This window comes from Brevibacillus thermoruber 423, assembly GCF_000454065.1.
Classification (GTDB): Bacteria; Bacillota; Bacilli; order Brevibacillales; family Brevibacillaceae; genus Brevibacillus; species Brevibacillus thermoruber.
In genome coordinates this window covers 536,409-594,079 of the sequence record NZ_KE695651.1, presented here as the reverse complement: position 1 = coordinate 594,079, position 57,671 = coordinate 536,409, and the positions used below count along the sequence as shown (strand labels likewise).

The following is a 57,671-nucleotide window of genomic DNA, read 5'->3' as shown; positions in this document are numbered from 1 at the left end:
GAAAAACTTAGAGTCCCGGCCACCAACCCGATCGGTACCCCCATCTGGGGAATCGAGCCGTAAAGCCCGCGGACTCCTTTCGGCGCGGATTCTGTCGCCAGCAGGATGGCTCCGCCCCATTCGCCCCCCAATGAAATCCCCTGGATCAGCCGCAGGATCACCAGGAAAATGGGAGCAAGCAGCCCGACTTGTTCATACGTGGGGAGCAGCCCAATCAGCGTCGAACTGCCTCCCATCCCGACCAGCGTATACATGAGTGCCGCCTTTCGCCCCAGACGGTCACCGAGGTGGCCGAACAGCACGCTGCCAATCGGCCGAGCGGCATAGCCGGCCCCAAAGGTGGAAAAGGCGAGAATCAGCGAAATAGCCGGGTCGTGGGTCGGAAAGAACAGCGTGGAAAAAACCAGGCCGGTTGCCGACCCGTACAAATAAAAGTCATACCACTCAATGATCGAGCCAGCGATGCTGGCAAAGAGGACGCGGAATTTGTTCAAAGGACTTCCTCCCCCTTCCGTTCGGTTGTCACAGCCCGCCGCTTGCTCCCTGCCAGGCACCGGTAATCCGCCGCCCCTTTCTCGCGGATCGCCAGCACCACACACGGGAGCCTGCTCGACACAGTCCGCCGGGGGCACGCGTGCCCCGATTAGACCCTGCGTTTATGCCCCTCCCAGTACCTGGCGCGGAGGTCACGCTTGAGCACCTTGCCATAGGCGTTCTTGGGCAGCTCCTCGACGAAGTCCACCGAGCGAGGCTTCTTGTAGCTGGCGAGGTGATTCCGGCAAAACGAAATCAGCTCCGCTTCCGTGGCCGCGTGCCCCGGCCGCAGCGCCACAACGGCCTTCACCGCCTCCCCCCATTCCGGGTCCGGGACGCCGAAAACGCACACTTCCTGGATGGCCGGATGACACAGCAGCACCTCTTCCACCTCGCGCGGGTAGATGTTGTTTCCGCCGCTGATGATCATGTCCTTCGTCCGGTCCAGAATATAGAGGTACCCATGCTCGTCCATGTACCCGACATCGCCTGTGCGCAGCCACCCGTTCACAATCGTCGCGGAGGTAGCTTCCGGGTCGCGCCAGTATCCCTTCATCACGAGATCGCCCCGCACGGCAATTTCGCCGATGCTCCCAGGCGCCAACGCGCTGCCTTCGGCGTCCTGAATGCGCACCTGCACGCCCATACGGGCTGTACCCGCAGAGGCCAGGCGATCGGGGCGATTCAGGTCGTGCTCGTGGCGGCTGAGGCCGGTCACCGTCATGGGGCATTCGCCCTGCCCGTACACCTGCGCAAATACCGGTCCGAAGGCCTTGATCCCGGCTGCCAGATCCTCCACGTACATGGGAGCGCCGCCGTACACGATGCACCGAAGGCTTCGCAGGTCGTACCGGGTACGCGCCTCCGATTCAATCAAGCGCTTCACCATAGTGGGAGCCATGAACGGAAGCACAGTGACCCGGTGTCTTTCCATCTCGGCAAACACCGTTTCCGGATCAAACCGGGAGGACGGCAGGATCACATTCGTCCCCCCTTTGGCGATCAGGGGAAGGGCGTACAGACCGGAGCCGTGGCTAAGCGGCGCCGCGTGCAGTCCGATGTCGTCGTGACCGAACGGATAGATGTCGGCACAGGTGTTCAGCGCCATCAGCAATAGAATCCGGTGCGTCAGCATCGCCCCTTTGGGCCGCCCCGTGGTGCCCGAGGTGTAGAAGATCCACGCCAGGTCGTCTCCATCAACCGGCTCCACCCACTCCGCCGCATCCCCGCTGTCCAGCAGTGCGCGGTAATCAAGAGCCGTCAACGAATGCCCCCGCTCCTTCCCCGCCAAGCCATCCAAACAAATCGTGACACGGGTTGCAGCGAAGTCCCCCGCAATGCGGTCGAGATCATCCTGGTACACGCCCGCATGCACAAGCACCTTGGCTTCACTATGGTTCAAGATGTAGCGCACCTCGTCCCGGTGGAGGCGGAAGTTCATCGGGACGGCTGCCAGGCCTGCCTTCCACGTCGCAAAAAGCACTTCCAAGAGTTCCGGGCGGTTCGGCGAGAAAATGGCCACCCGTTCCCCTTTCGCCAGGCCAAGTCGGCGCAGTGCACTCGCAGCCCGGTTGACGCGTTCGTTCAACACCCGGTACGTCACCACCGAGTCGCCGCAAATGACGGCCGGATGATCCGGATATGCCGCCGCCGACCGAACTGCCAGATAGCCAAGATTCATACCTGCCATGCAATTGCCCCCCTTGCATCGTCCACGTATGATAAACGGGTCCTGAAACCATTATATTGTCAGAATATCATCAAAATTATGAATAGTACAGGTCGATTGCTTACCTATCGCAAATGGCTGGCGAAAAAACCGTTGAAGTGGATGAGTACAGAGAGGCTTGTTTGATTTACCATAAAGAAAAGGAACATCACGAATTTTCTGGATCCAAAGGAAAGGGGAACGAAAATGGGAAACCAGCAGCATGCCGTTCGCGTGGCTGTCGTCCAGGCTGCCTCCGTCATCATGGACCGGGAGGCCACGACCCAAAAGGCCGTCTCGCTAACCTTGCAGGCGGCGGAAAAAGGAGCGAAACTCGTCGTATTTCCCGAAGCATTTATTCCCGCCTACCCGCGCGGGCTTACATTCGGAACGACCGTGGGAAGCCGATCGCCCGAAGGACGCCAGGATTGGCTTCGCTATTGGGAAAACTCGGTTCCCGTGCCCAGTGAAACAACGGAAGTGCTGGGAGAGGCCGCGCGGAAAGCCGGCGTCTATCTCGTCATGGGTGTCATCGAAAGAGACAGCGAGAGCAGCGGTGGTACCCTGTACTGCTCCGTCCTGTTTTTCGGACCGGATGGAACGCTGCTTGGAAAACACCGCAAGTTGAAGCCGACCGCTTCCGAGAGAATTATCTGGGGCGAGGGTGATGGCAGCACGCTGCCGGTTTTGGATACCCCGTACGGAAAGATCGGGGCCTTGATTTGCTGGGAAAATTACATGCCGTTGGCACGAGCAGCCATGTATGCGAAAGGCGTCCAGATTTATATCGCCCCGACAGCCGATGCGCGTGATGTGTGGCAGTCCACCCTTCGTCATATCGCCCTGGAAGGAAGGTGCTTCGTGCTATCGTGCAATCAATATGTGACAAAGGACATGTATCCGACCGATTTGGCCTGCTATCACGAACTGGAATCATCTCCGCACGAGATGTGCAGGGGAGGCAGCGCAATCGTTGGCCCATTGGGCGAGTATCTCGTGGAACCTGTGTACGGCCGGGAAGACATCCTGATCGCCGATCTCGATTTGCGGCTCATTGCCAGCAGCCAATTCGATTTTGACGTCGTCGGTCATTATGCCAGACCCGATGTTTTCCAACTGCTGGTAAACGAAGAGAAACAAGAGAGCGTCACATGGGTGCGTCATCCCCGCTGACCATCGCATGAACCAACGCATTCGAGCAGCGAGAAAGGAACGACTGATTTCCAGAAAAAAAGCCCAGCGTGTAGACCTTGTCCCTCCGTGCCTAGTCTACACGCTGAACCCTTGATGAAACAGGGGTTTTCTTTTTTGTCGCGGAATGTGCCGGTGATCTGCATGAACGCCCTTTGTGGTTATTCTTTGACGGTAATGGTGCCCTCAAACAATCCCATTCCACAGGTATATCGATAGGTTCCGGGTTTTACTTCCTGCAGCACAATGGAGTTGTCCTTTCCTGGCTCCAGGATGCTGTTTATTCCCAATTCTTCCGAGAACACTTGCCGCAAGCAATCGGCAGCTTCCTCCGTCCGAAAATGAATCCTGGCAGGAATGCCGGCTTTTACTTCAAGATGTTGGGGGCTGTATCCGGAAGCGCTCACGGTAATCGTGGCTTCTTGAACATCGCCAGAGATCTCGGCCTGTGCCGAAGAATGACTGCCAGCCTCATGCGAACTCGCTTGGCTCACGCCGAAGAGATCCGATTTTACGACAAACAGCCCACCTGTGAGGGCGATCAGTCCCACCATCATGCCGACACTGCCGAAAAACGGCCGTTTCCCTTCGTTCTCTTCCTTTTTGGCTGTTCCTGTCTCTTCCTTGATCAACTGCAGCAGAACAACCATCACGGCCGCGAAGAGGATATTGATAAACCAAACCATTGCGGTGGGAAAGACGAGCATTACACCCAGCATGGCTCCCATCATTCCGCCCATGATCCCCGCCAGCATCCCGTCCATGGCCGCCATCAAGCTGACGGGTTTGCCGGCTGAATAACCGGCGATCATCCCGGCCACAACAGCTAAAATGGTGGATTTCGTCACGTCATGATGCATATACACACCGATGAGAATCCCCAGCGTAAGGCTCACCATCATTCCCAGGGTCATCGCGATCATCATTCCGGCGATGCACGTCAATTTCTCCCGCCGTTGATAAATCACAAAGACGATAGAAGCAGTGATCACCAAGATCCACAGCACATTCACGACTGTCACCATCATCCCCCCAAACTCGTGAGCAGCGTCAAATGGAGATTCATGCTTTCTTGACAGCAAACACCTTTCACGTTTGGTAACCGGAAAGCTGTCCATCCCAAACAGAAAGGTGTGTATCCTTTTGGTACGCCACAACTCCCTGTCTCAAGCTGGAAAGCGGAGCGGCTGGCAAGGAAGTCCCCTAGTTTGCAAAAAGAGTCAGCTTCACCGCCTGGATCCACGACTCCAGATCATGGACATCGACAAAACGATCGACATAAGGAAGCGCTGTGCTCATTCCGGTAGCGACAGGTTCGTATCCTTCTTCACCCAGCAGCGGATTGACCCATACGATTTTACCGACCAGCCCGGATAGCGTGTCCATCGCGCGTTTTAACATGTGGGGATGTCCCGTGTCATATCCATCCGAAACAATGATGAGGCATGTCTGTTTCCGCAGCAGACTGCCATACCGATGCGCCAGTCGTGACAGACAAAACCCGATGCGTGTGCCGCCTTTCAACTCGATCAATTGTTCAAAGGGGATGCCATGAACAATGTGACGTGATAACAGCGGTGTAATCCGCTTGATCTCCGTACTAAACACAAACGTTTCCACACGTGCCCTGGTGTGCAAAAAGGCCCAGGCAACCGTGGTGAAAAAATCGGCATGCGGTTTCATCGAGCCGGAGATATCTGTCACAATCACAATTCTCGGGCGAGCCCTTCGATATTTGCGTTTATAGATGACAAGAGGATCTCCCCCATTTTTCATGGCATGTCGGATGGTTCGCCGAAAATCGATGGGAAACCGCCGTCCCTTTTCCAAGCGCCGACTGCGCGGGCTTTCAAATTGAAGGACCGCTTTTCGGGTCCAATACAGGATTTGTTGTAACTGCCCCTCTTTCAGTACGCGAAGCGCGTAGCGTTGACCATGATTGGGGTTGTATGCGCGGAGCATGGCGCCTTCAATCTGCAGGGACGACGAGGTTTCAGCGGAGCCGCTCCCCGACTGCTGCAGCTCGGTATCGCCTTCCAGCACGGTTGTCTGTTTCCATTCGTGCTGGACAACGCCGAAATGACGCTTGAACAGACTCGGAAATATCGCCCATTCTGCCGGATTTTTCACGTAGATGGAGCGCATGGCATCCATCACTTGTTCCATCGACTCGATCTCAATGGCCGATAAGGCCTCGATTGCCGTCAGGCTTTCGGGAGTCCCTACTCGAAATCCGTATTGTCTGAGAAACGGAGCAAAACTCTGCACCTGCTCGATAATCCTGCCGGACAGCAGACCGATCTGTCTGGACAGCACCTCTAGGACTTCCATAACAGGGCCAACCCTTTCTGATACACAAACTCCATATCTTCTTGTGTCTTCAGAACACATCCCAGGGTAAGGGAGATGCTTTCCTCATCCAGCTCACGTACATCCAATTTCTCGATGGCCTGTGCCCAGTCAATCGATTCGGCCATTCCCGGCGGTTTCAACAAAGACCACTGCCTCATTTGACGCACGGCGCGCGTGATTTGACGGATCAGCTCTTCAGCCAATCCCGGCACACGCATCCTGATAATTTCCACTTCGCGCTCCAGGCTCGGATAGTCCAGCCAAACGTATAAGCAGCGCCTGCGGAGAGCATCCGACAGATCCCGGGTACGATTGGATGTCAGGATCACCATCGGGGGCTGTTGAGCGCGGAAGGAACCGATTTCCGGAATCGTAATCTGAAATTCCGCCAAAAATTCCAGCAGCAGCGCTTCAAACTCCTCATCAGCGCGATCCACCTCATCTATCAACAAAACAGGCGCGGGCTGCGACCGCAGCGCTTTTAAAAGCGGACGCTCGATGAGATACTCTTCGGTATAGATATCTGTTGAGATTTTTCGCTGTTCGTGTCCTTCGATGACCGTGCGCGCGGTGAGCAGTTGTTTGGGATAATCCCAATCATACAAGGCATGGGCAGCATCCAATCCTTCGTAGCACTGCAACCGGATAAAGTCAACACCGCGAATCTGCGCCATCACTTTCGCCAATTCCGTTTTTCCAACGCCGGCTGGCCCTTCCATAAGAACAGGGCGCCCGAGACGCCCCGCCAGGTACAGTACGGTTGTGAGTGCCTGATCCGCCACATAACGGGCTCGGCGCAATTCTTCCTGCAGCTTATGAATATGTTCGTTCATTCTGCCTCCTCATTTGTCACCGCCACTTCGCTCTTCAAGGAAACCAGCGCATTTCGTATGTTCTCAAACACTTGTTCGGTAATCTTCCGAGCCTGCCCGTCAATCAAGCGTCCTCCGATCGTGGCAATCGGCCCGCTGACCACGACGTCGCAGGTCCATTTCAAAAGGGTACCCTGCTCCTCTTCCAAATCTTCCAAAAGCATGTTTGCGTTCATATCAACCCCGCTTCCCATGCCTCCCCCCTTGACCGACATGGAAGCCGACTTGCCCTCTTCCTCTACCGTAATACTGTTGGCCAAATCAAAAGCGCCGCGAATAGGGCCTACACCGACACGCACTTTGGCCCGAAAATGGTGGTTGTCGGATACGTCCATGCTTAACAAATCAGGCAGGCACGGTCCCACCTTGTGCGGGTCCATCAGAAAATTCCAAACCATGTCGCGGGATACCGGGATGGTAAAATCTCCACTGTAAGTCTTCATTCTAAATTCCTCCTTCGATATCAACGTTAGACTTCTACCGTACATGCATAGGTTTCAGGATGTTTCAAGAATTCCTGGCGGCAATGCGGGCAACAAAAGCCATACTCCTTGCCCTGGTATTCCGCTTTATGGAGAGTCGTGTTCAAATCCACCACCATGCGGCAGATCGGATCAATCACCTCCCGCCGGGACTTGTTTTCTGTCACAGGCGGCGTCAAATGCGAAAGGGTCTGTTTCTTCCTTCGGGATTCGATGATTTCCGCCAAAATCGTAACCGCGATTTCAGCCGGATCGACCGCTCCCAAATCCAATCCGGCCGGAGCCGAAAGGAAGGAACAAAACGCTTCCGAAACTCCTTGATTCTGCAAATCTGCGAGTACCGCTTCTCGTCGTCTGGGACTTGTGACCAACCCCACATACGAAAGGGAAAATCCCTGCAGCGCCCGGAGGCTTTCCGTGTCATAGAGCCCCATCGAAGCGACAACCACATACGCTCCCGGTGACAAATGTGCGCGGATGGTTTCCGTGAAACGGGACAGGTTGTCGGCGCCATCAGACGACGCATGGTCCAGTGCCACGGATTTTACCTGAAAATCCAGGTGGGCCGCTATTTTTTGCAAGGAATCAGCGATGGGGGAATGACCGATCACCAGTAAAACGGGCGCCGGGAGCTTTGGCTCGATAAACAATTCAACGGTCCCCTCCGAGTGGCAGGTCATCGGCAAAACGGTAATCCCGTCCGTTGAACAAAGCTGCGACGAATCGGACGTGATCAGCACAAGCTGGCTGGTCCCATTTTCGATGCATGTCAATGCTTGTGAAATGACAAGGGATTGTATGCATTGACCGCCAACAAAACCGATCATCTCTCCCGCTTGGGTAACCAATGCTTTTGCGCCAACAATCGCGGAAGAGGGTTTTACGGTTCGAACCACGGTAACCACAGCGAACGGTTCCCGGGCTTCTTCCAATCGAAGCGCCTCTTGCCAGATCTTATCCATATCGGGTGTCTGACGGGGAGCAGTCCCCCGTCAGACCATCCTCCTCTCATGCGCAGGACTTCCTTTTTATTCGGTGACCCCGTTCTTACGCAAAATCTCCCACACTTTCCAAGGGAAAATCGGCATGTCGATATGCTCAACACCAAACGGAGAAAGCGCATCCACAACAGCGTTGACGAAGGCGGCCGGAGAACCGACATTCGGTGATTCGCCCACTCCTTTTGCCCCGATCGGGTGATGCGGCGATGGGGTAACCGTCCGGTCTGTTTCCCAATGCGGGGAATCAAGCGAAGTCGGAACGAGGTAATCCATCCAGTTCGGTGCCAGGCAGTTTCCATCCTCGTCAAACGGAATGTCCTGCATGAACGCAATGGCAAACCCTTCCGTCAGTCCACCGTGTACCTGCCCTTCCACGATCATCGGATTAATCACGTTTCCGCAGTCATCCACAGCCAGGAAACGGCGTACTTTCACCGCGCCCGTACCTGTATCAATATCCACAACCGCAATATAAGCCCCATGCGGGAAGGTCAGGTTGGGCGGATCGTAATAATACGTGGCTTCGAGACCAGGCTCCATGCCCTCCGGCAAATTCGTATAGGCGGCCAAAGCGACTTCCCCCATCGTAACCTTGCGGGACGGGAGCCCCTTTACTTCGAACGCCTCTCCATTCCACGAAACATCCTCTTCCCCCACTTCAAGCAGATGCGCTGCGATCTTCTTCGCCTTTTCCCGAATTCGCCGCGCACAGAGAGCCGCCGCTCCTCCTGCTGTCGGGGTACTGCGGCTCGCATATGTCCCCAAGCCATAGGGAGCCGTATCGGTATCCCCCTCTTCCACCAACACGTCATCCGCGCTCAATCCCAGTTCTTCTCCGATGATTTGCGCAAACGTCGTTTCATGCCCTTGTCCCTGGTGCCGTACGCCCAGTCGGGCAATCACCTTGCCGGTCGGATGCACGCGGATTTCAGCACTGTCAAACATTTTGATCCCCATGATGTCAAACGAATGGGAAGGACCGGCACCCACCACTTCCGTAAACGTGGAAATCCCGATGCCCATCAGCTCGCCGCGCGCGCGCTTCTCCGCCTGTTCCTTGCGCAGTTCATGATAACCGATTTTCTCAAGCGCCAGCTTGAATGTTTGCTCATAGTCACCGCTGTCATAGGTCCATCCTGTCGGAGACTGGTAGGGAAACTGTTCTTTCTTGATAAAATTGCGCAATCGCAGTTCGGCCGGATCCATGTTCAACCTTCGTGCCAAGACATCCATCGTTCGTTCGATCAAATACGCAGCTTCCGTGACGCGGAACGAACAACGATAGGCCACTCCACCCGGCGCCTTGTTGGTATAAACGCCGTCCACTTCCACAAACGCCTGCTGAAAATCATAGGAACCGGTCACGATGCTGAACAATCCGGCAGGAAACTTTGTAGGGTCCGCCGCAGCGTCAAACGCGCCGTGATCCGCAATCGTTTTCACCCGCAGCCCCAACACCTTGCCGTTTTCGTCCGCGGCGATCTCCGCCTTCATATGATAATCACGGGCGAATCCCGTGCTTGCAATGTTTTCCGTACGGGTTTCGATCCATTTGACCGGCTGCCCCAGCTTCAGGGAGGCAACGATGGCACACACATAGCCCGGATAGACAGGAACCTTGTTCCCGAACCCTCCGCCAACGTCCGGAGAAATGACATGAATCTTGTGTTCCGGCAGACCGGTTACCATCGCCAACACCGTTCGATGCGCATGCGGCGCCTGGGAGGTGACATACCAGGTCAATCTGCCTGTCCCCTTGTTGTAATCAGCGATACATCCGCATGGTTCCAGCGGGGACGGGTGTACCCGTTGAAAACGCACGTCCTGACTGACCACCACCGGAGCGTTTTGAAAAATCTCTTCTGTCTTTTCCCGATCTCCCGCTTCCCAGTGCCAAATATGGTTGCTCTTCTTCTCGCGGTCGTCCCGCAGTACAGGAGCATCCGGCTGCAAGGCGCGGAACGGGTCGACTACGACCGGCAGCGCCTCGTATTCGACCTCGACCAATTGGGCCGCATCCACTGCCGCAGCGCGGGTTTCCGCAACGACTGCCGCCACCTCTTGATATTGGTACAGCACCTTGTTGGTTGCCAGTACCATCTGCACGTCGCCGGCCATGGTGGGGATCCACGCCAGCTTCATCTTTTCCAGATCCTCACCGGTGATGATCAATTTCACACCGGGAACCTGATAGGCAGCGTCAGTATTGATGCCGGTAATCTTCGCATGCGCATAGGGGCTGCGGACGATGCTCATGTACAGCATATCGGGCAGCACGATATCGTCCACATATCGCCCCTGTCCTCGAATAAACCGGGGATCTTCCTTGCGATGAATCGATTTCCCCATCGGCCGAAGTTCACATTGATTAATTGCCACTGGGAACCACCTCCGATTGGTCGTTGGGAACCTTGTTTTGCTCCGCCATCTGACGCCCTGCTGACTGGATCGCCTTGACGATGTTCACATAACCTGTGCACCGGCATACATTACCTGAAATTCCTTTGCGAACTTCCTCCTCCGTAGGAAACGGATTTCGTTCCAACAGTTCACACGCTGTCATGATCATTCCCGGTGTACAGTACCCGCATTGGAGGGCATGCTCTTCCCAAAATGCCTTTTGCAGCGGATGCAGTTCACCGTCACGTTCGAGTCCTTCCACCGTCAGGATTTCTTGGCCGTTCGCCTGTACCGCCAACACCGTACAGGATTTCACCGCCTTTCCGTTCAACAAAACGGTGCACGCGCCGCACGTTGTCGTGTCACATCCGACGTGCGCCCCCGTCAGTCTCAGATGTTCCCTGAGATAATAGACCAGCAACGTGCGGGGCTCGACATCCGATTCATACACACGTCCGTTTACCGTTACACGCATCTGCATAAAATCATCGTCCCTCCCAGTTTCATACTGAAAACCTGTATCCAGCACGTACAGCTAGCGGAGTTCATCGGCAATTTCTTCAAGACCTCGCTTGACAAACACCCGTACCAGGTCTCGCTTGTACTCGGCGCTTCCACGGAGGTCCGTAGCCGGATTCGCGTCTTCCTGGGCCAGGAGCGAAGCCTGTTGAATCGTTTCCTTGTCAAGTGAGCGACCGATCAGCCATTCTTCAGCCTTTTTGGCCCGAACGGGAACATCGCCGCATGCGCACAAGCCAATACCGGCATCCAGAATGGTTCCGTCGTTAGCTTTGACAACCTGCAGCGCCACCCCCACAATCGCAAAATCTCCCGCTTTGCGTTCCAATTTCATGTAGCGTGCTCCTACGCGGCCTATGGGGGAAGGGATCAACACGGCCGAGGCAATCTCATCGATCTCCAGCGATGTTGTGAAGGTGTCGACAAAAAACTCGTCAATCGGAACACGCCGCACACCGGATGGACCGATTACCTCAACATCCGCACGCAGGGCAATCATCGCGGCTCCCCAGTCTGAACCCGGATCTGCATGGACGAGAGAGCCGCAAATGGTCCCCCGATTCCGAACCGGTACGTCCGCAATCCATTCTGCCGTTTTCGATAAAAGCGGGTAGCGCTCCATCAAATTCCGTTCCTGTTCGAGATCGGCATGTCTCGTCAGCGCCCCGATTCTCAAATACCCATTCTCTTCTCGCCAGCCTCGCAAATCGTCAAGTTGATTGATGTCAATCAAAATGGGCGGCATCGCTACGCGCAGCTTCATCATGGGCAGCAAACTTTGACCGCCCGCCAAAATCTTCGCATCGTACCCGTGTTTTTGCAGTAAGGCGATCGTTTCGTCTACGGTCGTCGGTGAATAATAATCAAATGCAGTTGGAATCATAAAAAAAGAATCCCTCCCTTTACCGACTTAGAATTCTAATAATTATGACTGTTTTGAATTAATCCCAGTATACCACGATACCTGAATCATTAGAATATTGAAAATTTAATTATGCAGATTTTTTTGCTAGATCATCATGACCTTTCAGGTTTATCCGGTATGTCGCAGCACATTGGTTATGCTATCAACCGCTCCCGCATTCTGCTTTCGAACGTTCATTTCTCATTTTCGTTATGCTATAATGACTATCGTCACAAAATTAACAAAATATTTTATTAATTCAAACAAAACTCAGAGAAGGGTGTACTCATTCTCGGCGATTGCCGATATCCTATTTCATGACGTAAGGAGGAAGCGATCATGTCGCGCATTCAAGAAGCACGAGATGTGTTGCAAAACATGAAACAAGCCTGGCAGCGCAATCAGCAAACATGCTTGTTGATGATTACGGAGGTACGTGGGTCGGCTTACCGCCAGCCTGGTGCCAAAATGATGATGGCAGCGGACGGACAAAGGTTTGGTACATTGAGCGGGGGCTGTTTGGAGAATGATCTGTTCGAATGGTCAAAAGAAGCCATACGTCAAAACCTCCCGATTACCAAACAGTATGATCTGAGTGAAAATGACCTCTGGACGTTGGGGATCGGCTGTAAAGGATCCTTGGAGATCTTGATTGTTCCTGTCGATCCCGAGGACAGCTTCTGGCAAACAGCCCTCACCGTCATCCAAGAAGATCGCCCCCTTTCCCTGATCCTCGAAATTCCCACGGGTATTCGCGTCCTGCTTGATTCAAACGGAAATGGCTGGGGGGATTTGGCTCAGTTCCCAGACGAGGTTCGGCAGCACGCATTGGATCGGACCTTCCAACGCACGCGTGCAGAAGTTCTTTCCTTCGGAGATCGCCGTTTTGTCATTGATACCATGAGGCCCAATGAACACTTGATCATAGCGGGTGCCGGTCATGATGCCGTCCCCCTTGTATCTGTCGCTGCGCAAGTGGGATTTCATGTAACCGTGTTAGATCCCCGGAAAGACTTTAACAACGGCTTTCGTTTTCCGGCCGCATCCCATCTGGTCGTTGAACCAGATGCAGCGGACCCTGCAGGTTTGCAGGATAGCTGGTGGGTCATCATGAATCACCAGCAGCGCCGAGATGAAGCCTCGTTAGCGCTCGCACTGCGAAGCAACCCTCGCTTTGTCGGTGTGTTAGGCCCCCTGTCCCGCACCCAGGAAATGCTTGCCAACATCGGAGCGACTCTGTCGAGCGGCCCTCTGCGCGCACCAATCGGACTGGATGTAGGCGCCGAAACGATTGAAGAAGTTGCGATCAGCATTATTGCGGAACTGATGATGGTCCGAAGCGGCAGCAGCGGCAGGCCCCTTCACGGCCGAACGAAAATCCATGCGTAGAATCGGTGCGGTGATCCTGGCCGCAGGCATGTCGCGTCGAATGGGGGTGCCTAAATTATTCCTGGAGGTTCACGGCAAACCATTGTTTCGTCATTCCGTTGAATGTGCCATCCAATCGCAGCTTGATCCCATCCTCATCGTCGGAGGAGAACATGTTCACCTGCTTCATGAGCATACCAGGGATTTGTCCGTAGAAATCATCAAAAATTCAGAATACGCCAAAGGGATGGCAACTTCGCTGCAGCGAGGAGTCGAAGCGCTGGCAGGCCGGGTCGATGCCTTGCTGGTGTTTCTGGCCGATCAACCGTTTGTTCCCCCCATGTTGGTCAGGAAGCTGCTCCAAACGTATGCGGATTGGCGATCGCATGGAATTCAGATCGTGCGTCCCCAGTACAGCGGCATACCCGGGCATCCCGTATTGTTTGACGCAGAATTGTTTTCAGAGTTTTCGGACTTAAAGGGTGACGAAGGGGGGCGCCTGATCATTTCGCGCCACGCAGCGAAACTGAAACTGATCCCCGCTGAACAATCCCTGTGGGGCGCTGACATCGACACACCGGACGATCTGAAGAAATGGGAAACGTCTTTTCCTCCGACATAAAGGAAAAAACGCAGGTACGCCTCACTGGGTACCTGCGTTTTCGCACGACTCGCTGTTTGTTATTCCGGCTGGACGGTTTTTTGCGGGGCCGCATGCCCTTTGAGCAGCGGCAGAATCACCAGCACCCCGATGAAGAACAGCACGGTGGCCGCTTCGAACATCGCCACCAGCGAGAACATGGCTTTCAACCAACCGGTGATGCTCATCATGACCACCATCGCGCCCATGAAGAGCGGGCTCAGGATGCCGTTGACGCGCCCGACAAACGACGCCTCGGTGTTTTGCAGTATCAGCGTGTTGATTCCGATATGGATGCACGGCATGACCAGTCCGCAGATGAATTGGGCCGTCAGCGTCAACCACAGTTCAGTGGAAAGCCCCATCACCAGGAAGCCACAGGCGCTGACGGTCATCCCCAGGACGAGGAGCTTTTGTGGAGCGAGTTTTTTCGCCACTCCCATCATCACGCCTCCGCCGAGGATCATGGCGATGCCATTGGCGGCCATGAGCCATTGCAGGTCCTCCTTCGGCAAGCCGAGACGTTCGGTGATGAGGAAAACCACCAGCGGCTGCGTCAGGCCAATCGCGAAACCCGCGGCGGCAAAACAGCCGCCGAGCAGGGTCAAGGTCCGGTTCCCCAGCACATAGCGAAATCCCGCCTTCATTTCCTGCCACAAAGTCGTTTTCTCAGCCTGCTCCTCCATGTCGCGATCAGGCGGCAGCATCAGAAGCACGACAGCGGACAGCAAGAAGGCTGTGCCCGTGATCGCGATTGCGGCGCCGATGCCGTAATGCTGGTAAACAAATGTCCCGACAAGCGGCCCCAGGATCATAAACAGCGCGAACAGCGTCTGGTACATGGACATCCCCATCTGGATGAGCTGTTCCGGCACGTGCAGCTTGAACAATTTCATGCCGGACGGCTGCGAAAACTGCGACAGCACGGACGAGACCAGCGTCGCGAAAAAGATGGCTTTCCAACTGCCGAACACCAGCGTAAGCAGCACGACAAACATGGAAAGCGAACTGAGCACGTCACACCAGATCATTGTTCGCTTGGGCCGCCAGCGGTCGGCAAACGTGCCCCCGATAAAGGAGAACAGAAAAATCGGCGCAAATTCGGCCACGGATATAAGCGATACGGCAACCGGGTCCCCGTTGGTCCGCTCCATCACGTACAGCAGAATGGCGTAGTTGCGGACCCAAACGCCGATCTGCAGAAATAACGCCGACAGCAGAATGGTCCGTACCACCCGGTTGCGGAACAAATCTCCTGCCGAACTGTTGGAAGTCGATTGAACTGTCATACCATCCCTCTTTCTTTTGCAAGGTAAATGTGTACGTCTGATAAGTCCAGGCACATGTTTTGACGATCACTCCTCTGATCCGGTTTCGTCCCGGCTCGGTGTTCAGTTGCCCATTCTCCGCACTCCTGTTGATTTGATCGGGCAGCCCTCCACTGTTTCGATTGCAGCGGGCAGGTTGACGGAAAGAGTGGCAGCGGTTCTTTCCATGCATGAATGGACGTCGGATGTCCAACACGTCGTCAAGCGCAAAAAGACGCCGGGCTTTTCCCGACGTCTCACGCTGCGCACGAAGACGCCGGGCTTTTCCCGACGTCTCGCGCTGTGCACAAAGATGCCGGGACTATTTCTGACGTCTCGCAAACGCAAAAAGACGCCAGGTTGTTATCCGACGCCTCACGCTGCTCACGAAGACGCCGGGTTCTTCCCGACATCCCGCGAACGCAAAAAGACGTCACGGTTCTTCCCGACGTCTGTGTTCATGCATGTATGGTTCCGGCTGTGCCGCTCGCCTTTCGATATCCCTGAACCCATGACGGCAAGGGAACGCGAACTAGACCCATGCTGCAATCGAACGATCGGGAAGTGTTTTCGTTATGGCTGTTTGTACGAATTCACTTACCATGATCGTTCTTGCCTCCTTACGCAATGTTTCCCTTTTGCAGGGGGCGCAGGCACAAACCGTGCTGCCTGACATGGAAAGTATAGTATGGGGATTGACACCCTGTCAAGCAGGGATTTTTATGAAAAACCAACGCGAGGGAGAACGGCGGCGATGCCCAACTGCTCGTCACCTGCTTGTCCGAACGGCTGAGCGCTGCACGGAGGCAGGCGTCCCGGACCCGGCTTTCAATCTCCCACCGGTCAAGCGGCGCTGCCGCGCGAATCGAGACTCGGCTGTGATGGCCGGTGTACGGCGTTTTTTCATAACGGGCCCGTAATTTCATTTCCGAAACAATTCAATCTCATTTCTCAATTAGTCATTTTTGTCAACCAATGTTAAAATGATCCTGCATCACGCGACTCTTTTTTCCCACAAAGGTTGTGACGACAGATGACGTTTTCCTGGAAGCGAAATCTCGTCGTGCTGTGGATCGGGGTGTTTTTCTGCAGCACGGCGTACTCCATCTCCATACCGTTTCTGCCCCTCTTCCTCCACACGTCTCTCGGCGTCCATGAGCATCTGGAGGCGTGGTCGGGCATCTCGTTTGGCATTACCTTCCTGGCGAGCGCCTTGATCTCTCCCTACTGGGGCTCGCTCGCCGACAAGTACGGGCGGAAACCGATGCTGATGCGGTCAGGGTTCAGCTTGGCCGTGTTGTACTTTTTGAACTATTTCGTCACCGACCCGTACTCCTTCCTGCTGCTCCGGGTACTGCAGGGGCTGCTGGCCGGCTTTGTCCCGGCCTCCATTGCCCTGGTGGCGACGAATACGCCGGAAAAACACGTGGGCTACGCTCTCGGGGTCATGTCGACGGCCGGCGCCACCGGAGGGATCGTCGGACCGCTCGTGGGCGGCTTTGTGAGCCATTTGTGGGGCAGCCGGGAAGCGTTTCTCTTCTCCGGGTACGTCGTGTTGGTGGCGGCGCTGATTGCCACGTTTTTCGCCAAGGAGACGAACGTCAACCGCTCCGCTGCGCGCTCAAACGTACGGGAGGACCTGCGCACCGCCCTGGGAAACCGCCCGTTTATGGCCGTTTTGGGATTGGCCATGATCGTTACCGTTTCGGTCATGCTGCTGGAACCGCTGCTGACCGTGTACGTCCTGCAGCTCGGGGCGTCCCAGCAGGATGCGTCGCTCAGCTCGGGCATCATTTTTTCCGCCGTGGGCATCGCCACGGTGCTGGCCGCGCCTCGATGGGGAGCGGCGGGGACCAGGCTCGGTTACACCAAGGTGTTGTTCATCGGCCTGTTGGGCGGCGCCATCGGCAATCTGCTGCAGTTCTTCTTTACCCATTTGTACGGCTTCGGCATGTTGCGGTTCGTGTACGGGCTGTTCTTCGCGGCCGTCTATCCGTCGATCAACGCGATGATCGTCAACGTAACCGCACCGGAGTTTCGCGGCAGAGCGTTCAGCCTCAATCAGTCGGTCACGCAATTGGCCACCATGATCGGCCCCGTGCTGGGCGGCTTTTTGGGCGGACTGATTCCGATCCGCGCGGTGTTTCTCATCAATGGCGCGGCGCTGCTGGTCACTGCCGCATTGGTCAAATCAGGCAAACTGATCGAGAACCCCCGCGGACAGGAGCAGCGCCTCTCCGAAGGGCACGCCACCCTCAAGGGGTAAAGCCGCGAACGACGCGTCATCCGATGGAAACGTACGGACATACCCGAAGTGGACCATGCCCACGCCGCTGAACTGGTGTACGCAAGAGCTGAACTGATGAACGCAAAAAGAGGGGAAACTCCCCCTCTTTTTTTCATTCGTTATAGGACGTTAGCAGGTGGCCGCCGGCTGCGGGAAAGTGCTCTGCGCCGTGAAAAACTCCTGGTAGAGCGCCAGAACCGCCTTGTCGGCATCGGCCGCCTTGACACCAAAGATCATGCTCACTTCGGACGATCCCTGATTGATCATCTCCAGGTTGACCCTCGCGTTTGCCAGGGCGGCGGTGGCTCTGGCGCACACCCCGACGGAACGCCTCATCCCCTCTCCGACGATCATGACCAGGGCCAGATTTCGTTCGACGGAGACTTCATCCACATGCAGTTCGTCCATGATCCGCTTGATGACCCGCGACTCCGTCTTCTCGTCAAAGAATCGTTCCCGCAAAATGACGGAGATGTTGTCAATGCCGGACGGCGTGTGTTCGTACGAGATGCCTTCCTCCTCCAGGATTTGCAGCAGTCTGCGGCCAAAGCCGATCTCCCGGTTCATCAGGTATTTGCTCACGTAGATGCTGCAAAAGCCTTTGTCGCTGGCGATGCCGGCCACCGGCGCGTCTTTCGTTTCCCTTCCCGACACGATCTTGGTCCCCGGCGCGGCGGGATTGTTCGTATTTTTGATGCAGACCGGAATGCCTGCGCGGAATGCGGGCAGCAGCGCCTCTTCGTGGAAGACGGTAAAGCCGGAATAGGCCAGCTCGCGCATTTCCCGATAGGTGATGACGCGGATTTCTTTCGGATTGGCGATCAGGTTGGGGTTTACCGCGTAGACCGAATCCACGTCGGTAAAGTTCTCGTACAGGTCAGCCTTCACGGCGGCGGCCAGGATGGAACCCGTTATGTCCGAACCGCCCCGGGAAAACGTAACAAGAACCCCGTCTGGCGTATACCCGAAGAACCCGGGAAACACGACGATGCCCTGCCGCTGGCGCAAAGACTGCAGCCGGTCGTATGCCTCGGGGAGCACCTGGGCGTTGCCGGCCTCATCCGTCACGTACAGCCCGGCTTCCCGGGGATTGACGTACTCCGCCTGCTCGCCAAGCTGGCGCAGGTACGCCGCAACCAGCTTGGCGCAGGTGTCTTCCCCTGCCGCTTTGACGGCGTCCACAAAGCGGTCGGGCTGATCGGCGGGCGTCGCGGCAAGGCTCTCCTCCAGTTCGGCGACGATCTCCCGGGAGAGCTGTGCAGGCAGCTCCAATCCCTCCATGATCTCCACAAACCGGTTGATGACGGCCTGCTTTTCGCTTGCCGCTTCGCCTTCGTTCAGGCGGCGTTGGGCATAGGCGATCAACAGGTCCGTCACTTTCGTGTCCGATGGATGCCGTTTTCCCGGCGCCGAGACGACAACGATCCGCCGCTCCTTGTCCGCTCTCACAATCTGGCACACTTTCCTGATCTGCTCGGCACTGGCCAGCGAAGTTCCCCCGAATTTTGCAACCTTCATCTCCTGATCCTCCTATCCCGCATGAGAGGTGATCTCTCCTGGTTCTCTCTTTTTTTCGCGCATGTCGTGTTTCCGCGGTCCCGACCCCGGCCATGAAAGAGGAAGCCTCCCTCCCGGCATTGCGCGGTAGCGGCAGATGCCGCGGCCGGACGAATGGCCCCGATGTCTTCTCTTAGATTACGCGATTTACGTGAAAAAGACAACTGTCTATTCCAGACGGACAAAACGAAACGTTGCTCGACCGCAAACGAAAACGCTTGCCGTAACAGCAAGCGTTCCCAGGGACGGTTACTCTCCTTTCGGCACCTCACATGCTGCTTTCCACTCCCCCGCAATCTCGTACAGCAGCCGGTCGACGGTTACGTCAATGCGCTTGGAGGCCTGCACGAATTTCGCGTCCAGAAACATGTCGAAGGTGCCCTCGCTGCTGCTGCCTCTCTGCCCGTATTCACCGGGCTCGCCCCGCTCGTTTGTCGCCGTCACCGTCAGCGGCAGTTTCCGATTGATTCCCATTTCTGCGTCGTTTGGAGTTTCGGGAATCAGATGAAGACGGGGTACCTTTCCCGCTTCTTTGTCCTCATAGCGAACGGAAAAGGAAATGCCCCTGTCGTCGTAGTACAGTTCATCCAGATAAATATCGGTGTTTTTAATCGTGGCGATGTGCTGCCCTACTTTTTCACGGTAGGAGTCTGTTTCGTTTTTCACGTGGCGGCTGTATGTTCCGGAATCAAACGAAAAGCGGATCCGGTCGTCTCCCGCGAGCCAGAGAGAATGCAGCGTAAGCTCCAGCTTTGCCGGCTGTTTGTCAAACGGTTCAAATTCGACGTAATGCCGCCCGTTTGGCCCCGCTTCGATCCGGCTCAGGTTGGAGTCGCGCACCTCTCCCTTGTCGGAACGAAGGGTAAAGGACAGATGGTTCAACTGCTCGCTCCGATCCGGGGAGCGGAAGCGAAAGTACAGCCGGTTGACTGTCGTGCCCAGTTCCAAGGACTCCAGCGCGATCGTGCGGTCCATCGGGCGCAGTTCCTGCTTCAACGGTACCGATACCGTCACCTCCTGGCGAACGTCAAAACGGATCGGGAGGGTGACGTCGGGCAGCGGAATGGTTTGTCCGCCGATGCTCACGGACACATCCCGCAGCACGATCTCGTCGACCTGGGGCAAAACGTTGGACATCCCATCCTTGTACAGCGGGTTGGTGGTCGCCCGATTGTAAAACCGCCCGTTGTGAATGACACCTTCATTCGGCATCCAGTTCAAGGTATAGAGCGGATGGTCCGGTCCTCCCGGTTTGTCCCCCGGTAGTCCCATCTGAAACGAGACAATCGGTACCTCTCTCTCGTTGGGAACAGCGCCCAGAAATCCGGAGGGCACATCGATACTGGTAAAGAAAAAGACATGTTTGCTGTTGTACCAGATCTCGTCGATCGACAACGTGCGGCCGGTTCCGGGAACGTGGATCTTGGTGTCAAAGGTGCGGACGAGATGCAATTCTTCCGCCCGTTTCAGCCCAGGGGTCTTCGCATATTGATACTGCTTTACTTCCTCCCAACTGTCGACTTTGATCACCTTCTGATCGCCTGGTTGGTCCCATCGCTTCACCGCAAACAGGACAAGAAGCAGAACGACCAGAAGGATGACCCCTGTTCGTCTGTTACCGTTCACCTTTCACATTCCCCCCTGGGTTGCAACGAACATGCTCAGCGTCTTTTCGCAAACCAACCATATTATACCAACGGAAACGGGACCGATCCATATGGGAACCCTGCGCACAAGAAAAAGCCCGACTCGACAAGCGAATCGGGCCTCTTCCCATATCATAACAGGGTTTACTTGCCGTATCCCAGACCGTGACCGAACGGGTACAGGGTGCCTCCTTTCCCGTCCGGAATGGTGACCGGCAGTGTTCCCGTCGGCTCGTTTTGGCCGAATATCGTGTCCGCCGTCGCTTGAAAGCTGGCGGTGCGAAAGCCGTATTGGGCCAGGTAGGCATCCGCTTCCGGGTACGCCATGATGTCGTACGGATTGCGGATGCCGACGCCGATCACGGGTGTGTCCGCTTGCTGGCTGATCTCCCGATACAGTTTCATCAGCGGGTTGTCCGGGGATCTTCCTTTGACGTCGAACGTGTAGGAGCCGATGATCACGGCGTCCGCCGCTTCCACCTGCTTTCGCTGTTCGTCGGTGAGCGCATCGTTTGCCACCTTGATCGTGACGGTGTTGGCATGATGCTTCCTGACGGCATCGGCCAGGCTGTCGATGTACGTGGTCCCCACCACCGCGATGCTCGCGCCCTCGTCCATGATGAGCGGCAGCACCCCGTCGTTCTTGACCAGGGTCACGGAACGAGCCGCCGCTTCCGCTTCCACCCGCTTGTGCTCCGCCGAGCCGACCACCGCGAGGGCACGGGCGATCTGGTCGTATACATCAGCGGGCTGCTCGGCTTTCACAATTCCCCGTTTTACTTTCAAGGTGAAAATCCGGCGGACGGACTGGTCGATCCGCTTTTCGCTGATCGTGCCGTCGCGGACGGCTTTTAGGACGCCGTTGGTTACTTCTTCCAGGCCGATCGGCATCAACACGATGTCCACGCCCGCCTGCACGGCGCGGATGGCCGCGTCCACCGGACCAAAGTGGTCAGCGATCGCCTGCATGTTCATCGCGTCGGTGGAGACTACGCCGTCAAAGCCCAGCTCGTCGCGGATCAGCCCGGTGATCACTTTGGGCGACAGGGTGGCGGGCAGTGATATTTCCGTTCCGTCTTTGCGGGAGACGGCTTTGGTGTCGTCGATCTTCGGAAAGGTGACATGTGCCGTCATGATCGCGTCCACGCCCGCCTCCATCGCCTGCTTGAACGGGTACAGCTCCACGTTCATCAGCCGTTCCTTGTCGTGGGGAACCTCCGGCAGTCCCAAGTGGGAATCGACAGCCGTGTCGCCGTGGCCGGGGAAGTGTTTGGCCGTGGCGGCGACGCCGTTTTGCTGCAGCCCTTTGATGTAGGCGACACCCAGGTCGGCCACGAGCTTGGGATCTTCACCGAACGACCTCACGCCGATCACCGGATTGTCCGGGTTGTTGTTGACGTCCATGACCGGAGCGAAGTTGGTGTTGATGCCCAGGGCGGCAAGCTCCCTGCCGATGACGCTGCCCACCTGATAGGCCAGTTCCGTGGAACGGGCGGCACCGAGAGCCATGTTCCCCGGCGTGTCGGTGCCCTGCTGCAGACGGGTCACGATGCCTCCCTCCTGGTCGATCGTCACGAGCAGCCCGAATTTTTCCGCCGCCTGCTGGTAGTCGTGGACAAGGCGCACCGTTTGCGCGGTGTCCACCACGTTTTCCCGGAACAGAATGACGCCGCCGATGTGGTACTTCTTCACCAGCGCCTCGATTTCCGGCAGCATGCGGGTCACGTCTGCGCCGTTCCACTTGCGGAAGTCGGGCATCATCATCTGGCCCACTTTTTCTTCCAGTGTCATGCCGGCTATCGCTCTGCCGATGACGTCGTACCGCTTTCCTTTCTGCTTGACGACTTGTGCCTGCGGCTCCCCTTTGTCCTTGTAGTCGAGGGCGATGCGGTCCTCGAATCTGCCGTCGGTAACGGAGATAAAGGTTCTGCCGTTGTGGCCGGCAAACGTGACGGTGCCCTGCGCGTCGACAGCGGCCACGTTTTTGTTGGAGGACTGCCATCTCAGCTTCCGTGTCGTCTGCTCAAAATGGCCGTCCGCGTACAGATGCAGCGCCTGAAGCTGCAGCGTCTTGCCCGACACGACCGCTTCCGCCTCGGGAATGTTCAGGCTGATAATCAAATCGGTGACACCGGCCTTGTCCGCCGCTGTCGCAGGCGCCGCTGAAGTCGCAGGCGCCGCGCCTGCGGTAACCATTGCCTGGCAGAACAGCAGCACCAACGCAAAGAAAGATGCCAGTCCTGTACGTTTTTTGTGATCCACGATTATCTCCCCCTGTTTTTGCCTTCGTACGACCAGCCTTGCGGGTTCCAGACGGCCTTCACCGGCTTGCCGGACGGGTCGGCGATGGACGGGTGCTGCACATACCAGCCCCGGCCGTTCACGCTGGGATCGGTGGCGTAGCGGAACCGGACCTGTTCCGTACCAGCGGGAAGCTGCCACGTGACCGTCTGCCAGTCGCCTTCGCCGGTAAGCGCGCTCCCCACTTCCGTCCAATGCTCGCCGTCCGCTGACGCTTCCACATGGCCATAGTCGCTCTCGTTTTCGATCCGGTACCAGGTGTCAAACGTCAGGGTTCCTCCTTCCGGCAAATCGGTCTCCGCGGTCAATGTGTTTTCCAGATCATCGCCTGCCCCCGCAAACCAGGCCCCTTCCTTGCCGGGCAGGTCCACCGGTATCGCCAGCGCCGCCAGCCGGGCGACTCCCCGGCGAACCGGGTTGGTGGAGACGGTGTTGCGGGTGGGATGAACGCGGTTGGTCAGCACGATGCAGATCGTTTCGTTGTTGGGACTGACGACCATCGACGTGCCGGTGTAGCCGGTATGCCCCATGGTCCGGCTGTCGCCCAGCGCGTCCATGTACCAGCCCTGGTTCAGCTCCCAGCCGAGTCCGTGGTCGTCGCCGGGGAACTCCGGAATCTGGTTTTCCGTCATCAGCTCCACCGATTTTTTGGACAAAATCCGCTTTCCGCCGTAGGTGCCGCCGTTGAGCATCATCTGCGCAAAGACAGCCAGATCACGGGCGGTGCTGAACACCCCGGCGTGCCCGGCGACGCCGTCCAGCGCCCAGGCGTTTTCGTCATGGACCTGTCCCCAGACCAGTTCCCGGTTTGTCCAGGGCTGGTACTCCGTCGCCGCCGTCCGTTTCTTCAGGCTCTCGGGCGGATTGTACATCGTATCCGTCATGCGCAGGGGCTTCGTGATGTGATCGCGGACGTATTCGTCCAGGCGCTGGCCGCTCAGCTTCTCCACCAACGCCCCCAGCGTGATCAGGTTGAGATCGCTGTAGACGTACGCGCTGCCCGGTTTGTTGACAAGGGGATGGCGAAAGACGATCTCCAGCCGCTCTTCCCGGCTGTTCCCCATCGTGTACAGGGGAATGAACGGTTCAAATCCGGAGGTATGGGTCAAGAGCTGTCGGATGGTTACCGTGTCCTTGCCGTTTTCCGCAAATGCCGGGATGTACCTGGCCACCGGATCATCCAGTTGGAACAGCCCTTGTTCATGGAGCTGCATGACGGCGGTGGAGGTGAACAGCTTGCTGATCGACGCCAGGTCAAAGAGGGTGTCCGTCCGCATCGCGACCGGCTGGTCCAGCAAGGTCCTCCCGTCGTCGGCGTAGCGGGCGGCATGGCCATACGCCTGTTCCTTGACAATCACCCCGCGTCTGGCGATGAGCACGACCGCGCCCGGCATCACGCCGTCGTGGATCGCCGACTCGATGAACGAGTCGATTTCTCCCAACGGCGCAGGCGTCATCCCTGCGGCTGCAGGCGTTCCCGGATGCAGGCTGCCGGAGGACCGGCCGGGTTTGTCCCAGGGATGGGACAGCGGGTGCTTGACAGGCTTCGTCTTTTTTTCCTGCGCTTCCATTGCCGACGACTCGCCGTCGCCGTGTTTGGCCGCGGCGGTCGGCAGAAAGACCGCTCCCCAAGACAAGCAGACGCAGAGTCCAATCATTGCGGCGCGTTGGTTCATCGTCTTCTCCTCCCTAGTGGTAGAGCAGATAGGACTTGCGCAGTTTCTTGAATGCTTCCAATTCCTCCTGCCACGCTTTGACGATCGCGTCGACAGGCGTGCCCACGTCCATCGCCTTGCGGACCTTGTCCGATCCCGTCAGCTTGTCGATCCAATTGTCGGTTCTCCAGGCGAAGTCGTCCGGATACAGGGCTTTTACTTCCGCGATGATGGAGAGGGCGGTGTGAACGGGGTCGTACTTGTCCCGGTCGGTCACGTATACCTGCAGCCCGCCGACATTCTTGCCCGCGTGCTTGGAAAACGTCGGGTTGAAATACGCCTCGCGGAAGCTGACGCCGGGCAGACGGAGCGCATTCATCCGGTCGGCCAGCTCCCATGCCTTGATGTACGGCGCGCCGATCAATTCAAACGGCCGCGTCGTTCCCCGGCCTTCGGAAAGGTTGGTCGCTTCGAACAGACAATTTCCCGGATAGACCGCCGCCGTCTCCACCGTCGGCATGTTGGGGGAAGGCAGTACCCAGGGAAGGCCCGTTTCGTCATACCACATGTCCCGTTTCCAGCCTTTCATCTTCACGACCGTGAGATCCGCCTTTTTCCCGATCTCCTTTTCCAGATACCGATCGTTAAACAGCATGGCCAGTTCCCCCACGGTCATACCGTGGCGGATGGGGATGGGATAGATCCCGACAAACGATTCGTAACCGGGCTCGAGTACAGGTCCCTCCACTTTTTCCCCGCCGATCGGGTTGGGTCTGTCCAGCACGATGAACGGCTTGTTCTCCAATGCCGCCGCTTTCATCGCGTACGCCATGGTCGATATGTACGTGTAGAATCGGGAGCCGACGTCCTGGATGTCAAACAGGACGACATCCACATCCCGAAACAGCGGCGCGATCTCTTCCGGCGACTTGTCGTACAGATTGTAAAACGGCAGCCCCGTTTTCGGGTCTTCGTAGGTGCCGGGCGCCGAACCGGCCTGTTCCGTCCCGCGAATGCCGTGCTCCGGCCCGTAGACGGCCACCAGGTTCACCTTTTTGGCCAGCAGGGCATCGACGTCATGCGTCAGGTTGCTGGTGACGCCGGTTGGGTTGGTGATCAGCCCCACTTTTTTTCCTTTTACCAGCTCCGGATTGTCAAGCAGCACCTCGATGCCTGTCTGGACGCTGCGGCCGTTGGGCTTTTCCTTTGCAAATCCGGGGGCGGCCGCTCCCGCCACGGTCATGGTGCCCAGGAGCGCCAGTGACAAAAGAAGCATCGACCAGCGGATGGGTTTCAACAGCATCACCTCATGTTTTTGAACGTAGTGCCAATCGCCTGTGAACGGATGAAGGAGCGATATTCGCTTTCACCCCGTCGCAAAACCCTCTTGATTCCCTGCGTCCCCCTCTCTGTGTTGGTTTGTTGGTGTCAGAAAATTCTGTAAGTCTATCCTAATCATAAAGGCTGGCCTGTCTTTTTTCTCGGGAATTACTTCCCATATTTGTTCATTTTCGTCAAAAGTTTCCCTGTCTATGCGCCTAGTTCCTTTTGGCTAGGGTGGTTGGGGAGGGGGAAGGCTTCCGTTTCGCGGTTTCGAAACCTGCCCCCGTGATGTCGCAGTTTCCGGCCGAGGCCGGTCTCGTCGTCGGGAACGGGAAAGGAAAGCGGACCGATCACCGGTTCAGCGCTCTTTGGCCGGCGTGTCAAATCGGTACCCCACTCCGTATACGGTTTTTATGTATTCCGGACGCTTGGGATCGTCTTCCAGTTTGTGGCGCAGATTTTTCACGTGGGTGTCGATGGTCCGGTCGTACCCGTCAAAATCCATTCCCAGCACCTCCTCGACCAGCTCCTCGCGCGTCCAGGTTCGCCCCGGATGGCGGATCAGCGTGGTCAACAGCCGGTATTCACTGGGGGTCAGCTCCACGGTCATTCCCTGTTTCTGCACGCGCTTTTCCCGCAGGGAGACAACCAGGTCCCCGATCTCGATCCGATCGGAGAGCGACTGAAAATCCCCCACCCGGCGCAGGATGGCCCGAACCCGCGCGACCAGCTCCCGCGGGCTGAACGGCTTGACCAGGTAGTCGTCGGCACCGATCTCCAGTCCGGTGACCCGGTCCGATTCGCCGCTTTTGGCCGTCAGCATCAGGATCGGCACGCGGGATTCGCGGCGAATGCGGCCGCAAACCTCCTCCCCGCTGATATCGGGAAGCATCAGGTCCAGGATGATCAGGTCGAGCTGGCCGCCCGCAGCCAGCTCCAGCGCGTCTTTGCCGTTCGTGGCGGTGATCACGTGATAGCCGTCTTTCTGCAGATAGGACGAGAGAATGTCCACAATCTGCGGTTCATCGTCCACGATCAGGATGGTCGCCATGACGTTTGCCTCCATCGGATGGTTTGTCGTGAGCTTTTCACAGCCGACGCGCCCCAGAGGGCGGTGCCCCGGGACGCGCTCGGAGATTCAATGGGGGTTGTTGCCGACAGCGGAATCTTCCACGAATTTCGGTGATCCCTCGTACTGCACGGTGGAGACCATGCCGGCTGCCGCGTGGTGCAGATCGTGGCAGTGGAACATCCACTCGCCGGGATTGTCCGCTGCGAACGCCACCACGTACGATTCGCCCGGTTTCACATTCAGCGTATCCTTCATCAGCGGAGAGCCGGTCAGCGGCTTTCCATTCCTGCTGAGCACCTGGAAGAAGTGGCCGTGCAGGTGCATCGGATGATCGGAAGAGCCCTTGTTGACCAGCGTCACTTTTACCTTGTCCCCCGGTTTTACCTGGAGCGGCTTGATGTCCGGATAGGTCCGGCCGTTGATCGTAAAGAGCGGCTCCATGCCGTCCCTGCCCATGGTTTCGCCCAGCTCCATCCGGTACTCCACATCGTACGTCATCGACAGGTCGAACGCACCGCCGCCCGCCTGGCCGTACCCGGCGATGTCGACAGGCTCCGCCTTGACGGTGTCCGCTGCGGCTTGGCTGTCGGCCTTCCCGCCTTTTACCTTGACGGGAATGACCATTTGCCTGGCCGCGTCGCTTTCGTCATGGCTCTCGATGACCCAGTCGCTGTCCGCATGGGCGACAAACTCCACGTCATACCGCTCTCCGGGAGCGATCGTGAACGGGCGGTCCTTGACCATCGGCGGCTCCTGAATCGACTGCCCGTCGGTGCTGACGATGGCGTACACCTGGCCGTGCAGATGAATCACATGGCTCTGGAAGCCGGCGTTGACAAAGCGCAGGCGGACGCGTTCCCCCTTGGCCACTTCCAGCGGTTCAATCGCCGCTCCGCTTTTGCCGTTGACGGTAAAGGTCGTGTACATCTCCCGCATCATCCGGTCGTGCATAGCCCCCGGCGCCATCCCTGTTCCCGGCGTCCCTTCGGCAGCGGAGCCGCTTCCATGAGTTCCGTGGGACATGGTGCCGCCGTTCCCGCCGGCCATGCCCATGTGGCCGTGATCCACGTGGGGGACGCTGATGCTGCCGTGATTCATATTGCCGTGGCTCATGCTGGACATGTCCGCCCTGCCCGGGTCCGGCTGGCCGTGGTTCATGCCGCCGTGATCCGTGCCGCCTCCCTGGAGCGCTGCCGTGTTCCACTCGTCCAGGACCAGCGTGTAGTCGCGCTGCACCCCTTGCTCCTCTTTTTCCTCCACCACCAATGTGCCGTACAGGCCGCGATCCACCTGGTTGGCGCTGTCCTGGTGGGAATGGTACCAGTACGTGCCGGGGACGGTCGCTTCAAACTCGTAGGTAAACGTCTCGCCCGGTCTCACCGCGTTTTGCGTAATGCCGGGGATGCCGTCCATGCCGTTGGGCACCGGATACCCGTGCCAGTGAATGCTGGTGGGCTCCGCCAGCTCGTTTTTCAGTGTGACGCGAATGACGTCGCCCACTTTTGCCCGGATCTGGCTTCCGGGGACGACGCCGTTGTACGCCCAGACGCGCACCGTTTTGTCCGCGGACAACGGCCAGTCCGCTTCCTTCGCAACCAGTTCAAAGCTGCGCACGGTCCTGCCGTTTTCCTGCGTGACGACGGGCTCTGCCATGTATTGGGCATGCGCGCGTGTCCCGCTGTCGTTGCCGTTGAGAAAAACCCCAACCGCCAGGGCGGCGAGAATGACCGCTCCAGCCGCGCCGAGCATTATTTTTCGCTTCACCGTGAATTCCTCCTTCTGCTCTGTCTCCGTTCCGATGGTAGCAAAACATCGTGAAGAGATTATGGAGACGCCCGCCTTCTTCCTGTCTCATCGTTTCCCAAAAGGGCGGCGGATAAGCAGACGAGGCCGCTGCGCGGCCGACATGCTGATTGTACGCACCCAAAAAGTTGCACGGACAAAAAAAGGCCGCGCCCACATCCAGACTGGATACAGACGCGGCCGCATGCTCCCGGAGAGCGGGATTACGGGAAGCCCGCGGACGTTCGCCGGGACGCCGACGAACCGGCAGACCAACGTGCGCCGGACTGGATGTCCCGGTCAAACACGAACACCGTGATCGCGACATCGTTCTCCAGGTTGATGTCCGCAAACAGGGTCACCAGTTTCGCGTTGACCAGGGTTTCCAGTTTCTTGACCACCTCGGCATGTTTGTAAATGTCTTTGACCATTTTCGTTCTCGTCTCATGGATCATGCGCCGGCCCTCATTCGAGTCCATCATCCACTTCTCCACGTCGGTCAAGTTGCCGTTCATCTCGGTGATGGCCCACTGGCCCACAAAGCGCGTCCGGATCTGCTGCGGGCCGCTGCCCACATATTCCTTGCGAATCTCGCGTACGAGCATGCTGAATTCATGTTCCACACGTCTGGTCACCGAATCACCACGTTTCCGGCCGGCTCTTGCCGCTATTCTTTCAATCCTTGCCCCATGCCTTTCAACAGGTTGAGGCCGAAGCCGATCGCCCGGTTGATGTCAGGGTCCTGCAGCGCTCTGACCAGATCGAACAGGCCCACTTTGCTTTCCTGTTCGAGCCCCTCCTTGGCCTGCTGCAGCCCTTGGACCAGACTGCCGACCAGCTTTTTGGTCATGTCCGGCTCGATTTCCGACAGGGCTTCGGCCACCGCCATCGCGTTGTTGATCGAGTTGGTGACGGGCGGGCGAAGCAGTTGGCCCACGGCGATCTTGGCCACCTTTTCCTTGGCTTCGAGCAGCGACTTCAGCGCCTCCAGGATCCCGCTGTCGTGCAGTTCCTGCAGCAGTTTCAGCGCTTCGCGGATGCCTTCCGCGTGCTGCGCCGCATCCTGTTTCACCTGCTCCAGCGCCTGCGCCTGCTTTTCCGCTTCGGTGAGCACGGGACGCACGATCTTGGTTGTCGGTTTCGCCATTATTGCGCACCTCCTGCCACATTGACATCAGCGATGGGCTCGTAGTCGCTGCGCGCCCATTTGCGTTCCACCTGCACGCCCAACTGCGGGTTGCGCTTGGCGTAGCGCGGATTGTACCTCGGCAGCGGATTTTCCCCGTCCCGTTCGAGGATTTCCATGCGCACCTTGGCCTGCTTGTAGGCCGGGGTCTGCGTCCGCACGTCCACGGCGTTGCCGGTCAGGATGTTGATCGCGTTTTCGTGGCTGGCGGAGTGCATCGGGACAAACAGTTCCTTGCCTTGGACGCGATCGGTGACCACCGCCCGCAGCCTGATCGCGCCGTACGGGGACACCAGGCGGACCAGCGTGCCGTCCTTGATGCCGCGTTCGCGGGCCAGCTCCGGCGACACCTCGACGAAGACGTCCGGCACCTTGTACTTGATGCCTGAAGATTTGTCCGTCAAGTTGCCCTCGTGGAAATGTTCCAGCATCCGGCCGTTGTTGACGACGAGGTCAAATTCCGCCGGATATTCGACCGGCGGCACGTAATCCACCAGCGACAAGCGCGCCCGTCCGTCCGGGAAGTTGAAGCGCTCCTTGTAGAGAAGCGGTTCGTCCGTTCCATCCGGGTGAACCGGCCACACCAGGCTGTTCCAGCCTTCCAGGCGATCGTAGGAGACGCCGGCGAAAAACGGCGTGAGCGAGGCGATTTCGTCCATGATTTCGCCCGGGTGGCTGTAGTTCCAGTCGAAGCCCATCCGCTTGGCGACTTCCTGAATGATCCACCAGTCCGGCTTGGACTCCCCAAGCGGTTCAAACACCTGGTACAGACGCTGAATGCGGCGCTCCGTATTGGTAAACGTCCCTTCCTTTTCGAGAGACGGCGCGGCCGGCAGAATCACGTCGGCAAACTGGGCCGTCTTGGTGAAAAAGACGTCCTGTACGACGAAGAACTCCAGTTGGCTCAGCATGTCCTGGACGTGGTTGGAGTTGGAATCCACCCAGGCCATGTCTTCGCCCATCACGTACATCGCTTTCAGCGTGCCTTTTCCGATCGCTTCCACCATTTGAATGCTGGTCAGACCCGGCTCGCTGGAAATGGCGACGCCGTATGCGTGTTCAAACCGCTTCCGGGCCACGTCATCTTTGACGCTCTGATATCCCGGCAGGAAGCTGGGCAGCGCCCCCATGTCGCAGGTGCCCTGCACGTTGTTGTGGCCGCGCAGCGGATACGCGCCCGCGCCCGGACGGCCGAAGTTGCCGGTGATCAGGAGCAGGTTGGCGATCGCCATGGAGGTGTGCGATCCGGCGATGTTCTGCGTCACGCCCATTCCCCACAGCACGCACGTGCCGTCCGCTTCGTGAATCATCGTGGCGGCTTTGATGAGCTGCTCCTTCGGGATGCCGGTCACCTCTTCCGCATAGTCCAGCGTGTATTTTTCCACATGCGCCAGGAACTCTTCGTAGTTGTTCACGCGGGCCTTGATAAAGGCTTCGTCGTGCCAGCCCTGGTCGATGATGTACTTGGCCACAGCCGTGATCCAGACGAAGTCCGTCCCCTGCCGCGGATGCAGGAACAGGTCGGAGCGTTCCGCCATCTCATGCTTGCGCAGATCGGAGACGATCAGTTTCTGGCCGTGCAGCTTCTTCGCCCGTTTGATGCGGGTCGCAAGCACCGGGTGCCCCTCTGCCGGGTTGGCTCCGACAATGATCACCAATCCAGCGGATGCGATGTCCTTGATCGTGCCGGAGTCACCGCCAATGCCCACGGTGGCCATCAGTCCGTCTGAAGCCGGCGTCTGACAGTAACGAGCACAGTTGTCCACGTTGTTGGTTTCAAATACCTGACGGGCCAGCTTCTGCATCAGGTACGCTTCCTCGTTGGTCGTCTTGGACGAACTGATGAAGCCGAGCGCGCTGCCGCCATACGTTTGCTTGATCGCTCCCATCTTCTCGGCGATCAGCGTGAGAGCCTCGTCCCAGCTCGCCGGAACGAATTCGTCCCCTCTGCGGATCAGCGGCGTGGTCAGGCGCTGGTCGCTGTTGACAAAATCCCAGCCGAACTTGCCTTTGACGCACGTGGAGACGCTGTTGACCGGCGCGTCTTCCGTCGGTTCAATTTTCAAAATCTGGCGTCCTTTCGTCCACACTTCAAACGAACAGCCCACCCCGCAGAACGTGCATACCGTCTTGGTCTTCTTCGTGCGGGTCTCGCGCATGGCCGCTTCGATTTCGGAAATGGCCATGATGCTGCCGTAGCCCGGCTCCACTTCCTTGACCAGATCGATCATCGGATTGAGCAGGTCTTTGTCCAGGCCGGTCATGAACCCCGCTTCGCCCAGCATCGACTTCTCCATCAGCGCGTTGCACGGGCATACGGTGACGCACTGTCCGCACGAGACGCAGGACGACTCGTTGATCGGCTTGTCGTCGTCCCAGATGACCCGCGGCATATCCCGCGCCCAGTCGATGGTCAGCGTTTCGTTCACCTGCAGGTCCTGACACACCTCGACGCAGCGTCCGCACAGAATGCACTGGTTGGGATCGTAGCGGTAAAACGGGTGGGACATGTCCACTTCGTACCCTTTTTCCCGGAACGGACGGCTCTGATGCTCCACGTGCAGGAGTTCCGTGGTGTTGTGCACGCGGCAGTTTCCGTTGTTGTTGTCGCACACCGTACAGTACAGCATGTGGTTTTCCAGCACCCGGTCCATCGCTTCCATCTGGGCGGCGCGGGCACGGGCGGATGCGCTCTGGATGTTCATGCCTTCCGTGATCGTCGTGGAGCAGGCGCGCATGATCTTGCCGTCGATCTCGCACATACAGGTGTCGCAGCTCTGAATCGGCCCCAACACCGGCGAATAACAGATGTGCGGATGTTCGATCCCGTTCTCCAGCATGTAGTCCAGGATGCGGGTGCCTTCTTTGGCCTCGTGGACCTCACCGTTCAATTGAAATCGCACTGTTTTCTGTTCCATGGTTCCTCCTCTGCAGCAAAAAACCCACCATAAAACAACCCGCGCCTGCAAAAAAGCGCTCAAGCTGTTTTATGGTGGGTTAATACTTAGCATTTTCGTACCAGTTATCAATCCCGCCATAAAAAGATGAGAAGCCAGGATGTGCCAGAAATGTGTGCATTCCCGCAAGCATCGATGAACTTCCCACTTTCATTATAACCAAATGGGGGAATATTGCAAGGTAAAAACGCTTACACGCGGTCTCCTCCCGACAGGAAACGGCATGTTTATGGCGAATGTCATCCGTAGGAGAAACCCGATAAAAAGGAAGGATGCCGCAATGGACTGCATTTTTTGCAAGATCGTAAAGGGAGAGCTGCCATCGAAAAAGGTATACGAGGACGATCGCATCCTGGCGTTTCACGACATCAATCCGATCGCGCCGGTGCATGTGGTGGTCATCCCGAAGAAACACATCACCTCGCTGATGGAGATTCAGCCGGAAGACAAGGAGCTGATCGGCCACCTGCACCTGGGGCTGCAAAAGGTGGCCGAGCTGACCGGCGTGAGCCAGGACGGATTCCGCGTCGTCACCAACGTCGGCAAGCACGGCCAGCAGACCGTTTTTCACATCCACTACCACGTGATCGGCGGCCGTCAGCTTCAGTGGACGATGTAAGCGGCCAAAGACCGTCGAGACGAAAGAAAAAGACAACGTTCGCCCTTCGCTGCAAGGGCGCGTTGTCTTTTTTCGCTCACCCCTCGGATCGGAGCTGACCGGCCAGGTGGCGGGCGATCAGCTTGCCGTGAAAGCGGCCGTTCTCGATGAAGATGGCGTTGGCGTGGTGGCCGGAGGCGATCACGCCGGCGATGTAGAGACCGGGAACATTGGTCTCCATCGTCTCGGGATCGTGTACGGGCACGCCGCTTTCGGGGTCGGTCTTCCCTCCCAGGGCGTGCAGCAGTGACCGGTCGGGCCGGAACCCGATCAGCGAGAAGACGAAGTCGTTTTCCAGCGTGAGCGTTTTTTCCCCTTGCCGCACCAGCACTTCCCGCTCCGTGATGGCCTGCACGGTCGCTTCGTAGAGAATGCGAATCCGCCCTTTCTGCACCATGCTTTCAAACACGGGGCGCGTCCACGCCTTGACGTGGTCGGACAGCTGCGGCTTGCGGCAAATCACGGTCACGTCGGCTCCCGCCCGCTCCAGCTCCAGGGCGGCGTCCACCGCCGAGTTGTTGCCGCCGACGACCGCCACTTTCATCCCGCTATACGGGTGGGCTTCCTTGTAAAACGACGAGACTTTTGGCAGATCCTCGCCCGGTACGCCCAACCGGTTGGGGTTGTCAAAATAGCCGGTGGCGATGATCAAGCGGCGGCACTCATACGTCTTCACCGTCTGAAACCGGTCGACGGTCGTCAGCCGAAACCCGACCTCCGTCCGCTCCGCCGCCGTCACGGTCTCGTAGCAGCGGACGCGCAGGTCATTTCGGGACGCCACCAGCCGGTAGTAGTTGAGCGCTTCCAGTCTGGTCGGCTTTTCATTGGCCGTGGTAAACGGAATGTCGCCGATCTCCAGCAGCTCCGGCGTGCTGTGAAAAATCATGTACGTCGGATACCGGTAGATGGAATTGACCAGCGGCCCTTTTTCGATCAGCAGCGGGTCGATCCCCGCCCGCTTGCATTCCACCGCCGCCGCCAATCCGCACGGTCCGGCTCCGATGATGATCACCTGTTCCATATCCTCGTTCCTTCCTTTTCCTTCCTCACGTTCTGGCAGGCGTATTTCCATGATACCATACCCGTTCACAGAGAAAAGACCGGAATGTGCATCGAATTTCCATGATTTCATTCTGCTTCCAGAATTTAAGCGATGAAAGTGCGAATGGTTCCCTTTACACTGGATGTGACTGGTCTCGCGCAAAAACATTGACAATTTGAGAGAGTACATCTATGCGAAAAACAAACGTACATATGACATGTCTATCTTTTCTGTGGATCGTTTCCCTCCTGTTCCTGACCGTCGCGGTGCCCGCGTCGACAGCCAAAACCATGCCGCTGCGGGACATTTCCGACAGCTATGCGGAAGAGCAGATCCTGTCGCTGGTTCAGGCCGGCGTGATTGTCGGCGACCCCGACGGCTATTTTCACCCCCACCAGCCCGTCAAACGGGCGGAGTTCGTCGCGTTGCTGAACCGCACGCTGGGAATCCGCCCCGTCTCCAGCCAGATTCAGGCCTACACGGACGTGCCAAAATACGCCTGGGCCTACGGCGACGTGCAGGCTTCCGCCGCCTTGGGCATCGTCAGCGGCACCAGCGTGACGACCTTCGCGCCGAATCGGACGCTCACCCGCCAGGAAGCGGCCGTCATCATCATGCGGGCGTTGGGCACAAAGCCGAACGGGACGGCGAGCCTCCCCGTCGCCGATTCCTCCCGGATATCGGCGTGGGCCCAACCGTACGTCAGCGAAGCGCTCAAGACCGAGCTGCTGGTCGGCTACGCGGGGTACTTCCGCCCCACTGACCCGCTCAGCAGGGAAGAGACAGCCGTCATCCTGCATCGGGTGCTGACGCGTCTGGACAAACAGTCGGCCAAGCCTCCCGTCGTCCTCGGCTGGCAGTACCAGACGACCACCCAGGAATTTCTCCAACTGGTGAACGGCTCTGCGGTCAACACGCTCTCGCCCCGCTGGTTCTTTCTGGATCCGGACGGGTCCGTATCCGATTCCGCCGATCCTGCCCTCGTCCAGTGGGCACACGAAAAAGGGAAGCGGGTGTGGGCGCTGTTCGGCAACCGCTTTGACGCGAAGGCGACACACGAGGCCCTGTCGGCCCCGGCCAAGCGGGACGCCATCGTGGACAAGCTGGCCGCGCTCGTCGAGAAGTACCAACTGGACGGGATCAACATCGACTTTGAAAACATGGATCCGAATGACCGGAACGCCTTCACCGCGTTTGTCCGCGAACTCTCGGCCGCCCTGCATGCAAAGGGAGCGGTCGTCTCCGTCGACGTGCCGCGCGATTTGCGCAGTGACTGGAGCGATCCCTACGACTATGCGGCATTGGCCCAACATGCCGATTACCTGGTGCTGATGGCGTACGAAGAGCATTGGAGCGGCGGTCCGACAGCCGGTTCCGTCTCCTCCCTGCCGTGGCTGGCCGACAGCATCTCCGGACTGATTGGACGGGTCCCGGCCGGGAAGCTGATCGTGGGTCTGCCGCTCTACACGCGGGATTGGTATCAGGCGAACGGAAAATGGCTCTCCACCGACCTGACGATTCCCGAATCCTACCGGCTGGCCGCCGGCAGCGGCGCGAGCGTCCGCTGGGATTCCACGCTCGGTCAGTACCGGGTAAGCTATCGGAAAAACGGCGTTTCGCACTCCATCTGGATGGAAGAGAGCCGTTCCATCGGACGAAAACTGGAGACCAGTCTGAACTGGCCGGTGGCCGGGTTCGCGTTTTGGTACGTGGGGGCGCCGGTGCCGGATATCTGGACAGCGGTGTCCAACGCGTTTACCCTGCAGCAGGTCAGAGAAAAGGTCCGCTTGTAACGGCAAAGGGTACTGTACGGTAGAAAGATATTGGTGAACGAAAAGCAAGCAGCAGGAAAAGCGGCTGTCCGTGAATCGGACAGCCGCTGTTTTTTATCGGAAAGATTGTCCTTTTTTCTTTCTCCGTCAGGCAATGAGGCAGATGGCCGTATCCCACTGCAAACATCCACTCGTCATGCAGCTCGTCGCGACCACACGCCCACGCCGCTCGCTCAGCCGATTTCCTGAAGCAGCTTGCCGCGCAGCTTGGCCAGCATGTCTTCGGTCATCTTCTCCAGATCGTACTCCGCCTTGAAGCCCCACTCTTCCCGGGCAGCGGACGCGTCGATGGAGTTGGGCCAACTTTCCGCGATCGCCTGGCGCACCGGGTCTACCTGATAGTCCAGCGTAAATTCGGGCATGTGCTTGCGGATCGCGGCGGCGATCTGTTCCGGCTCCACGCTCATCGCCGTGACGTTAAACGCGTTGCGGTGCTTCAATTTGGCCGGATCGGCCTCCATCAGCGCAATGATCGCGTTCAACGCGTCCGGCATGTACATCATGTCCATGTACGTCCCCTTGGCGATGTAGGAGGTATAGGAGCCGCGTCGGATCGCTTCGTAGTAAATCTCCACCGCGTAGTCGGTCGTGCCCCCGCCCGGCGGCGTGACGTACGAGATCAGTCCGGGAAAACGGACGCCGCGGGTGTCGACGCCAAACTTGTGGAAGTAGTAGTCGCACAGCAGCTCGCCGGACACCTTGTTCACGCCGTACATGGTCGTCGGCCGCTGAATGGTGTCCTGCGGCGTGTTGTCTTTCGGCGTGGTCGGGCCGAACGCGCCGATGGAGCTGGGCGTAAAGAACTGGCAGTTCAGCTCGCGGGCCACCTCCAGCGCGTTGACCAGCCCGCCCATGTTGAGGTTCCAGGCCAGGAGCGGCTTGGCCTCCGCCGTGGCGGAGAGCAGCGCGGCCAGGTGGATGATCGTATCCACCTTGTGCGTGCGGGCCAGCTCAAACATGGCCTTGGCATCCATCACGTCCAGGATGGCGAACGGGCCGGACTGCACCACCGGGTTGTCTTCCGGCTGTCGGATGTCGGTGGCGATGACGTTGTCTGCTCCGTAGACGTCGCGCAGTTTCATGGTGAGTTCGGAGCCGATTTGTCCCAGGGCCCCGGTAATCAGTATCCTCTTCATTGCAAAATCCCCATTTCCTTGCCCACTTTTTCGTAGATGTCCAACGCGCGGTCAAGCATTTCTTTCGTGTGGGCGGCCGTCGGCATGTTGCGCACCCGCCCCGTTCCTCTCGGCACCGTCGGGAAGACGATCGCTTTCGCGTAGACGCCCGCTTCATACAGCCGTCTGCTGAATTCCTGGGTCTGCTGTTCGTCGCCGATGATGCAGGGGGTGATCGGCGTCTCGCTGTGCCCGATGTCGAAGCCCAGCGCTTTCAGGCCGTTCTTCAGGTAGTTGCCGTTTTCCCACAGGCGATCCTGCAGTTCCGTGCTGTTTTGCAGGATGTCGATGGCAGCGATGCAGGCCGCCACGTCTGCCGGCGTCAGCGCCGTGGAGAACAGGAACGGTCGAGAGCGCACCTTCAGCCAGTCGATCAGTTCCTTGCGGCCCGCCACGTATCCGCCGACCACGCCGATCGCCTTGGAGAGTGTCCCGATCTGGAAGTCGATCTTATCCGACAGGCCGAAATGCTTGACCGTGCCCGCGCCGTTGCCGAGAACCCCGGAGCCGTGCGCGTCGTCGACGTAGGTGATCAGGTCGAACTCTTCCGCCACCTCGACGATTTCCGGCAGCTTGGCAATATCGCCGTCCATGGAGAAGACGCCGTCGGTGATCACCATGATCTTTTTGTATTTGCCCGATTCTTTCGCTTCCTTGGCCTTGGCCCGCAGGTCGTCGATGTCGGAGTGGTTGAACCGGATGATCTGCGCCTTGGACAGCCGGCAGCCGTCAATAATGGACGCGTGGTTCAGTTCGTCGGACAGGATCGCGTCGTCCTTGTCCATGACGGCGGAGATTGCGGCCATGTTGCAGTTAAAACCGGATTGATAGGCGATGGCGGCTTCCGTGTGCTTGAAAGCGGCCAGCTTTTCTTCCAGCCGGACGTGCAGCTCCAGCGTGCCGTTGATCGTCCGCACCGCACCTGCGCCGACGCCGTACGTTTGGGCCGCCTTGACCGCGGCGTCGATCAAGCGCTGGTCCGTGGCCAACCCCAGATAGTTGTTGGACGACAGGTTGATCAGTTCTTTTCCGGCGATGGTAATGACGGGGCCGTTTGCGCTTTGCAGGGGGTCGATCACGTTGTACAACCCTTTGCTTTTCAAGTCGGCCAAATTCTCGTGAAGAAACTGTTCCAACACTTTGCTTGCCAAGATAGATCCCTCCCGACCAAATCACCTTTCCGCGACGGACCATCCGATTTCTCCAGAAAAGTCGCAATCCGATGTACAAATGTCCTCGTGGAAAAGACGTATCATCCGTTTGAAAAAAGCAATAAATCAATACTCTTTCCTACAAACATATCATCGTTTTCACAAAATGTCCATATGGCAAAGACAACAAAGAAAGCGGTATCATGTCGGTGCAGTATGCTTACCATTCCCTGCCCGCGGCACATTTAGTCTTTTCGGGCAAGCAAAAAACCGCTGCCCCGATCGGCTGCTGCCGAATCGGGCTGCGGTTACCGCTGCGACCTGGCGCACTACGATTGGCAAACACACTTCAGCGCCCAGGCGGCCATCCCCTTCACGCTCTTCCGTTCCCGTTTGATTCGCTGTCCTGCCCGTCACCCCCGCGATCCGCATGGGGCAAGGCCGGAAAGCGAATCGTCACCGTCGTCCCCGCCCCCGGTTCGCTGTCGATGCGGATCTCGCCCCGATGGGCTTCGACGATGCCTTTCACGATCGTCAGCCCCAGACCCGCGCCGCCCCGTTCGCGGTTGCGGGAGCGGTCTCCCCGGTAAAAGCGTTCGAACACATGCGGCAGGTCCTCAGCCGAAATCCCGCTGCCGCTGTCCTTCACGACGGCATGGACGTCATCTCCGGTCTTGTGTACCTCGATGCTCACCCGTCCCCCCGGCGGCGTATGCTTCAGGGCATTAGACAGCAGGTTGGCAAACACCTGGCCCAGCCGCTGCCGGTCGCCTGCGATCATCGCCCGAGTCCTCAGGCGCTTCTCCAGCGCCACCCCTTTTTTCGCAAACGCAGCGCTCATCGAATCGGCGGTCGTTTCCGCCACGTCGCTCAGGTCCAGCGGTCTGCTCTCCATCTCCAAAACGCCCGACTCCGCCCGGATCGCCTGATCCAGATCGCTGACCAGCCGGATGAGCCGCAGCACTTCGGCCCGCGTCGCTTCCAGGTGCTCCGGCGACGCTTCCCAAACGCCGTCGATCATGCCTTCCGTCTGCGCCAGCAGGGTATTGAGCGGCGTCCGCAGCTCGTGGGCGATGTCGGACGTGAGCCGTTTGCGCAGTTCTTCCTGCCGCTCCAGACTGGCGATCAGGTGGTTAAACGAGTCGACCAGGTCGGCCAGTTCGTCGTTTCCCCGCAACGGCGGCACGCGCACGGACAGCTTCCCTCTCGCCGCATCCAGCGCCGCCCGGCTGATGCGCACGAGCGGTCTGGTCATCGTCCGGGCCACGCTGACGCTGACCAGCACGACCAGGCCCAGCAGGACCAGCATCGTCCACAACATGGCGCTTGCGTGCGCCTGACGGAAATGGGCCTCCACGCCGCGCATCGGAGACTCCTCATAGCGGCGGACGCCGAGATAGCCGACGACGTGTCCGTCCAACGTCACGGGCAGTTTTTCCACCGCGTCGGCCTGCCGAAACGACGGATGGTTGTCGTAGCGTTTGATCAGGCGCTGTTCACGGTCGTACAGCAGCACCTCCACGCCCAGGACGCGGGAGACGGCGTCCAACTGAACATCCGCGCTCTTTCCCCATCCGTTGTCGATGCTGTAGGATTCCCTGGAGGCGGCGACGAGGTCGCGGTGCTGCTGTTCCCGCACTTCGTTCACGTACATGGAAAAATGAATCTCCATTTCTTTTATGGAAAACAGGGCGGACATCAGTATGCCGCTCGCCCCGACCGCCATGAACGCCAGCGCCAGTTTCATCCAGATCCGCTTCATGTCCATCTCCCCGTTCCTTGCTGTGTCCGCCCGCGCGTACCAGGCGACCCCTCTTCCTGTTCGGTTACAGTCTACCAAAAAGGCGGATTCTCAACCATTCGCCTTTTTGCTAGAATATATGTTCGGTATCATTGGTCTTGGCAACATTGAAGTAGAGAATGGTGGTGTGAACATGTCCGTGACCAAACAGCGTGACGCTCTGCAGCTCCTGCAGACCATCCCTTCGTTTCCCTGGTACGTGGAAAAGTTTGTGGAGCACAAGAAAGCGAAAAAACACTCCCCTTCCACGCTGTTGGGGTATTTGCGCGACTTCGCCTTCTTTTTTCGCTGGATGATGGCCGAGGGCTTGACCGACGCGGCGGAGATGAAGGAGATTCCGCTGCAAGCGCTGAACGACTTGAAAAAGGAGACCGTGGAGAGCTACATCCTCTACCTGCAGGAATCCCACCTCTACGAGCGGGCCGCCCTGCTGGACAAGCCCACGCGCAGCTCCCGCCGGGAGTACAGCGACCAGACGATCAAGCGAAAGATCTCCAGCCTGAAGTCGCTGTTCCACTATTTGGCATCGTTGGCGGAAGACGAAAACGGCGAATCCTACCTCACCCGCAACGTCATGGCCAAAATCGAGGTGGAGGCGGATGAACTCACGCCGCTCGCCCGCGCTCACGCCATGCGCGCCAAGATTTTGATCGACGGGGAGATTCACCAGTTCGTCGACTTTGTCTACAACGGGTATCTGGCCCACTGCACGACCACCAAAAAACAACAGTACCATTACCAGAACCGCGATCGGGACGCGGCGATCATCGCCCTGATCCTGTCCGGCGGGTTTCGCGTTTCGGAAATCGTCAACCTCAACCTGTCGGACGTGGTGCTGGAAAAAAACCAGCTCAAAATGGTGCGCAAAGGGAAAAAGGAAGACGCGCCGTTTTTCAGCGACTGGGGAAAGGAGCACCTGCAGCGCTACCTGCAGGTGAGGAGCAAGTATCGCCCGGCCGAGGGGGAACAGGCGGTGTTTCTCGCCGTCTCTCCCACCAAACCGCACGGCCACCGGATCGAGGTGCGCTCCGTGCAGAAGCTGGTGAAGAAATACGCCCAGGCGTTCGGCATACCCGACCTGTCCGTTCACAAGCTGCGGCACAGTTTTGCCACCCAGTTCCTCCGGCTTAACCCCGATCCGCACCAGCTTCAGGCGCAGTTGGGCCACTCCAAGCTGGAAACGACGATGCAGTACGCCCATGTGCTGGAGGATGCCTTGAGCGAAGCGGTCAACCGGACGACCCGCACGTTGGGCGCCGTCTCCCCCGAACCGAAAGAGGCGCACGATCCGATGGACGAACCCCCCGGGGCTCCTACATAAAAAAAGCCGGGAAACGTCCCCGGTCTACGGCGTTATGCAGATAGCCCCAGTTCTCAGTAAGCGGCAGACTGCGCCTGCCTGTTCAGCGAGATGGGTTCGGAGATGGCCTTGTTCTTCTCCGTTTCGCTGATCATGTGCAGGGCGGCCATCCGCTCCAGCACAACCTGCTGACGCTGCCTGGCCTTCTCCCAATGCTTGAGCGGGGAGTACGCTTCCGGCGACTTGGGCAGCGACGCCAAGAGGGCGGCCTCTCCCACGGTGAGCGTTCGGATTCCCTTTTCGCCGCCTTTGCCAAAGTACAGGTCGGCCGCACTGCCGATCCCGTAACGGCCCTGGCCGAAGTAGATCACGTTGAGGTACATCTCCAGCAGGTCCCGCTTGCTGTAGCGCCGCTCCAACTCGGCGGCGACGGCGATCTCCTTCAGCTTGCGCAGGAGCGTCTTATCGTGGGACAAAAACAGATTGCGGGCGAGCTGCATCGTGATCGTGCTGCCCCCCTGCACATAGGCACCCGCCTGCAGGTCAACCCAGAGCGCCCGCGCCAGGGCCACCGGATCGACGCCGTCGTGCTGCATAAAGCGGTGGTCCTCGATGGCGACAAACGCCTTCCAGACGTAGTCGGGCATCTCGTCGATGCGGACGTAGCCGGCGGCGGTGCCGGCGTGCAGTTGATTCAACCGGTCGTCGTCGATCCAGACCCTCCCCACAAACGACAGCAGGAGCGGCCCCAGGTACGTCGCGCAGATGACGACCAGGGCCAGCGCGGCCACCCATTTTTTCCAAGCGGCCAGGAAACGGACGCGATCGCTTCGTTGTCGGCAGGAAAACGGTGGGGTGTCCGCGGTCGACAGGGAAAGCCGATTCATCATGGTCGCCCCCTTCTGCTTACTTCCCCTTCATTCTACGGGGGGCGGTCCCTGCTTCCCATCGATTCCGCTTACAGAAACCTTACAATTTCGTAATCTGCCGTTTGCCGGTTTGGCGTCCACTCCGGCATGGGCGTCGGAAATCGCCGATCCATGAACAAACGCAACAACGCAAAACAGGTCCGGCCATGCTGGCTTTCGGACCTGCTGCGGGTGGATGGATGTGCGGCCGCTGTCACGTGCGCATCTGGTTGCTTTCCCTCTGCCGAAGCTCGACGCGGCGGATTTTGCCGGACGTGGTCTTGGGCAGGTCCGCGACGAATTCGATCTTGCGCGGGTATTTATAGGGGGCGGTCAGTTTCTTGACATGTTCCTGCAGCTCGCTGACCAGCGCATCGGACGGCGCGGCTCCCTGTTTCAGCACGACGAACGCCTTGACAACGTGGCCCCGTTCGGGGTCCGGACTGGCGACAGCGGCGCATTCCGCCACCGCCGGATGCTTGACCAGGGCGTCCTCCACTTCAAACGGACCGATCGTGTATCCGCCGGAGATGATGATGTCGTCGGAGCGGCCTTCGAACCAGATGTAGCCGTCCTCGTCCATGCGTCCCTGGTCGCCGGTGACGTACCAATTGCCGCGAAACGCCCGGGCCGTGCGCTCCGGATCGTTCAGATAGCCCTTGAACAGGGCGATCATCCCGCGGTCGATGGCGATGTCCCCCACTTCGCCCTGGGGCAGCTCGTTCCCCTCTTCGTCGACGATGGCCACGCGGACGACGGGAGAGGGGCGGCCCATCGAGCCGGGCTTGGGATCCATGCCGGCAAACGTCCCGATCAGGAGCGTGTTTTCCGTCTGGCCGTATCCGTCGCGCACGGTGATGGAAAAGACCCGGCGGAAGGTGTCGATCACTTCCCGGTTGAGCGGTTCGCCGGCGGAGCATGCCGTGCGCAGCGCCTGCAGCTTGTATTGTTCCAGACCGGAGACTTTGGCCATCAGCCGATACTCGGTCGGCGTGGCACAGAGGACGGTAATGGGGTACTGCTGCATCAGCGCGAGATACGCGAGCGGGTCGAAGCGTCCCTTGTACACGAATGCGGTCGCGCCCATGCCCAGCGTGGAGACGAACGGGCTCCACACCCATTTGGCCCAGCCGGGTCCGGCGGTCGCCCATACGAGGTCCTCTTCACGCACATCCAGCCACAGCTTGCCGGCGACTTCCAGGTGGGCATACGGCCAGCCGTGCACGTGCATCACGCCCTTGGGACCGCCGGTGGTGCCCGACGTGTACGACAAAAAGGCCAGCTCGTCCGAACGCGTATCGGCGCAGACGAATTCATCGGATTGCTCGCCCAAAAGTTCAGTCAGGGCAATCCAGCCTTCGCGCGCCCCGCCGATGGTGAGAAAGGCTTGCAGCGACGGACATTGGCCGCGAATCCCGTCCACTTCCTCCACGATGCCGTCAAAGCCGATCACGGCCTTGGCCGGCGCGTGATTGACGCGGTATTCGATATCTCTGCCGCGCAGCATCTCGGAACCGGGGATGATCACCGCCCCCAGCTTGAGCAGCCCCAGGTACAGCCCGTACGCTTCCTTGCCTCGCGGGACGAGCACCAGGACCTTGTCCCCCCGGGAAATCCCGAGCGACTGCAATCCGTTGGCGATCCGGTTGGAAAAACGGCGCAGTTCGCCGTACGAGACGACGCTTTCCTGACCGTCACCGGTAACTTCCCACACGGCCGGCTTGTCCGGGTGGCGGTTGGCCCACTCGTCCACCTGAGCGGCAAAATTGTAACGCTCCGGCATTTGAAGCTGCATGAACATTCCCCCATTCCATCAGGTATATAGGGTATGTTCTCCGTTTTTTCAATTTTCCCTCTTTGGTAAATCATTCGACTTTTTTGTGGCCAACGATCTCCCTGGAAAGAGAAGAAAGCTCCCGCGCCGCCGCGCGAGAGCCAAGCCTGTCCACTCGTTATTCCGGGATGACGCGTTTGATCGTGACGACGCGTTTTTCCCAATTGGTGCCAAAGAACGTGGAGTACGTGACACCCGGCTTGCCGTAGGTGTGCAGGATTTTTCCGTCCCCCGCGTAAATTGCCACGTGCGTGATCCGGTTCGAACTGCTGCCGGAGCTGCGCATGAAGATGAGATCTCCTTTTTTCAGTTGGCTCTTGGACACGGTTTTGCCGACGGTCGACTGCTGGCGGGAATCGCGGGGCAGGGTAATGCCCGCTTCCTTGAACACGCGCTGGGTAAACGACGAACAGTCAAACGTCTGGGTCGTGTTTTTGCTGGAACCGAACTTGTACGGCGTCCCCAGGTACTTTTCGCCGATGCGGATGATCTGGTCCGCGATGCTGCTGACACTCTCGTTACTGCTCGACGCTGTCGGTGCGGCCGACGCCGTCTCGACATAACGGCGGGCCCCCAGAAACTTGCCGTCGTAATCGGAGAGAGGTTTGAGAACGACCTGATCCTCGCGTTGGGACGAATAGACGAACTGGCCGTCTCCGACGTAAATGCCCATGAACGTCGGCTGTCCGCTGCCGCTGGACGAGAAGAAGAGCAGGTCGCCCGCCTGCAGTTCATCCCTGCCCACTGCGGTTCCGCCGCGATACAGGTCCGCCATCGTATTGGCGATGCGAATACCCGCCTGTCCGTACACATAGGTCGCCAACTGCGCGGAACCAAACGAATCCGGTCCTTCCGCTCTGTATTGGTAATCTTTTCCGATCAGTGATTTGGCAGTCTGCGCAATCGTTTCAGACGTGGCGGAATCTTGCGAATACGCTGCCGCTTGTCCGACCTGACCACCCAGCAACAGGGACGTACTCAGCAAGACGCCGATCGTCGACTTCATCATCCAATCTCGTTTCGCCATCCTCTTTTCCTCCTTGTCATGATGTGATCCCGGTCAAGGGGTACATGGACAGGGTAACGCAGGAGGAAACAGGCAGATAAGCCCTTAAAATTTTCCAATGCGGAATTCGGGACCATGGAACCGGCTGCACATCGCTTGAAATGACAGCGCCGCACACCGCTTTTCATGTTGGACAACCAAATTTGGGCAGGGCCCTTTCGCACCAGCAAAACAGCCATCTTTTGCCACAGACAGGCAGAAAGATGGCTGCATGGTTGTCACAATGTCACAATATTACACCAGCTTGGCCGTAAAGCTCCCCCATGTTTCGCCGCCCCACAGCAGCGCGAAGCGGTCGCCGTCCGCTACCGGACCGACACCGGCCGGCGTCCCCGTGTAAATCACGTCTCCTTCGCCCACGCCAAAATGCTCGTGCGTGTAGCGAATGATCGTCATCAGGTCAAAGATGACGTCGCGGATGTTTCCCCGCTGGACTTCTTCCCCGTTTTTTTGCAGCGAAAAATCGGTGGCGTGACAAGCCGCCAGCCCCGGAAACGGCCGAAACGCCGTCAAGACGGCGGAATTGCGGAATCCTTTGGCCAACAGCCAGGGATGTCCCTTCTTTTTCAGTTCACTCTGCACATCCCGAAGTGTGAAGTCAATCCCCAGGGCGATCCGATCCACCATCTCCTCCAGCGTCAGGCCCGGTTCGTACGGACGGGCGATGCGGATCACCAGTTCGGCCTCGTAGTGCAGCTCTCCGCGGCTGCCCGGAAGCTCCAGCTCCTGCCCGTTTGCGGCAGCGAGCGCATGCGTCGGCTTGCCGAACAGCATCGGAAACTCCGGCACGTCATTGCCCAGTTCGGCCGCATGCAGACGGTAGTTGCGCCCTACGCAATAAATGTTGCGGATCTGTTCCATGTCCTCTTCGCTCCTTTTTGTCTTTTGGTGCTGGCTTCTCCTCCTTACTATATCACGCCAATTTTTGGTCGGACAGCTACTGCGGTTCCCCGCTTCCCCATCCGGCTCCGTACCAGAGCCGGGCATTGCCCTCAGCCTCCAGGCCGCAGACCGTGTCGCACAGCGAATCCAGCACGCATTCCAGATCGCGCCCCCCGCCGGCCGGCCAGTAAAACCGGTAAGAGAGCATTCCCGCCGCTGCGTCCAGTTCGTGAGCCGTCACCTGCAGATCCCGTCGGCCGGCGACGACGCTCTGCCGTGCCCGAAGCGTGTCGGGGAGGGGAAAAAAGCCGTCCCACGCCTGCGGATCGTATTGCGAGGTGACTTCCACCACCAGGCGGGCGGGGTCGCGGTCGCGCTGAAACACGACGCGATCCTCCCGGTAGAAACCGCGCCCGGAAGGCAGGCGGTCCTCCATGACGAAGCGGATGTCCGCCGGCAGATCGGCAGGTTCCAACGCCGCGACCAGCCTCCCCGGGAGCAGAAAAAAGCCGTCCGGATGCCGGACCAGCTCCTCTCCCATCACATAAATGCTGACATGTTCCCGTTCTTGCCGCACTTCTACAAACATGACGGCACCTCCTCGTCATACAGTATGGTCAGAGGCGCTCGCCCCAAAACAAAAAACGGGAGGCGGCCGTCTGATCGACTGCGCTCCCGTTCTGGTATCGTTTATTCGTTTTCGAGGAAAACAGTTTGCCTCCATTTCCCGCTGGCACAGCCGGCTGCTTGGGACAGGCTGCAGCGCTTTGCTGGATCGTTACCGGTGTGCCGACGTGCCGGCCGCCTGACGGAACGCTTTGAGGAAGTTTTCCGCCGGATGGGCGCCAGACAGCGCCAGTTTGCCGTCGATGATGAAAAACGGCACGCCGGTGATGTTCAACTCGCGAGCGTACGCCAGGTCTTCGGCAATCTCCTCCCGTTTGGCGTCGGACGCGAGCTGGCTGCGGACCCATTCGGGATCCATCCCCTGCTCGGCGGCGATTGCGGCAAGCACGTCCAGGCTGCCGATGTCTTTTCCTTCCTCAAAGTACGCCCGGAAAACCGCGTCCACCAGGTCGGTCGCCCGTTCAGGCGACGCCAGCTTGATCAGCGTATGGGACGCATGGGTATTGGGCCACATCTCCACCCGGTCAAAACGAAACGGAACGCCTGCCGCCTCACCTGCGTTGGCGGCGTGCTGCACCATGCGCTGCACGACGTCGCGTCCGCCTTTCATCGCTGCCATCGTCTCCCAAAACGGCAGGCCCGCTTTGGGCGTATCCGGATTGAGCTGGTACGCGCGGTAACGGATCGTCACCGGCTCGCCGTCCCACTGCCGAATCGCGTCAAACAGATGTTTTTTTCCGATGCGGCACCACGGGCAGATCGTGTCCTGAAAGATTTCGATCATCATGATGAAAAACTCCCTTCTGTCCACCTGAGGTTATTGTACACGATCCACAACCTTTTTGTAAGCCGGTGATTTTTCGTAAGTGGATATGTGATGTTAGCTGCTGCCGCGATCCAAGGCAGCCGCTTTCCGGCGGTGGATCAGCACCGCATAGCAGAGGAGCGCCCCGATCTCGGCCGCCGCAATCACGATGCCCATCGGCGCGGCCGTGCCGCTTCCCCCGAGGCCGACCATCGGAGCCGCGATGCCGCCGGCGATAAACGAGAGCAGTCCCAACAGCGCCGAGGCGCTCCCTGCCGATCCCCCTTGACGCTGCATCGCCAGCGAAAAGCAGGTCGTGGAGACGATCCCGACACTGGAGACGACGAGAAACAAGGGCGGCAGGACGGCCGGCAGCCCCGCTCCCACGATGAACACGACGAGTAAGGAAAGGCCGCCCAGCGAAGCGAGGCCCAGCCCGGTGACCAGCAGCCTGGATTCGCTTACCCGACCGGCCAATCTCCCGGTGACCTGACCGGCGATGATGATGCCCAACCCGTTCATGGCAAAAACGAGGCTGAACATCTGCGGGGTAACGCCGTAGATGTTTTGCAGCACAAAGGGAGAGCCGGCAATATAGGCAAACATGGCGGCGGTCACAAGTCCCTGCGTCAGCGCGTACCCCATAAAGCCGCGGTCTCTGACGAGGCTTCCAAACGTGAGCAGGGTGTTCTTCACCCCGCCTTTGGAGCGGCGTTCGGCCGGCAGCGTCTCAGGCAGGCCGAAACGAACGACCAGCACCATCACCACGCCGATGAGACCGAGGACCGCGAACACCCCGTGCCAGGAGGTCACGCGCAGCAGTTGGCCGCCGGCAATCGGGGCCAGAATCGGCGCGGCCCCGTTGACCAGCATCAACAGCGAAAAAAACCTGGTCAGTTCCGTACCCGCGTAAAGGTCCCGGGCGACCGCGCGGGAAATCACGATCCCGGCCGCTCCCGCCGCTCCCTGGAGAAAGCGCAGCAGGATCAACGCCCAGATGGAGGGAGCAGCCGCACAAAAAAATGAGGCGGCGGCATAGACGACCAGTCCCGCCATCAGCGGCAGGCGGCGGCCGCGTACATCGCTCAGCGGACCGGCCACCACCTGTCCCAGCGACAGCCCGAGCAGGCAGGCCGTCAGGCTTAGCTGTGCCACCGAGGTACTGGTGTGCAAATCGTCGGCCAGCATCGGCAGACCGGGCAGGTACATGTCCAGAGAAAGCGGTCCAAACGCGGACAGCGCCCCAAGGACGATCACCATCCATATCCTGCGTGTTCGCGAAGCTGCGGGCGAAGCGGCTTCCACGGCGTCTCGCAGATCGTTCATGAAGACATTCAAACCTTTCCTGGCGGGATTTGGCCCGGCAGCATCAGTACGCGCATGCCGATGTCGTGCGGCATCCATACTCGCTGCGAAAGCCAGCCTGTCTGATTTTTTTTGCCGGCTAATTATTTGCCGATTTCGTTGCGGAAGGCTTCCAAATCGTCGAGCATCTGCTTCAGCAAGCGGCGGAACAACAGCTTTTCCTCCAGGCTGAAGTGCTCCAGGCACCTGTTCTCGATCGTGCGCAGCGCTTCCTTTACCGCGTCGGCTGCGCGCCTCCCCTTCTCGGTAAGGTAGACTCTCGCCACGCGCTGATCGTGAGGGTCCGGCCTGCGTTCGACAAGCCCCGCCTTTTGCATCCGGTTGATCATCACGGTGAGCGTGGCCGGTTTTACGTGGATGCGGCGGGCCAGTTCCTTCTGCATTTGTCCGTCCGTCTCAGCAAGCCGCAGCAGGAGAGGGGGTTGGCCCGGGAACACGTCATAATCCTGCAGCAGCAAATCGACGTTGTGCCGGTAGAGTTTGACCACGTGTCCCATCAGATGCGTCAACGCGTCGGCGTAGTGAAAATCCACGCTGCTTTCCTCTCCTTTAGTTAGTCGACTAATGATAAGTAAACAAAATGTACGTCATTCGCCAGCGGGTGTCAATACACGGGAACCATCCGACCGGCAGCTCTTCTTTGTCACCATGGCATGACCCGACCGTTCACACAGCATCCGCGGCTGTTTGGACCGCCCGGAACGCATCAAAAAAGCCCAAGCGAAATGCGCTTGGGCTTTGCCGTATCTCGTATCCGTTGTGAAGCGTACGCAGGGTTTTCCGCCCGCACTCTTCATCTTGGCAAGGCGATGCTCAAACCGTACGGCGGTACTTGATCTGGTGCCATTCGCCGCCTTGTACGGGATGGGTTTGGTGCGGTCGAGAGGACTTGAACCTCCACGGTGTTGCCACCACTAGAACCTGAATCTAGCGCGTCTGCCAATTCCGCCACGACCGCATGGTACGATGTGTAATGCCGGTATTCACAATTTCAATCGAGTAATTTGTCCCGGGGGAAGCGTCCCGTGCAACGGCCTGGTCACGCATGCGGGAAAAAGGTTGGTGCGGTCAAGAGGACTTGAACCTCCACGGTGTTGCCACCACTAGAACCTGAATCTAGCGCGTCTGCCAATTCCGCCATGACCGCATGTACATGGTGTGGTGCCGGCGATAGGAATCGAACCCACAACCCCCTGATTACAAGTCAGGTGCTCTACCAATTGAGCTACACCGGCGTCGCCGTACGTGAACGTATTATTGGAAAAGATGGCGGAGCTGACGGGACTCGAACCCGCGACCTCCGGTGTGACAGACCGGCGTGAACTCCAGCTTCACCACAGCTCCGTGTGCTCTGCCATCTGCTGTTTCTCATCGTGCAGCGACTCTTGTAATATAGCACGGTCGAAAGGATAAACGCAAGCACTTTTTTTGCCGATCTTTGAAAAATTTTTTCATAGATTTACCAGGCAAATTCCGCTACAATTTACCATAGAGACTCGCGGAAAATGCTGAATGATGGAGACGAACGACGATGAAACCAACTGCACGATTTTTCACCATCCTCTCCTTCCTGGCCCTGACGCCGGCAGCGGCGATCCCGGCAGCCGCGCAGGAGTCTCCCTCCGTCTATGTCGTGGCGGCCGGAGACACCTTGAGCAAAATCGCGCGGGAACACCGGACGACCGTGCAGGCGCTGATGAAGACGAACAGCTTGACGTCCGACCGCCTGGCGATCGGGCAGAAGCTGAACCTGCCGATTCCCGAAACGGCCCGCGCCGAAACGCCAGCCCCACAGCCGTCTGACGTTCCGCCGGCCTCCGGCAGCGATGCCAGCGTCCGTCCGCCGGACATTGCGGGCAGCCGGAGCATGACGGTTGCGGCGGATGTGCTGAACGTGCGTCAAACGCCTTCCCTCGACGGCGCGATTGTGGGAAAACTGCCCTTCGGAGCCGTCGTACAGATCCTGGAGCCTGGCGCTGAATGGAGCAAAATCGCCTACGGGTCGACGGAAGCCTATGTCTTCTCCTCGTTTCTGAGCGACACCGCCGCCCCGGCTCCTTCGGCTTCGCTCCCCGTTTTTTCCACTGATACCCGCGGCGCGGAACGTCTGCAGGCGATTGTCCAGCCGCTGCTGAAGACCCCTTACGTGTTTGGGGGAACGACGCCGGACGGATTTGACTGCAGCGGCTTTACCGCCTACGTCTTTCACCAGCTTGGCGTCACGCTGCCGCGCACGTCGGAAGAACAGTTTGCCGGTGGACAAGCCGTTCCCCTGGAACAGGCCATGCCGGGCGATTTGCTCTTCTACGACTCGCTGAACAAAGGGCGCGTCTCCCACGTCGCTCTCTACATGGGCAACGGCCTCATCGTCCACGCCAACGGAAACGAAGTCCGTTACGAAAAAGTGGAAAACATGCACAAGCTCTACCCCTTTTACGGAGTGAAGCGCTACCTGACCGAATGGGTCGAGTAGCGCGAACAAGACAAACGGCAAGGCTTGCACAAGCCCTGCCGTTTTTTTATTTGTCACAAAACCCCGGCGGCCGGTGTGGGTCGAACGGGCCGAGTCCTTGTCCGGCCTGCCGTCCGCGCAAAAAACAGGAGCAAAAATAAGACTTTTCGCTTTGTTTTTTTCCGTCCCACCTGTGGTACAACTATGCTGAGTAATTCCATTCAGGAGGAAGCCGTTATGAAACTGTTTCGTCCCTCGTCGCGCGGCATGTGGATCGCTGCCGTCAGTACGATCCTCATCCTGCCGTTCGTTTTTCCCGTGCTGTCCCATGCTCCCGCACCGGCTGAGATCCAAACGGACGATCGCCGCCTGATCAAGGCGACGTGGCTGTGGGACGCGCGCCGGATCGCGACCGAACCGGACGAGATCCTCTCGTTTTTGCAGAAAAACGGTGTGAATCTGCTCTACCTGCAGGTAAAGCCGTCCGACGTCTCCGTCGACCACTACCGGCACTTCATTCGAAAGGCGCGGTCGCTCGGCATCGACGTGCACGCCCTGAACGGCCAACCCGAGTGGGCGTTTCTGCATCGCTATGACGAACTGCAGTCGTTTGTCGATTGGGTGCGGGGATACAACGATGCCGTGCTGAGAAGCGAAAGCTTCACCGGCATCCACCTCGACATCGAGCCTTACCTGCTTCCGCAGTGGAAAACCGACCGCGACCGGGTGATCCGCGAATGGAAGGAAAATACCGAGCGCATCGTCGCGCAGATCAAGGAGCGCAGCGATCTGGTCGCGGGGGCCGATCTGCCCTTCTGGCTGGATGACGTTCCCGCGGTTCCCGGCGAGACTCCCTCCGGGCAGCTCAGCTCGTGGATGATCCGGCAGTTTGATCACGTCACACTGATGGCCTACCGCAACAAGGCGGTGGAAGACGACGGCATCCTGGCGCATGTCCGAAGTGAACTGAAAACCGCCGCCGCCTGGAACAAGACCGTGCTGGTCGGCGTCAGCATCAACGCCACGGACGAAGGCGACAAGGTAAGTTTCGCGGAAAAAGGAAAGGCCGAGATGCAGCGCCAGTTGTCCATAACTGACGCGCATCTGCGGCCGTTTGCCTCGTATGGGGGCCATGCCATCCACGATTACGCCTCGTGGAAAGCGGCGAAGGACTAGATCGCCATGGACGGCTCCTTCGCCTCCACGGGCGCAATGGACGTGCCCAGTTTGTATAAATGCGGAGCATGAATGCCGTCAAAAGCGTTGCGCGTATCCAGAATGGCGACACCCAGGTCGGCCAGTTCGCGGTAATTAAACGCGCTGTGGTTGGTGATCAGCACCATGATGTCGTACTTTTTCCACTCACGGATGTCGTACTCGACGCTCTTCACTTCACGCCCGTGTTTGTCCTTGAACGTGTGGGCGTGCGGATCGTAGTAGTCGACCAGCGCCCCTGCGTCCTTGAACAGTTCGTACACCTGCAATCCCGGAGATTCGCGCAGGTCGTCGATGTCCGGTTTGTACGCCATTCCCAGCAGCAGGACGCGCGAGTTGCGCAGCGATTTGGCGTATCGGTTGAGAATGATCGACGCCTTGTAGACGACGTAATCCGGCATGCCGTTGTTGATCGATTGGGCCAGGTCGATAAACTTGCTGAAGAAGCGGTACCCTTTCGCCTTCCACGACAGGTACATCGGGTCCAGCGGAATGCAATGGCCGCCGATGCCCGGGCCGGGATAGAACGGCATGAATCCGAACGGTTTGGTCGAGGACGCCTTGATGACCTCCCACACGTCGATGCCCATCCGTTCGCACATCAGCGCCATCTCGTTGATGAAGGCGATGTTCACGCTGCGGAAGGTGTTTTCCAGCAGCTTCGACATTTCCGCCACTTTCGTCGACGAAACGGGAACGATGTGTTCGATGAAGTTGCTGTACAACTGGACACCCAGCGCCAGGCATTTCTCGGTCGTACCACCGATGACCTTCGGCGTATTGGTGGTTTGGAAACGGCTGTTGCCGGGATCCACCCGCTCCGGCGAGAAGCACAGGAAAAAGTCGGTTCCCACACGGTAGCCCATTTTTTCCAGCTCCCACTGAATCAGCTCTTCGGTGGTGCCGGGATAGGTGGTGCTTTCCAGGGTGATCAGCGGTCCGTTCTGGACGTAGTGTTTGATCTGGTCAACGACCCGGGAAATGTAGGACGTGTCCGGGTCCTGATTCTCACTCAGCGGCGTCGGCACGCAAATGCTGATCGCGTCCAACTCCTTCAATACGCGGTAATCGGCGGTGGCGATCAATCGGCCTTCCTCCACCAACGGGCGGACTGACTCGGCAGGTACGTCGCGAATGTACGACTCTCCCCGCTGCAGCGTCTCGATTTTTTTCAGATCCAGATCGATGCCAAACACGGTGAACCCGTGTCTCGCGATCTCGACGGCAAGCGGTAGGCCGACATAGCCCAATCCGATGACACCGACTTTTGCTGTTTTGTTTTCAATTTTTTGCTGCAATGCCGTAAATCTGTCCACTTGGCATCCCTCCGGTTTTTTTGTATGTCTAGGAGACCAGCAAACGCTTGATGCGCCAGTCCAGCTCAATGGGGGAAAACGGTTTGGTGATATAGTCGGCAACGCCTTTTTGGAAGCATTTGGTCATGTCATCCTCCAGACGTTTGTCCGTCAGCACCACGATTTTGCATCGCGCGTCAGGTTCCTGCTGCTCGCGAAGCCAATCGATCACCTGGTACCCGTTCATCACCGGCAGCGTCAGTTCCGTGATCACGAGGTCGGGACGCAGCTGCAGGTACTTTTCCATCCCCTCTGCGCCGTCCTTCGCGGTATGCACGTCGTACCCGCTGCGAGCGAACCGAACCGCCAGGAGCTGCCTGACGACGGGGTCGCTCTCGATCAACAGCAGGCGGTGAGGCCGCACGGACGGCTGGCACACGACAAACTGCAAGCCGTCAGCGGCGCCGGCCTCACGGTCCAGCCGCCGGATCACTTCCTGATACAACGCCTCGAACGATTCGCCGCTTTCGGGAAAGCTGGCGATGCAGACGTGCCCCTGCAGCCGGTGGCGATCGCGCAGCCTCTCCTTGACCTGCAGCGCCAGATAGTGCGTATCGGCCAGCGATGTGCCATCCAGCAAGAGGAACAGCACCTTCGACTGCTCGTCGTAAAACACCTGGACGGCCCGCTGGGGATCGCGCTCCTGGATCAACTGCTGCAGCCCGGCCCATTCCGGGTCGCCGTCTGGTTCGCATCGGGCGGCAATCAGACCGCACGCCAGGTTGCTGGCCTCGTAGTACCGCAGAAAATACGACAGCTTTTCGGCAAACCGGGACTCTGCCACACGTTGGTTACCGCTTGTAGGCATCTTCTCCACTCCTTTGCAGATGCGTCACGATTGTCGCGTCTCTACTTTCCAGCTCTGCCGCGTCATGACACCCCACGTGTTGTTCTTGCGGAAAAACTCAATGTGACCGAGGAGGCGCCAAATCGCTCCCAATTGGTAGTACCCGAAAAACATCAGGAACCCGTACCCCAACAGTTTGGCGAGGTCGCTCATTTTCGGATAGCGGCGGAACGCCCGCTCTTCCAGCAAAATCGCACTGACGGTGAGCATGTAACCGAACAAGAGGTTGATCGCCATAAAGACCAGCACGATGTGGGCATGGGTCATGTCCATCCAACTGTATCCCAGCAGGGCGAGCAGCCCAGTCAGCTTGAAATAGGGATTCAGCGTTTCAAACAGCACGTTGTACGGCATGGTCAACAGGCCCATCACCTTGTACTTAGGGTTGAACAGCATGTGCCGGTATTCCAGCATGTTTTTCAGGTTGCCCCGGCCCCAGCGCTTCCGCTGGCTGCTCAAGATGCGGAACGTGTCCGGCGCCTGCGTCCAGCAGACGGCATCGGGACAAAAGGCAACACGGTACTTTTGCTTGTTCTCCAGCATGTACTTGTGCAGCTTGATGATGATGTTCATATCCTCGCCGGGGTACCCTTCGCGGTAGCCGCCCACTTTGATCACGCAGTCTTTGCGGAAGAGGCCGAACGCCCCCGACACGATGATCAGCCCGTTGATCGAGCTCCATCCAATCCGGCCGCCGAGAAAGGCCTTCATGTATTCGATGGTCTGAAACATCGGCAGCAGTTTGTCGGGCAGTTTCACTTCCTTGACGATGCCGTCCTCGATCAGGCAGCCGTTGGCGATGCGCACGTTGCCGCCGATGGCGACGGTCTCTTCCGGATTTTCCATGTACACCTGCGCCATCCGGATGAGCGCGTCTTTTTCCAGCAAGGAATCGGCATCAATCGACGCGATCAGCGGATAGTGGGACAAGTTGATGCCTGCGTTGAGCGAGTCCGCCTTGCCGCCGTTTTCCTTGTCGATGACATAGAGCTGCGGGTACTGCGGGTTGTGATAAATCCCGTTGACGGGCGACGAATGCACCACGTTGCGGATCCGGGCGTGCGGCTGCCGGATTAATCCGAACTCGCGGATCAGCACCTGCAGCGTCTCGTCCTTGGACCCGTCGTTGATCACGATCACTTCGTACTGCGGATAATGCAGAGCCAGCAGGGAACGAACGTTCTCGATAATTGTCAGCTCCTCGTTGTACGCCGGCACCAGGATGGAGACGGGCGGCACCCGCTCCGATCCGGCAAGTGACTGGTAGCGGGTAAACCGGGATCGCTTCATGATCGACGAGATGTTCAGATGCGAGAAGATGGTAATCAGCAGGTAAATCGAGTTGACCACCAAGACGTAGTACATGGCAAACAACCCGTAACCCAGCAACAGATCGCGCATAATTCCTCCTTTCCCTCCGAAGAAAACCTCAATCGTAGACCTTCCGATGAAGCTGTCCTTCTGTCACGGAAGTTGTTCGTGCTGCAATCTCCCTTCTCGGGGAAGTACTCCACGCCTATCCCGTCATATGGCCCGCCCGCTGCGTGTTGAAATAAGAGTGGTACATGGCATGCTTGGTTTTGGCTCCCGCGGCACCAGCCTGACCGCTGCCGGTGCTCTCGTCGCGGAGCGCGTCCTGGATATTTTGCATGGCCAGGTCGGCGATTTCTTTTTGCTTCGCCTGCGAGGCGATCTCGCACAGGGCACGGAATCCGTCGTCGCCCAGTTTGGCCAGGCTGCGGGCGGCATTGTACCGCACCCACCAGTTCTCGTCGTCAATGGACCGGCTGAGCAGCGGCACATAGCTGTCGTCCGCCCATCTGCCGATCGACTTGGCCGTGAGCGATCTGATCTCCCAATCCGGGTGCTTGATGAGCGATTCCACCTGCTGCGGCGTCACCCAATCCCCCGTCCGGAGCAGAAGCTTGGCCGCGTTGATGCGGACCTCTTTCTCGTCCGCTCCGATCAGCTTCCACAAGCTGCCGATCAGCTCCCGGTCAGCCGTGGACGGCATCCCGGCCATCGCAACCAGCACCAGCCGCCAATCGGAATGCTCGATCCACTCCCGCATCAGCGGCGCGGGATCGACGGCCGACTCGCACAGGATCTCGGCCAAAAGCCGGGGCGATTCCGGAGAAAGGGCGACCATGTGCGCGACCATTTCGCGCAGGTCCGCCGTATCCCGGGCGCAGCGGGCGATCGCTCGGGCGATGATAAAGCGCCCCGGTTCGTCCCGCTCCGTTTTCAGGACCGACAACAGCGCGGGAGCGGCCTGGCTGCAGCCCATCGCCCCCAGTTTGTAGGCGGCGTCC

The 57,671-nt window shown here is 58.5% G+C and carries 46 protein-coding genes and 4 tRNA genes (2 of these 50 cut by a window edge); 9 read left to right on the top strand and 41 right to left on the bottom strand.

Annotation, left to right across the window (positions count from 1 at the left end):
• Both M516_RS0114340 and M516_RS0114330 read right to left on the bottom strand, forming a co-directional pair.
• Positions 1 to 494, bottom strand: the beginning of a protein-coding gene (locus tag M516_RS0114340) for an MFS transporter (protein ID WP_029099749.1). The gene continues 796 nt to the left of window position 1, outside the view; 494 of the gene's 1,290 nt are visible here — the first part of the coding sequence; it begins with the start codon at positions 492 to 494; its stop codon lies beyond the left edge, outside the window.
• 149 nt (positions 495 to 643) lie between these two features.
• On the bottom strand, positions 644 to 2,224 hold the full coding sequence (locus tag M516_RS0114330) for an acyl-CoA synthetase (RefSeq protein ID WP_238550978.1): 1,581 nt from the start codon (positions 2,222 to 2,224) through the stop codon (positions 644 to 646).
• A gap of 225 nt (positions 2,225 to 2,449) precedes the next feature.
• On the opposite strand from M516_RS0114330, the gene M516_RS0114325 reads away from it, so the two are divergent.
• Entirely contained in the window at positions 2,450 to 3,415 is a 966-nt protein-coding gene (locus tag M516_RS0114325; protein ID WP_029099747.1) for a carbon-nitrogen hydrolase family protein, read from the top strand.
• Between the two features lie 179 nt (positions 3,416 to 3,594).
• Here the strand turns inward: M516_RS0114325 and M516_RS24370 are convergent, their stop codons facing one another.
• The 8 genes from M516_RS24370 to M516_RS0114285 form a co-directional block, all read right to left on the bottom strand.
• Positions 3,595 to 4,461, bottom strand: coding sequence for a cupredoxin domain-containing protein (locus M516_RS24370; RefSeq protein ID WP_051188225.1), 867 nt, complete (start codon positions 4,459 to 4,461; stop codon positions 3,595 to 3,597).
• Positions 4,462 to 4,636: 175 nt separating this feature from the next.
• Positions 4,637 to 5,764: a vWA domain-containing protein gene (locus M516_RS0114315; RefSeq protein WP_029099746.1), complete on the bottom strand. Its 1,128-nt coding sequence runs from the start codon at positions 5,762 to 5,764 to the stop codon at positions 4,637 to 4,639.
• Entirely contained in the window at positions 5,752 to 6,618 is an 867-nt protein-coding gene (locus tag M516_RS0114310) for an AAA family ATPase (RefSeq protein WP_029099745.1), read from the bottom strand. The genes M516_RS0114315 and M516_RS0114310 overlap by 13 nt, the downstream gene beginning before the upstream one ends.
• Positions 6,615 to 7,100: an SRPBCC family protein gene (locus tag M516_RS0114305; RefSeq protein WP_029099744.1), complete on the bottom strand. Its 486-nt coding sequence runs from the start codon at positions 7,098 to 7,100 to the stop codon at positions 6,615 to 6,617. Before M516_RS0114305 ends, M516_RS0114310 begins: the two co-directional genes overlap by 4 nt.
• Before the next feature lie 26 nt (positions 7,101 to 7,126).
• Complete coding sequence (locus tag M516_RS0114300; RefSeq protein ID WP_193746977.1) at positions 7,127 to 8,071, bottom strand: XdhC family protein; 945 nt, start codon at positions 8,069 to 8,071, stop codon at positions 7,127 to 7,129.
• A 96-nt stretch (positions 8,072 to 8,167) separates the two neighbouring features.
• The gene (locus tag M516_RS0114295; RefSeq protein WP_029099742.1) at positions 8,168 to 10,519 is read right to left on the bottom strand and encodes an aerobic carbon-monoxide dehydrogenase large subunit; all 2,352 of its coding nucleotides are present in this window, start codon (positions 10,517 to 10,519) and stop codon (positions 8,168 to 8,170) included.
• The gene (locus tag M516_RS23525) at positions 10,509 to 11,021 is read right to left on the bottom strand and encodes a (2Fe-2S)-binding protein (RefSeq protein WP_035289752.1); all 513 of its coding nucleotides are present in this window, start codon (positions 11,019 to 11,021) and stop codon (positions 10,509 to 10,511) included. Before M516_RS23525 ends, M516_RS0114295 begins: the two co-directional genes overlap by 11 nt.
• Positions 11,022 to 11,075: 54 nt before the next feature.
• On the bottom strand, positions 11,076 to 11,942 hold the full coding sequence (locus M516_RS0114285; protein WP_029099741.1) for an FAD binding domain-containing protein: 867 nt from the start codon (positions 11,940 to 11,942) through the stop codon (positions 11,076 to 11,078).
• A gap of 360 nt (positions 11,943 to 12,302) precedes the next feature.
• On the opposite strand from M516_RS0114285, the gene M516_RS0114280 reads away from it, so the two are divergent.
• Entirely contained in the window at positions 12,303 to 13,352 is a 1,050-nt protein-coding gene (locus M516_RS0114280; protein WP_029099740.1) for an XdhC family protein, read from the top strand.
• On the top strand, positions 13,345 to 13,953 hold the full coding sequence (locus M516_RS0114275) for a nucleotidyltransferase family protein (protein ID WP_029099739.1): 609 nt from the start codon (positions 13,345 to 13,347) through the stop codon (positions 13,951 to 13,953). The genes M516_RS0114280 and M516_RS0114275 overlap by 8 nt, the downstream gene beginning before the upstream one ends.
• Before the next feature lie 59 nt (positions 13,954 to 14,012).
• On the opposite strand, the gene M516_RS23520 is transcribed toward M516_RS0114275, so the two are convergent.
• On the bottom strand, positions 14,013 to 15,260 hold the full coding sequence (locus M516_RS23520) for an MFS transporter (protein ID WP_035289749.1): 1,248 nt from the start codon (positions 15,258 to 15,260) through the stop codon (positions 14,013 to 14,015).
• Between the two features lie 1,051 nt (positions 15,261 to 16,311).
• Between M516_RS23520 and M516_RS0114265 the strand changes: the two genes are divergently transcribed.
• Positions 16,312 to 17,544, top strand: coding sequence for an MFS transporter (locus M516_RS0114265; protein ID WP_029099738.1), 1,233 nt, complete (start codon positions 16,312 to 16,314; stop codon positions 17,542 to 17,544).
• Between the two features lie 150 nt (positions 17,545 to 17,694).
• Here the strand turns inward: M516_RS0114265 and M516_RS0114260 are convergent, their stop codons facing one another.
• The 10 genes from M516_RS0114260 to fdhF form a co-directional block, all read right to left on the bottom strand.
• Entirely contained in the window at positions 17,695 to 19,083 is a 1,389-nt protein-coding gene (locus tag M516_RS0114260; RefSeq protein WP_029099737.1) for an aspartate kinase, read from the bottom strand.
• 288 nt (positions 19,084 to 19,371) lie between these two features.
• Positions 19,372 to 20,748, bottom strand: a complete 1,377-nt coding sequence (locus M516_RS0114255; RefSeq protein WP_029099736.1) for a hypothetical protein — start codon at positions 20,746 to 20,748, stop codon at positions 19,372 to 19,374.
• A 164-nt stretch (positions 20,749 to 20,912) separates the two neighbouring features.
• Entirely contained in the window at positions 20,913 to 22,964 is a 2,052-nt protein-coding gene (locus tag M516_RS0114250) for a glycoside hydrolase family 3 protein (RefSeq protein ID WP_081656551.1), read from the bottom strand.
• A gap of 68 nt (positions 22,965 to 23,032) precedes the next feature.
• Entirely contained in the window at positions 23,033 to 24,745 is a 1,713-nt protein-coding gene (locus M516_RS23515) for a serine hydrolase domain-containing protein (protein WP_035289745.1), read from the bottom strand.
• A 13-nt stretch (positions 24,746 to 24,758) separates the two neighbouring features.
• Entirely contained in the window at positions 24,759 to 26,027 is a 1,269-nt protein-coding gene (locus M516_RS0114240) for an exo-beta-N-acetylmuramidase NamZ family protein (RefSeq protein WP_035289742.1), read from the bottom strand.
• Between the two features lie 378 nt (positions 26,028 to 26,405).
• A complete protein-coding gene (locus tag M516_RS0114235; RefSeq protein WP_029099733.1) occupies positions 26,406 to 27,098 on the bottom strand; it encodes a response regulator transcription factor in 693 nt (230 codons plus the stop codon).
• 87 nt (positions 27,099 to 27,185) lie between these two features.
• Positions 27,186 to 28,868 carry a multicopper oxidase family protein gene (locus tag M516_RS0114230; protein ID WP_081656547.1) on the bottom strand — a complete coding sequence of 561 codons (1,683 nt, stop codon included), beginning with the start codon at positions 28,866 to 28,868 and terminating at the stop codon, positions 27,186 to 27,188.
• A 257-nt stretch (positions 28,869 to 29,125) separates the two neighbouring features.
• The gene (locus tag M516_RS23510) at positions 29,126 to 29,536 is read right to left on the bottom strand and encodes a Na-translocating system protein MpsC family protein (protein WP_051188222.1); all 411 of its coding nucleotides are present in this window, start codon (positions 29,534 to 29,536) and stop codon (positions 29,126 to 29,128) included.
• A gap of 32 nt (positions 29,537 to 29,568) precedes the next feature.
• Positions 29,569 to 30,048, bottom strand: a complete 480-nt coding sequence (locus M516_RS0114220; RefSeq protein ID WP_029099731.1) for a helical membrane plugin domain-containing protein — start codon at positions 30,046 to 30,048, stop codon at positions 29,569 to 29,571.
• On the bottom strand, positions 30,048 to 33,005 hold the full coding sequence (gene fdhF, locus M516_RS0114215) for a formate dehydrogenase subunit alpha (RefSeq protein WP_029099730.1): 2,958 nt from the start codon (positions 33,003 to 33,005) through the stop codon (positions 30,048 to 30,050). The genes M516_RS0114220 and fdhF overlap by 1 nt, the downstream gene beginning before the upstream one ends.
• Before the next feature lie 319 nt (positions 33,006 to 33,324).
• Here fdhF and M516_RS0114210 point away from each other — a divergent pair, with 319 nt between their 5' ends.
• Positions 33,325 to 33,663 (top strand): histidine triad nucleotide-binding protein, encoded by a 339-nt coding sequence (locus tag M516_RS0114210; RefSeq protein WP_029099729.1) that lies wholly within the window; start codon positions 33,325 to 33,327, stop codon positions 33,661 to 33,663.
• Between the two features lie 76 nt (positions 33,664 to 33,739).
• Here M516_RS0114210 and M516_RS0114205 read toward each other — a convergent pair whose 3' ends face one another.
• Positions 33,740 to 34,723, bottom strand: coding sequence for a YpdA family putative bacillithiol disulfide reductase (locus M516_RS0114205; protein WP_029099728.1), 984 nt, complete (start codon positions 34,721 to 34,723; stop codon positions 33,740 to 33,742).
• A 212-nt stretch (positions 34,724 to 34,935) separates the two neighbouring features.
• On the opposite strand from M516_RS0114205, the gene M516_RS0114200 reads away from it, so the two are divergent.
• On the top strand, positions 34,936 to 36,537 hold the full coding sequence (locus M516_RS0114200; protein ID WP_029099727.1) for an S-layer homology domain-containing protein: 1,602 nt from the start codon (positions 34,936 to 34,938) through the stop codon (positions 36,535 to 36,537).
• 212 nt (positions 36,538 to 36,749) lie between these two features.
• Here M516_RS0114200 and M516_RS0114195 read toward each other — a convergent pair whose 3' ends face one another.
• From M516_RS0114195 to M516_RS23505, 3 genes are all read right to left on the bottom strand, one after another.
• Entirely contained in the window at positions 36,750 to 37,712 is a 963-nt protein-coding gene (locus tag M516_RS0114195; RefSeq protein WP_029099726.1) for an L-threonine 3-dehydrogenase, read from the bottom strand.
• Positions 37,709 to 38,902, bottom strand: a complete 1,194-nt coding sequence (locus M516_RS0114190; protein WP_029099725.1) for a glycine C-acetyltransferase — start codon at positions 38,900 to 38,902, stop codon at positions 37,709 to 37,711. The genes M516_RS0114195 and M516_RS0114190 overlap by 4 nt, the downstream gene beginning before the upstream one ends.
• A 373-nt stretch (positions 38,903 to 39,275) precedes the next feature.
• Positions 39,276 to 40,664: a HAMP domain-containing sensor histidine kinase gene (locus tag M516_RS23505; protein ID WP_051188221.1), complete on the bottom strand. Its 1,389-nt coding sequence runs from the start codon at positions 40,662 to 40,664 to the stop codon at positions 39,276 to 39,278.
• A 172-nt stretch (positions 40,665 to 40,836) separates the two neighbouring features.
• On the opposite strand from M516_RS23505, the gene xerS reads away from it, so the two are divergent.
• The gene (gene xerS / locus M516_RS23500; RefSeq protein WP_081656546.1) at positions 40,837 to 42,024 is read left to right on the top strand and encodes a tyrosine recombinase XerS; all 1,188 of its coding nucleotides are present in this window, start codon (positions 40,837 to 40,839) and stop codon (positions 42,022 to 42,024) included.
• Positions 42,025 to 42,077: 53 nt separating this feature from the next.
• On the opposite strand, the gene M516_RS23495 is transcribed toward xerS, so the two are convergent.
• The 12 genes from M516_RS23495 to M516_RS0114120 all read right to left on the bottom strand — a co-directional run bounded on the left by M516_RS23495 (position 42,078) and on the right by M516_RS0114120 (position 50,834).
• Positions 42,078 to 42,893 carry a transglycosylase domain-containing protein gene (locus tag M516_RS23495; protein ID WP_238550977.1) on the bottom strand — a complete coding sequence of 272 codons (816 nt, stop codon included), beginning with the start codon at positions 42,891 to 42,893 and terminating at the stop codon, positions 42,078 to 42,080.
• A gap of 232 nt (positions 42,894 to 43,125) precedes the next feature.
• Entirely contained in the window at positions 43,126 to 44,706 is a 1,581-nt protein-coding gene (locus M516_RS0114170) for an acetate--CoA ligase (RefSeq protein ID WP_029099724.1), read from the bottom strand.
• Positions 44,707 to 44,863: 157 nt separating this feature from the next.
• Entirely contained in the window at positions 44,864 to 45,772 is a 909-nt protein-coding gene (locus M516_RS0114165) for a C40 family peptidase (RefSeq protein WP_029099723.1), read from the bottom strand.
• Between the two features lie 273 nt (positions 45,773 to 46,045).
• A complete protein-coding gene (locus M516_RS0114160) occupies positions 46,046 to 46,672 on the bottom strand; it encodes a fumarylacetoacetate hydrolase family protein (protein ID WP_029099722.1) in 627 nt (208 codons plus the stop codon).
• A gap of 76 nt (positions 46,673 to 46,748) precedes the next feature.
• A complete protein-coding gene (locus M516_RS0114155) occupies positions 46,749 to 47,282 on the bottom strand; it encodes a hypothetical protein (protein ID WP_029099721.1) in 534 nt (177 codons plus the stop codon).
• 189 nt (positions 47,283 to 47,471) lie between these two features.
• On the bottom strand, positions 47,472 to 48,107 hold the full coding sequence (locus tag M516_RS0114150) for a DsbA family oxidoreductase (RefSeq protein WP_029099720.1): 636 nt from the start codon (positions 48,105 to 48,107) through the stop codon (positions 47,472 to 47,474).
• Positions 48,108 to 48,200: 93 nt separating this feature from the next.
• Positions 48,201 to 49,451, bottom strand: coding sequence for a multidrug effflux MFS transporter (locus tag M516_RS0114145; protein ID WP_029099719.1), 1,251 nt, complete (start codon positions 49,449 to 49,451; stop codon positions 48,201 to 48,203).
• Positions 49,452 to 49,573: 122 nt separating this feature from the next.
• Positions 49,574 to 50,023: a MarR family winged helix-turn-helix transcriptional regulator gene (locus tag M516_RS0114140; protein ID WP_029099718.1), complete on the bottom strand. Its 450-nt coding sequence runs from the start codon at positions 50,021 to 50,023 to the stop codon at positions 49,574 to 49,576.
• A gap of 338 nt (positions 50,024 to 50,361) precedes the next feature.
• Positions 50,362 to 50,448, bottom strand: a tRNA-Leu gene (locus M516_RS0114135).
• A gap of 102 nt (positions 50,449 to 50,550) precedes the next feature.
• A tRNA-Leu gene (locus M516_RS0114130) sits at positions 50,551 to 50,637 on the bottom strand.
• A 12-nt stretch (positions 50,638 to 50,649) separates the two neighbouring features.
• Positions 50,650 to 50,725 (bottom strand) — tRNA-Thr (locus tag M516_RS0114125).
• A 32-nt stretch (positions 50,726 to 50,757) separates the two neighbouring features.
• Positions 50,758 to 50,834 (bottom strand) — tRNA-Asp (locus tag M516_RS0114120).
• 187 nt (positions 50,835 to 51,021) lie between these two features.
• Here M516_RS0114120 and M516_RS0114115 point away from each other — a divergent pair.
• Both M516_RS0114115 and M516_RS0114110 read left to right on the top strand, forming a co-directional pair.
• Complete coding sequence (locus M516_RS0114115) at positions 51,022 to 51,963, top strand: C40 family peptidase (RefSeq protein ID WP_029099717.1); 942 nt, start codon at positions 51,022 to 51,024, stop codon at positions 51,961 to 51,963.
• A 216-nt stretch (positions 51,964 to 52,179) separates the two neighbouring features.
• Complete coding sequence (locus M516_RS0114110) at positions 52,180 to 53,118, top strand: hypothetical protein (protein ID WP_029099716.1); 939 nt, start codon at positions 52,180 to 52,182, stop codon at positions 53,116 to 53,118.
• Here the strand turns inward: M516_RS0114110 and M516_RS0114105 are convergent.
• From M516_RS0114105 to M516_RS0114090, 4 genes are all read right to left on the bottom strand, one after another.
• The gene (locus tag M516_RS0114105) at positions 53,115 to 54,473 is read right to left on the bottom strand and encodes a nucleotide sugar dehydrogenase (protein ID WP_029099715.1); all 1,359 of its coding nucleotides are present in this window, start codon (positions 54,471 to 54,473) and stop codon (positions 53,115 to 53,117) included. The genes M516_RS0114110 and M516_RS0114105 overlap by 4 nt on opposite strands.
• 28 nt (positions 54,474 to 54,501) lie before the next feature.
• Positions 54,502 to 55,320, bottom strand: a complete 819-nt coding sequence (locus tag M516_RS0114100) for a response regulator transcription factor (protein ID WP_081656545.1) — start codon at positions 55,318 to 55,320, stop codon at positions 54,502 to 54,504.
• 24 nt (positions 55,321 to 55,344) lie between these two features.
• Positions 55,345 to 56,760: a glycosyltransferase family 2 protein gene (locus tag M516_RS0114095; RefSeq protein WP_029099713.1), complete on the bottom strand. Its 1,416-nt coding sequence runs from the start codon at positions 56,758 to 56,760 to the stop codon at positions 55,345 to 55,347.
• A gap of 115 nt (positions 56,761 to 56,875) precedes the next feature.
• On the bottom strand, positions 56,876 to 57,671 hold the 3' portion of the coding sequence (locus M516_RS0114090) for a HEAT repeat domain-containing protein (RefSeq protein ID WP_029099712.1). It continues 371 nt past the right edge of the window; the window shows 796 of its 1,167 coding nt (coding positions 372-1,167); its start codon lies beyond the right edge, outside the window — the gene reads right to left on this strand; its stop codon occupies positions 56,876 to 56,878.

What these genes read in the sequence shown, in the direction of transcription:
- M516_RS0114265 (WP_029099738.1), top strand. Translation starts at nt 16,312, where the DNA reads ATGACGTTTTCCTGGAAGCGAAATCTCGTCGTGCTGTGGATCGGGGTG.
- M516_RS23495 (WP_238550977.1), bottom strand. Translation starts at nt 42,893, where the DNA reads ATGATGAATCGGCTTTCCCTGTCGACCGCGGACACCCCACCGTTTTCC.
- M516_RS0114160 (WP_029099722.1), bottom strand. Translation starts at nt 46,672, where the DNA reads ATGGAACAGATCCGCAACATTTATTGCGTAGGGCGCAACTACCGTCTG.
- M516_RS0114230 (WP_081656547.1), bottom strand. Translation starts at nt 28,868, where the DNA reads ATGCTCGGCGCGGCTGGAGCGGTCATTCTCGCCGCCCTGGCGGTTGGG.
- M516_RS0114170 (WP_029099724.1), bottom strand. Translation starts at nt 44,706, where the DNA reads ATGCAGCTTCAAATGCCGGAGCGTTACAATTTTGCCGCTCAGGTGGAC.
- M516_RS0114145 (WP_029099719.1), bottom strand. Translation starts at nt 49,451, where the DNA reads ATGAACGATCTGCGAGACGCCGTGGAAGCCGCTTCGCCCGCAGCTTCG.
- M516_RS0114260 (WP_029099737.1), bottom strand. Translation starts at nt 19,083, where the DNA reads ATGAAGGTTGCAAAATTCGGGGGAACTTCGCTGGCCAGTGCCGAGCAG.
- xerS (WP_081656546.1), top strand. Translation starts at nt 40,837, where the DNA reads ATGTCCGTGACCAAACAGCGTGACGCTCTGCAGCTCCTGCAGACCATC.
- M516_RS0114095 (WP_029099713.1), bottom strand. Translation starts at nt 56,760, where the DNA reads ATGCGCGATCTGTTGCTGGGTTACGGGTTGTTTGCCATGTACTACGTC.
- M516_RS0114305 (WP_029099744.1), bottom strand. Translation starts at nt 7,100, where the DNA reads ATGAAGACTTACAGTGGAGATTTTACCATCCCGGTATCCCGCGACATG.
- M516_RS0114315 (WP_029099746.1), bottom strand. Translation starts at nt 5,764, where the DNA reads ATGGAAGTCCTAGAGGTGCTGTCCAGACAGATCGGTCTGCTGTCCGGC.
- M516_RS0114110 (WP_029099716.1), top strand. Translation starts at nt 52,180, where the DNA reads ATGAAACTGTTTCGTCCCTCGTCGCGCGGCATGTGGATCGCTGCCGTC.
- M516_RS0114310 (WP_029099745.1), bottom strand. Translation starts at nt 6,618, where the DNA reads ATGAACGAACATATTCATAAGCTGCAGGAAGAATTGCGCCGAGCCCGT.
- M516_RS0114150 (WP_029099720.1), bottom strand. Translation starts at nt 48,107, where the DNA reads ATGATGATCGAAATCTTTCAGGACACGATCTGCCCGTGGTGCCGCATC.
- M516_RS0114205 (WP_029099728.1), bottom strand. Translation starts at nt 34,723, where the DNA reads ATGGAACAGGTGATCATCATCGGAGCCGGACCGTGCGGATTGGCGGCG.
- M516_RS0114155 (WP_029099721.1), bottom strand. Translation starts at nt 47,282, where the DNA reads ATGTTTGTAGAAGTGCGGCAAGAACGGGAACATGTCAGCATTTATGTG.
- M516_RS0114275 (WP_029099739.1), top strand. Translation starts at nt 13,345, where the DNA reads ATGCGTAGAATCGGTGCGGTGATCCTGGCCGCAGGCATGTCGCGTCGA.
- M516_RS23515 (WP_035289745.1), bottom strand. Translation starts at nt 24,745, where the DNA reads ATGAACCAACGCGCCGCAATGATTGGACTCTGCGTCTGCTTGTCTTGG.
- M516_RS0114165 (WP_029099723.1), bottom strand. Translation starts at nt 45,772, where the DNA reads ATGGCGAAACGAGATTGGATGATGAAGTCGACGATCGGCGTCTTGCTG.
- M516_RS0114325 (WP_029099747.1), top strand. Translation starts at nt 2,450, where the DNA reads ATGGGAAACCAGCAGCATGCCGTTCGCGTGGCTGTCGTCCAGGCTGCC.
- M516_RS0114210 (WP_029099729.1), top strand. Translation starts at nt 33,325, where the DNA reads ATGGACTGCATTTTTTGCAAGATCGTAAAGGGAGAGCTGCCATCGAAA.
- M516_RS0114200 (WP_029099727.1), top strand. Translation starts at nt 34,936, where the DNA reads ATGCGAAAAACAAACGTACATATGACATGTCTATCTTTTCTGTGGATC.
- M516_RS0114220 (WP_029099731.1), bottom strand. Translation starts at nt 30,048, where the DNA reads ATGGCGAAACCGACAACCAAGATCGTGCGTCCCGTGCTCACCGAAGCG.
- M516_RS0114330 (WP_238550978.1), bottom strand. Translation starts at nt 2,224, where the DNA reads ATGGCAGGTATGAATCTTGGCTATCTGGCAGTTCGGTCGGCGGCGGCA.
- M516_RS23505 (WP_051188221.1), bottom strand. Translation starts at nt 40,664, where the DNA reads ATGAAGCGGATCTGGATGAAACTGGCGCTGGCGTTCATGGCGGTCGGG.
- M516_RS0114115 (WP_029099717.1), top strand. Translation starts at nt 51,022, where the DNA reads ATGAAACCAACTGCACGATTTTTCACCATCCTCTCCTTCCTGGCCCTG.
- fdhF (WP_029099730.1), bottom strand. Translation starts at nt 33,005, where the DNA reads ATGGAACAGAAAACAGTGCGATTTCAATTGAACGGTGAGGTCCACGAG.
- M516_RS0114195 (WP_029099726.1), bottom strand. Translation starts at nt 37,712, where the DNA reads ATGAAGAGGATACTGATTACCGGGGCCCTGGGACAAATCGGCTCCGAA.
- M516_RS0114250 (WP_081656551.1), bottom strand. Translation starts at nt 22,964, where the DNA reads ATGGTTACCGCAGGCGCGGCGCCTGCGACTTCAGCGGCGCCTGCGACA.
- M516_RS0114280 (WP_029099740.1), top strand. Translation starts at nt 12,303, where the DNA reads ATGTCGCGCATTCAAGAAGCACGAGATGTGTTGCAAAACATGAAACAA.
- M516_RS0114100 (WP_081656545.1), bottom strand. Translation starts at nt 55,320, where the DNA reads ATGCCTACAAGCGGTAACCAACGTGTGGCAGAGTCCCGGTTTGCCGAA.
- M516_RS23520 (WP_035289749.1), bottom strand. Translation starts at nt 15,260, where the DNA reads ATGACAGTTCAATCGACTTCCAACAGTTCGGCAGGAGATTTGTTCCGC.
- M516_RS24370 (WP_051188225.1), bottom strand. Translation starts at nt 4,461, where the DNA reads ATGATGGTGACAGTCGTGAATGTGCTGTGGATCTTGGTGATCACTGCT.
- M516_RS23525 (WP_035289752.1), bottom strand. Translation starts at nt 11,021, where the DNA reads ATGCAGATGCGTGTAACGGTAAACGGACGTGTGTATGAATCGGATGTC.
- M516_RS0114235 (WP_029099733.1), bottom strand. Translation starts at nt 27,098, where the DNA reads ATGGCGACCATCCTGATCGTGGACGATGAACCGCAGATTGTGGACATT.
- M516_RS0114240 (WP_035289742.1), bottom strand. Translation starts at nt 26,027, where the DNA reads ATGCTGTTGAAACCCATCCGCTGGTCGATGCTTCTTTTGTCACTGGCG.
- M516_RS0114285 (WP_029099741.1), bottom strand. Translation starts at nt 11,942, where the DNA reads ATGATTCCAACTGCATTTGATTATTATTCACCGACGACCGTAGACGAA.